This is a genomic window from Mongoliimonas terrestris, from assembly GCF_001927285.1.
GTDB lineage: Bacteria > Pseudomonadota > Alphaproteobacteria > Rhizobiales > Pleomorphomonadaceae > Chthonobacter > Chthonobacter terrestris.
The window spans coordinates 114,234-171,667 of record NZ_MSIG01000008.1; the positions used below are offsets into that span (position 1 = coordinate 114,234).

The following is a 57,434-nucleotide window of genomic DNA, read 5'->3' on the forward strand; positions in this document are numbered from 1 at the left end:
TCGCCACCCGGGCCGACCTCGACCGGCATCCGCTGATGCGCCACCTCGGCCGGGAGCCGACCGGCAACGACCTCGACGCGGCCTTCCTGGCCGCCGCCTTCGCCGGCAAGGCGACCAGCCTCAAGGCGGCGCTCCTCGACCAGACCATCGTGGCCGGGCTCGGCAATATCTATGTGTGCGAGGCGCTCTGGCGCGCCGGCCTGTCGCCGCTCCGCGCCGCCGGATCCGTCGTCACCAAGGCGGGGGCGCCGACCGCGCGGCTCGGCCGGCTGGCGGAGGCGATCCGCGCAGTGATCGCCGACGCCATCGCGGCGGGGGGCTCGTCGCTGCGGGACTATGTGCAGGCGGACGGCTCGCTCGGCTATTTCCAGCACCGGTTCGCCGTCTACGATCGGGAGGGGGACCCGTGCCCCCGTCCGACCTGCGCCGGTGTCGTCCGCCGGACCGTCCAGTCCGGACGCTCCACCTTCCACTGCCCGGCGTGCCAGCGCTGACGCGTCGCCCGGGTGCAAGCCAAGGAGGCCGCCTTGTCCGCCGAGACCCTCTCGTTCGAAACCGTCCGCGTCGAGATCCGCGACCGGGTGGGGCTGATCACCCTCGACCGGCCGAAGGCGCTCAACGCCCTCTCGGCGCGGCTCCTCGCCGACCTCACCGACGCGGTCGCCGCCCTCGACGCCGACGACGGGATCGGCGCCCTGGTGCTGACCGGCTCGGAGAAGGCCTTCGCGGCCGGCGCCGACATCAAGGAGATGGCGAGCCTCGACTTCACCACCGCCTTCAGGGGCGACCTGATGGCCGCCTGGGAGCGCTTCACCGCCGCCCGCAAGCCGATCCTGGCGGCCGTCTCGGGCTATGCGCTCGGCGGCGGCTGCGAGCTTGCCATGATGTGCGACCTCATCTACGCGGCCGAGACGGCGAAGTTCGGCCAGCCGGAGATCACCCTCGGCATCATCCCGGGCATCGGCGGCACCCAGCGGCTGATCCGGGCGGTCGGCAAGGCCAAGGCCATGGACCTGATCCTGACCGGGCGCATGATGGACGCCGCCGAGGCCGAGCGCTCCGGCCTTGTCGCCCGGGTGCTGCCGGCGGAGAGCCTGCTGGAGGAGACCCTTGCGGCGGCCGCGCGCATCGCCGGCTTCTCGCCGACGGCGGTGATGATGGCCAAGGAGGCGGTGAACCGGGCGCCGGAGACGACGCTGGCGGAAGGCCTTCGCTACGAGCGCCGCCTGTTCCACGCGCTCTTTTCCACCGAGGACCAGAAGGAGGGCATGGCGGCCTTCATCGAGAAGCGGCCGCCGGTCTTCACCGGCCGCTGAGCCTCTGCGGATCCGGGGCGTCCTTGCGGCGCGCCGACACCTTTGTTGACGACCCGCGCGGGAGCGACTATAACCCCGCGCCGAAGACGGTGGTGGACCAGGGGTTCGCCGCCGGCCCCACTCATCCGCGATCTCCCGATCCGACGTGTCCGCGTCACCGCTTGGGACGGTCGCTCTCGTTTCTTCGAGCAACGTCGTCGAGCGACCGTCTCGAACAAGGAAGGATCAGGCTGGTTATGGCCAATACACCCTCGGCCAAGAAGGCGACGCGCAAGATCGCGGCCCGCACCGAAGTCAACAAGGCGCGCCGCAGCCGCATGCGCACGTTCCTCCGCAAGGTCGAAGAGGCCATCGCCAGCGGCGACGCCACCGCGGCGCGGACCGCGCTCCAGGCGGCGCAGCCGGAGCTGATGCGGGCTGCCTCCAAGGGCATCGTGCACAAGAACACGGCGTCCCGGAAGGTGTCCCGTCTGGCGAGCCGCGTGAAGGCCTTGACTGCCTGACACGGACACGTCTTCCGGTTGAACAGACCGGTTGAAACATGACGACCAAGCCCGGCCTAGAGCCGGGCTTTTTCATGTCCGTATTCTTTTCCGGCTTACAAGCAGGTTCGTCAGCGGCCTGTCACGTGGCAGGAATTTGGTAACCAATTCAGCTGCTTATAGATACGTCGAGCGAGGCGCCCATTGGCGAGCCGGCTAGAAACCCGAGTTGGCGTGATCCGCGTGCACCTATTTATGCGAGCTACAATATTCGTACCAATCGGCCTGGATTTCGGGAACCGCTGGAATCCCAAAGCCTTCCACGGGGGCTCCCGAGGGCACGTGAGCGGGTTTCACGGATCCCCGAAAGGGCCGCTGTCGAGGGGGGGGGATTCACGACTTGCCCGCCGCAAACCGCCTGTGTATGGTCGACTTAACGCCGGAAGACAGAGAGATTTCGGCGCTTTGTGGTAAAGGTTTCTGATACTTACGGATCCTAGATCATCATAACGAAAGATGCGGGTTCGTAATCATGCAGCCCAACCTTTTCCTCTCCAGATGGATACGTTGCAGCCCTTAGCGCCGGCGGCGGATCACTGGGAAATCTACATACAAATACAAGAATTGGAAGTCGAGCTTGGCACACTCGGCAACGGGGACGGCATGGCACGTGATCGGTTACAACGAGGGGGCGCTCCTGCGCCGCGACCCGCCGGCTCTCATCGGCAAGGCCCGGCGGCGGGGTGGACGAGCGATCGGCGCGCCGACGCTGATGCGGCGGGTGGCTCGGAACGGCGGCTGCAGGATGCGGCACCCGTGACAGGCCTCGGCGGCCCGGCCGGTCGGGCCTAGCGCGCGGCAGCCCGGGCGGGCAAGCGCATCAGATTTCGAGAATGCATGGACAGCGAGCGGCCCTGCCGTACCCGGGAACGGGCGGCAGCGGTACGGCTTGTCCGGCAGCGGACTATTCTCCCGGTTTCGGCGGCGGTGCGAAGCGGGGTGTCACGGATGAGGAGGCAGGAATGCTCGATGCGGACTTCGGCCAGGAAGGCGACAAGCCCCGCCATCGCGACGCGTGGTCCCAGGTGAGGGGCCGCCTCAAGGCCGAACTCGGCGACGAAGTGTTCTCCAGCTGGTTCGCCGGCATGAACCTGGAAGGCCTCGACGGCGGCACCGTCGTGCTCTCGGTGCCGAGCCGCTTCCTGAAGTCCTGGATCGCCACCCACTACCGCGACCTCCTGACCTCCATCTGGCAGAGCCAGAGCCCGTCGGTGCGCAAGGTGGAGGTGACGGTGCGCACCGCCATCCGCGGCCGTCCCGACCAGCCGGTGAGCCTGGTGCCGAACGGCGGACCCGCCGCCTCGGCCGGCCAGGGCCACGGGGTGGTTCCGCCCGTCACCGCGCAGACCATCCGTTTCGAGGCGGACAGCCCGCGCAAGGACGCGCCCCGTCCGTCCGCGGCGCCGGCGCTGCCGAACGTGTTCGAGGAATGCTCCTCGCCGCTCGACGGGCGGTACACGTTCGATACCTTCGTGGAAGGCACCGCCAACCGCTTCGCCCTCGCGGCCGCCCGCCAGGTGGCGGATGGTCCAGGCCATGGCGGGGTGAAGTTCAACCCGCTCTATCTCCATGCGGCCGTCGGCCTTGGAAAGACGCATCTGCTGCAGGCGATCACCCACCAGATCCGGGCGGCGCGGCCGGACCTGAAGGTGCTCTACCTGACGGCCGAGCACTTCATGTACCGCTTCGTCCATGCGCTTCAGACCCAGTCGGCGATCGCCTTCAAGGAGGCGCTGCGGACCATCGATCTGCTCATCATCGACGACATGCAGTTCCTGCACGGCAAGCAGGTCCAGCAGGAATTCTGCCACACGGTCAACTCGTTGATCGACGGCGCCCGGCAGGTGATCGTGGCGGCGGACCGGCCACCGGTGGAGCTGGAGACCCTCGACGAGCGGGTTCGCTCCAGGCTCGCCGGCGGGCTGCTGGTGGAGATCGCGGCGCCCGACATCGGCCTTCGCCGACAGATCGTGGAGCGCCGCATCGAGGCCTCCCGGCAGCAGCACCCGGCCTTCCAAGTGCCTGAGGATGTTGTGGATTTCATCACCCGCAACGTCACCACCAACGGCCGCGACCTGGAGGGCGCCGTCACCCGCCTCGTCGGCCACAACCAGCTGACCGGCCTTGCCGTGACGCTCGCCATGGCCGAGACCACCTTGCGCGACCTGATCCGGGCGACCGACAGCCGCCGGGTCAAGATCGAGGACATCCAGCGCGTCGTCGCCAAGCATTATAACGTGTCGAAACAAGACCTTCTGTCGAGCCGCCGGACCCGGTCGATCGTCTGGCCGCGACAGATCGCCATGTATCTCTCCAAGATCCTCACCCCGCGCTCGCTGCCGGAGATCGGTCGCCGGTTCGGCGGCCGGGACCACACCACCGTCCTCCATGCGGTGCGCAAGGTGGAGGAGCTGGTCGGGACCGACGAGGTCCTGGCGCAAGAGATCGAGGTCCTGAAGCGCATGCTGGAGGCCTGAGGCGCGCACGCCGGGCAGCCCCGGACCGCGCCGTCGACAGGGCGCGTCCGGTGACGGGCGGATTGACGGGTCCCGGACCGGTCATCCCCGTTGTGCACAGCCCCGATCGTCGCAGCGCAAGGGCCGCGGCCCTGCCGGCCCGGCAGGGCTTGCTTTCCGAGGCCGTGGTGGCCACATTGCGTGTCCCCGCGGGGATCGCTCCGGCGGTCGCCCGCGGACCGCCTTTCTCCTTGGCGAGAAACCCTCTTCAAGACGAGAAGTCCGGTCGCCGTTCCGCGTTCGCCTGTGGCCCGGTCGGTCGGTCTTCCACGCCACACGGGACCACCATGCGCGTTACGCTCGAGCGGTCGCACCTCCTGAAATCCCTCACGCACGTGCACCGGGTCGTCGAGCGCCGCAACACGATCCCGATCCTCTCCAACGTGCTGATCCGCACCCGCGACGGCGGCCTGCAGCTGAAGGCGACGGACCTCGACCTGGAGGCGCTGGAGGCGGTGCCCGCCATGGTGGAGCGCCCGGGCGCCACCACGGTGCCGGCGCACATGTTCTACGACATCGTGCGCAAGCTGCCGGACGGTGCCCAGGTGAGCCTGGAGACCTCCGGCGACGGCGGCACCCTCGCCATCCAGTCGGGCCGGTCCCGGTTCAGCCTTCAGATGCTGCCGGAGAGCGACTTTCCGGACATCACGGTCGGCGAGCTCAGCCACCGGTTCGACATCAAGGCCCGCGACCTCCGCCGGCTGATCGACAAGACCCAGTTCGCCATCTCCAACGAGGAGATCCGCTACTATCTGAACGGCATCTTCCTGCACACGGTGGACACGCCGAACGGCCGCCGCTTCCGCGCCGTCGCCACCGATGGCCACCGGCTCGCCCGCGCCGACGTGCCGGCGCCCGCCGGGTCGGAGGGGATGCCCGGCATCATCGTGCCGAGGAAGACCGTGGGCGAGATCCAGCGCCTCTTGGACGAGCCGGACGCCGACGTGGTGGTGGAGCTCTCCGAGGCCAAGATCCGCATCGCCACCGGCGACGTGGTGCTGACCTCCAAGCTGATCGACGGCACCTTCCCGGACTACGGGCGCGTCATCCCCCAGGGCAACGACAAGGAGCTGAAGGTGGACCGGGCCGAGTTCGCCGAGGCGGTGGACCGGGTCTCCACCATCTCGTCGGAGCGCGGGCGGGCGGTGAAGCTCACCCTGGCGGACGGCAAGATGACGCTGACCGTGGTGAACCCGGACAGCGGCTCGGCCACCGAGGAACTGGTCGTCGACTATGAGGACGACCCGCTCGACATCGGCTTCAACGCCCGCTACCTGCTCGACATCACCGGCCAGCTGACCACCGAGACGGCGGTGTTCCGCCTCGCCGACCCGGGCTCGCCGACGCTGGTCCAGGACGCCGACGACGGGGAGACCCTCTACGTCCTGATGCCGATGCGGGTCTGATGAGGGCCGCGGGCCCACCGGTCATGACCATCGGCGTACCCACCCGCGTCCACGTCACCACGCTGCGGCTGACCGACTACCGCAACCACACGGCGTTCGCGCTCGACCCCGGGCGCAGGTCGGTGGTGCTCGTCGGCGACAACGGGGTCGGCAAGACCAACTGCCTGGAGGCGCTCTCCTTCCTGTCGCCGGGGCGGGGCCTTCGCCGCGCCACCCTGGCGGAGGTCGTCCGACAGGGCGCCGCCGGCGGCTGGTCGGTGGCCGCCACGGTGGACGGCGCCCTCGGCGACGTGCGGCTCGGCACCGGCAGCCTTCCCGGCGAGCCCGGCCGGCTCGCCCGGATCGACGGCGCGCCGGTCCGCTCCGCCGACGCCTTCACGGACCATGTGCGCCTCCTTTGGCTGACGCCGTCCATGGACGGGCTCTTCACCGGCCCGGCCGCCGACCGGCGGCGCTTCCTCGACCGGATGGTGCTTGCCCTCGACCCCGCCCACGGGCGGCGGGTGGCGGCGTTCGAACAGGCGCTGACCGGCCGCAATCGGCTCTTGGAGGACCACCGGTCCGATCCGGCCTGGCTCGACGGGGTGGAGGCGCAGATCGCCGAACTCGGCGTCGCGGTGGCGGCGGCGCGGCGCGAGGCGGTCGGCTGCCTCGTCCGGCTGCTCGACGCCGGCCATCCGGCGGACGCGGTCTTCCCGGTTGCCCGGGTGCTCCTGGAAGGGGACGTGGAGACCGCCCTCGACCGGGCCTCCGCCGCCGACGTGGAGGACTGGTACCGCACCGATCTCGCCGCCGGCCGCTCGCGCGACCGGGCGGCGGGGCGCACGCTGGTCGGGCCGCACCGGGCCGACCTCGTGGTCCATCACGCCGGAAAGGCCATGCCGGCGGCGGCCTCCTCCACCGGCGAGCAGAAGGCGCTCCTGATCGGCCTGGTGCTCGCCCAGGCCCGGCTCGTCGCCGAACTCGCCCGCCAGACTCCCGTGCTCCTCCTCGACGAGGTGGCGGCCCATCTGGACCCCGGCCGGCGGGCCGGGCTCTTCGCCATCCTGGAGGCGGCGGGCTCCCAGGCCTTCATGACCGGCACCGACCGGGCGCCCTTCGAGGCGATCGCCGACAGGGCGCTGGTGGCCCCGCTCGCCGGGTGATTCGCGCCTAACGGCCCGGCGCGGTGGATAACCGGCGCAAGCGGCGGCGGGACGCCTCCAAAGAGCCTGATTTCTCTCGCATTCTGCTAAGATTCCTGCCGTGTTGAACGAGCCTCCCGACCTCGCTAAGACGGGACCTGACTGCGATCCTGAAGAAGAGCGTGAAATCCCGATGTCCGAACCCGCCCGCGTCACCGCCGAGGAGTACGGCGCCGAGTCGATCAAGGTCCTCAAGGGCCTCGACGCGGTGCGCAAGCGCCCCGGCATGTACATCGGCGACACGGACGACGGATCCGGCCTGCACCACATGGTCTACGAGGTGGTGGACAACGCCATCGACGAGGCGCTGGCCGGCTGGGCCAACGAGGTGCGGGTCACCCTGAACGCGGACGGCTCGTGCACCGTGTCCGACAACGGCCGCGGCATCCCGACCGACATCCACAAGGGCGAGGGCGTCTCGGCGGCCGAGGTCATCATGACCCAGCTGCACGCGGGCGGTAAGTTCGACCAGAACTCCTACAAGGTGTCCGGCGGCCTGCATGGCGTCGGCGTCTCGGTGGTGAATGCCCTCTCGATCTATCTGAAGCTCAGGATCTGGCGCGCCGGCAAGGAGCACCAGATCACCTTCACCCATGGCGTCGCCGACGCGCCGCTGGTGGTGGTGGGCGACAGCGGCGGGCGGAGCGGCACGGAGGTGACCTTCCTGCCGAGCCAGGAGACCTTCAAGGGCGTGCTCGACTTCGACTACGCCACCCTGGAGCGGCGCCTGCGCGAACTCGCCTTCCTCAACTCCGGCGTCCGCATCATCCTCACCGACGCGCGGGGCGTGGAGCCGAAGTCCGACGAGCTCTTCTACGAGGGCGGCCTTGAGGCCTTCGTGAAGTATCTGGACCGCTCCAAGAAGCCGCTGATCAGCCGGCCGATCACGGTCATGACGGAGAAGGACGGCATCACCGTCGAGGTCGCGCTCTGGTGGAACGACAGCTACCACGAGAACGTGCTCTGCTTCACCAACAACATCCCGCAGCGGGACGGCGGCACGCATCTGGCCGGCTTCCGGGCGGCGCTGACGCGGCAGGTGACCGCCTACGGCGAGACCAGCGGCATCACCAAGAAGGAGAAGGTCTCCATCACCGGCGACGATTGCCGGGAGGGGCTGACCTGCGTTCTTTCCGTGAAGGTGCCGGACCCGAAGTTTTCGAGCCAGACCAAGGACAAGCTGGTGTCGTCCGAGGTCCGTCCGGTGGTGGAGAGCGCTCTCAACGAGGCGTTCGGCACCTGGTTCGAGGAGCACGCCCCGGAAGCCCGCATCGTGGTCGCCAAGGTGGTCGAGGCGGCCGCGGCGCGCGAGGCCGCCCGCAAGGCACGCGAGCTGACCCGCCGCAAGGGCGCGCTCGACATCGCCTCGCTGCCCGGCAAGCTCGCCGACTGCCAGGAGCGCGATCCGGCCAAGTCCGAGCTCTTCCTGGTGGAGGGCGATTCGGCCGGCGGCTCGGCCAAGCAGGGCCGCAACCGCGAGTTCCAGGCGGTGCTGCCGCTGCGCGGCAAGATCCTCAACGTGGAGCGCGCCCGCTTCGACAAGATGCTGTCGTCGAACGAGATCGGCACGCTGATCACCGCGCTCGGCACCGGCATCGGGCCGGACGAGTTCGACGCCGGCAAGCTGCGCTATCACAAGATCATCATCATGACGGACGCCGACGTGGACGGCGCCCACATCCGCACCCTGCTGCTCACCTTCTTCTTCCGCCAGATGCCGGACCTGATCGAGCGCGGCCACGTGTTCATCGCCCAGCCGCCGCTCTACAAGGTGACCAAGGGCAAGTCGGAGCAGTATCTGAAGGACGAGCGGGCGCTGGAAGACTACCTGATCGCCCAAGGCCTCGACGAGGCGGTGCTCCGGCTGGCGACGGGCGAGGAGCGCGCCGGCCAGGACCTGCGCGCCATCGTGGACCGGGCGCGCCAGATCCGCGCCGTGCTCGACGGGCTGCACCACCGCTACGACCGGTCCGTGGTGGAGCAGGCGGCGATCGCCGGCGCCCTCAACGCCGAGATCCTGACCAATCCGGAGAAGGCCCACGAGGCCGCCGCCTATGTGGCGCGCCGGCTGGACATTCTCGCCGACGAGTTCGAGAAGGGCTGGACCGGCGAGGCCAACGACGACGGCACCCTCGTGTTCCGCCGCACGGTCCGCGGCGTGACCGAGACCACCATGATCGACCCGGCGCTCCTCTCCTCGGCGGACGCGCGCAAGCTGGATGGGCACACGACCCACCTCCAGGAGGTCTACGGCAAGGCGGCGCATCTGCGCCGCAAGGACGGCGAACTGCCGGTCCGCGGCCCCCGCGCCCTCCTCGACGCCGTGTTCGCCGTCGGCCGCAAGGGTATCTCCCTGCAGCGCTACAAGGGCCTCGGCGAGATGAACGCCGAGCAGCTCTGGGAGACGACGCTCGACGTGAACGCGCGCTCGCTGCTGCAGGTGAAGGTGACCGAAGCGGTGGAAGCCGACGACATCTTCGACCGCCTGATGGGCGACGAGGTGGAGCCGCGGCGGGAGTTCATCCAGACGAACGCGCTCAGCGTGAGCAATCTGGACGTGTGATTGCAGCGAACGTCAGGCGGAGGCGGCCGGCGGTCTCAACGAAGTCTTGCCGGAACGGTTCGACCTTGCGGTGGAACTGTTCCGCATCCTTCACGGTTAGGCGCTACTCTTCCCGATCATCAACGGGAGAGTTCCATGCGCGGCACGTTCGTCGTCCCGGCCGTCACCACGCTGTTCGCGGCGGCCACGCTGGTCGCCTCGGTGCCGCGTCCGGCGCTCGCGCAATCCGATGCGTCGCGGGAGACGCTGCAAGCGGAGGCCGACCGCCTGGAGGACTCGTCCCGGAGCGCGGAAGCCTTCAGCAACAACACGTCGTTCGAGGGGCTTGCGCTGGCGCCGGACAATCCGATCGGGGCCGACCCGGATGGCGCGACCGCCATGTCGGTGGACGCGCGGATCAAGGACGAGACCGCCAACGTGTTGCAGATCGACCCCGCCGATATCAACGTGTCGCCGCCGTCCTTGGACCCCTCCGTCATGAACGCCAGCACCGACAAGGCGCTGCAGGCGATCACCGCATCGCGCGCGGCGGTGGGGGCCGTCCAGCAGATCATCGGACCGGACGGGCAGAGACTGTCGCCGTCGGACATGCGGTCCTTGATGGCCGACGACGGCGCCATTGCCGCCGCCGAGGCGGCGGGAGATCTGCCCAAGTAGACGGTCCGGCGCCGGGCCCGACGGTCCGCGCAGGAGGCGGCGCCGACGGGCGCTTGTCGACGCCGGTCCGCCGAGTGCCTTTGCGCCGGGCATGGAAAGTTCTGAGTAACGCGCGTGTCGCACACTGGGGCCTTCGGTCTGGGAGCGGGGCGACATGGCGGCGGTGAGTTTCGTGATCCCGAGCGGGGATCCCTATCTGGACGGGGTGCTCTCCGACGTGCGGTGGGCGAGCCCTGCGCTCACCTACAGCTTTCCGGCCTCGGGCAGTTTCTACGGGGGCTATGGCGGGAGCGAGCCGAGCACCAACTTCGGCGCCTTCTCGGCGCTCCAGAAGGACGCCATGCGGGCGGCGCTCGCCGCCTATGCGGCCGTCAGCCAGCTGACCTTCACCGAATGGACCGAGACGGCCTCCCTCCACGCGACGCTCCGCTTCGCCGAATCCGACGCGCCGGACTATGCCTGGGCCTATTATCCGTCCACCGCCGAGGAGGGCGGCGACGCCTGGTTCAACCGCTCTTCCACGGCGCTCGACAGCCCGGCGCGGGGCAACCACGGCTGGTCGACCTATCTGCACGAACTCGGCCACGCGCTCGGGCTCGCCCATCCGCACGAAGACACCGTGATGCCGGCGGACCGGGACTCGCTGGAATACACGGTGATGAGCTACCGCTCCTACGTGGGTGCCAGCCCGACCGGCTCGCTGGCCGGGACGTGGAGCGAGCCGCAGACGCCGATGATGTACGACATCGCGGCCATCCAGCGGCTCTACGGCGCCAACTTCGCCACGAACGCCGGCGACAGCGTGTACCGCTGGAGCCCGACGACTGGGGAGATGAGCATCAACGGCGCCGGGCAGGGCGCGCCCGGCGGCAACAAGATCCTGATGACGGTCTGGGACGGCGGCGGCACGGACACCTACGACCTGTCGGCCTACGGCGGCGGCGTCAACGTCGACCTCCGGCCGGGCGCCTGGTCCACCACGGCGGCGGCGCAGCTCGCCGACCTGCACTGGAACGGCAGTCAGAAGGCGGCCGGCACCATGGCCAACGCCTTCCTCTTCAACGGCGACACCCGCTCGCTGATCGAGAACGCCCGCGGCGGTGCGGGCGACGACACCCTGATCGGCAACATCGCCGGCAACGTGCTGGAGGGCGGCCGGGGCAACGACACGCTCGAAGGCATCGCCGGCAACGACACGCTGCTGCCAGGCGGCGGGATCGACATCCTCGACGGCGGCGAGGGGGCCGACACGGCGGTGTTCCAGATCACGCTTGGCGAGGCGACCGTCACCTACGGCGGCGGCTACACGCTGCTCGCCGCGGGCAGCGACCAGACCCGGATGCGCGGCATCGAGGGCTTCCGCTTCGCCGACGGGGAGATCGCGCCGGATGCGGCCGTGATGGTGGACGATCTCGCCTATGCGGCGCGCTACCGGGACGTCTGGAACGCCCGGCTGGACCCGGACGCCCACTATGCCGAATACGGCTGGCGCGAGGGCCGCGACCCGTCCGGCCACTTCTCCACGTCCGGCTATCTGGCCGCCTACGCGGACGTGCGGGCCGCCGGCCTCAACCCGCTCGACCACTACAACACCTACGGCTGGCGGGAAGGCCGGGACGCGGCGGCGGACTTCGACACGGAGCGCTATCTTCTCGCCAACCCGGACGTGCGGGCGGCCGGGCTCAATCCGCTGGAGCACTACCTGACCTATGGCCGCCAGGAGCAGCGCGCCACCTTCGGGGCGGTCGGCCGCGACCTGAACCAGGGGTTCGACGCCACCTATTATCTCCTCGCCAACCCGACCGCCGCCACGAGCGGCCTCGATGCCTTCAGCCATTTCCAGACCGTCGGCTGGCGCGAGGGGCTCAACCCCAACCTCTTCTTCGACGTGGCCGGCTATCTTGACGCCTACGCGGACGTGCGGGCGGCCGGGATGAACCCGCTGGAGCACTATGTGACCTACGGCTGGCGGGAGGGCCGCGACCCCTCGGCGGGCTTCGACACCGAGGCCTATCTGGCGGCGAACGGCGACGTGGCGGCGGCCCAGCTGAACCCGCTGGAGCACTATCTCGCCTACGGCCTCTACGAGGGGCGCACCTTCGCGGTGGACGGGGTGATCGGCTGACCGTCGGCCGGCGCTGGGCCGGACCGGGCGTCCTTTCGCCGGCGTTGACACTCTCTTAACCAAACCGGCGGCACGGTCGGATGCCGCCATCGGCGGCGTTCGCCGACGCGACGGGCTCCCCGCCCGGGGGCTCCGCCGTGGCGAGCGCCCCGAGGCTCCGCGTTCATGTGCATTTAGAATACAAAAGGCCATCGCCCGATGACCACAGTGACCAGGATCGGCCCGGAGGTTTCGGTGAGCGCGGCGACGTCCGCGCCCTATCCGTTCGCAAGCGTCGGCCTGGCCGCGTCGGGAAGCGGCTTCCTGCTCGTCTATGGCGAGCAGGAGACCAGCGGATCGGACAGCGTCTGGCGGGTGAAGAGCCAGCTGTTCGACGCGTCCGGCGCCAAGCTCGGGTCGCCGGCGACGATCAGCGGCACGCCGCGTTATGGCGACGAGACCTATCCGGCGGTGGCGGCCCTTGGCGACGGCACCTATGTGGTCGCCTGGCACGGCGACAGCGGCACGGTGCGCAGCGCGCCGGTGGTCGGCGCCGACACCAGCGACTACACGGTCGTCGGCCAGCTGATCGGCACCGGCGGGGCGCCCGCGGGCCAGCCTTTCATCCTCAACACCACCACCGCCAACGCCCAGCTCGGCGCCCGGGTGACCGCCCTTTCGGACGGCAATTTCGTGGCGGTGTGGGACGATCTCGGCGGCGGCGGCAGCTTCGGCACCGACGTGCGCGGGCAGGTCTTCACGCGGGCGGGCGCGAAGGTCGGCGGCGAGTTCCTGCTCGACGGGGGCCGGACGGGCGAGCAGTTCGCCGCCGACGTGGCGGGCCTTCCGGGCGGCGGCTTCGTGGCGGTGTGGGACGACGAGAACCGGACGGCCGTGCAGCGCTTCGCGGCGAACGGCAGCCGGATCGGCGCGGAGGTGGCGGTCTCCACCAACCCCCTCAACCTGACCAGCGACAACCGGGTCGCCACGCTCGCCAACGGCGGCTTCGTGGTGAGCTGGACCGAGGACAGCTGGGGCGCCGGCAGCCTTGGCGTCGCCTCCATGCTGAAGGCGCAGCTGTTCTCCCCGGCCGGCGCCAAATCCGGCGGGGTGATCGACATCGGGCCGAGCGCCACCATGGGCGACCTGGAGATCGCGGGCCTTTCCGGCGGTGGCTTCGTGGCCACCTACTACCGCTACGTTCCGGGCGCGAGCGCGTCGGAAGCCTTCCGGGTGGAAGCGAGGGTGTTCGACGCCGCCGGTCGGCGGATCGGCGACGACGTCGTGCTGGCGCGTCAGGGGGAGGCGCCGGACGTGGACGTGGTCGCCCTTGCGGGCAACCGGTTCGCGGTCTCGTGGGACCGGGAGACGGGCGCGCCCGGCGCCAGCGTGCGCACCCAGGTCCTCGGCCTTTCCGACGGCAGCACCGAACCGCCCGCGCCGCCGCCGCCCGATCCGCCGGTCGTTCCCCCGTCTCCGCCGGAGCCCCCGGTGGTTCCGCCGTCGCCCCCCGATCCGCCGGTGGTGCCGCCGACGCCGCCGGAGCCCGAGCCGCCGGTCAGCACCGACACGTCGTTCGACCGCGCCTTCTATCTCGCCCGGAACCCGGACGTGGCCGCCGCGGGCCTCGACCCGGAGACCCACTACCGGACCTACGGATGGATCGAAGGGCGCGATCCGAACGCCTTCTTCTCGTCGGCCGGCTACATCGCCGCCAATCCGGACGTCCGCGCCGCGCGGCTCAATCCGTTCGACCACTATCTCGACCACGGCTGGCGCGAGGGCCGCGACGCCTCCGCGGCGTTCGACACGACCCTTTATCTCGCCGCCAACCCGGACGTGCGGGGGGCGGGCCTCAACCCGCTCGTCCACTATCTGACCTACGGAGAGGCGGAGGGGCGCGCGGCGTTCGCCGCCGTGGGGCCGCGCATCGACGCCGGCTTCGACGCGGCCTACTACGTGCTCGCCAACCCGTCGGCGACGGCCTTCAAGATGTCCGCCAAGGCCCACTACCAGACGGCGGGCTGGACGGCGGGCCTCGATCCGAACGCCTATCTGGACGTCTCCGCCTACCTGGAGCGCTATCAGGACGTGAAGGCGGCCGGGCTCGATCCGCTCGACCACTACATGCGCTACGGCGCCGCCGAGGGCCGCGACCCGAGCGGCGCGTTCGACACGCGGGCCTATCTGGCGGCCTACACGGACGTCGCCGCCGCCGGCCTCAACCCCTTGCAGCATTTTCTCGAGTACGGCGTGCACGAGGGCCGATCGGCCTTCGGCGACGGCGTTCTCGGCTGACGGAGACACGCCCCGACATGGCCGCCCTGAAGCCGTTCCGGTCCGCCCTCGTCGGGGTCGCGTTCGCCACCGCGCTCATCAACGTGCTCGCCCTCACCGGCTCGCTCTTCATGATGGAGGTCTACGACCGGGTGCTGCCGAGCCGGAGCCTGCCGACGCTGGTGGGGCTCCTGGCCATCGCGGGCGTGCTGTTCGCCTTCCAGGGCCTGCTCGACCTTCTGCGCGGCCGCATGCTGGCGCGGATCGGCGCCGGGGTCGACGAGATCCACGCCAGCCGGCTGATCCGCTCGGTGCTCCGCCTGCCGCTCGCCCCCGGCGGCGACCAGGTCGGCGAGCAGCCGCTCCGCGACCTCGACCAGGTGCGCAGCTTCCTATCCGGCGCCGGACCGGCGGCCCTGTTCGACCTGCCGTGGATCCCCTTCTATCTCGCCATCTGCTTTGCCTTCCACCCGATGATCGGCGGCACGGCGCTTGCCGGCGCGCTGGTGCTCGTTGCCGTCACGGCACTGACCGAATGGCGCGTCCGCGGCCCCGGGCGGCAGGCGGCGGCCGAGGCGGATCACCGCGACCGCATCGTCCGGGACGGCTGCCGCGCCGCCGAGGCGGTGGCGGCGCTCGGCATGGCGGACGCGGTCGCCGACCGCTGGGCGACGGCGAACGGGCGCACCCGCGCGGCCCAACAGCGGACCGCCGACGTGGTGTCCGGCTTCGGCGCGCTCGCACGCGCCGTGCGGGTCGCCCTTCAGGCGCTGGTGCTCGCCGTCGGCGCCGCCCTTGCGATTCGCGGCGAGGTGACCGGCGGCGCCATCATCGCGAGCTCCATCCTGACCGCCCGGGCGCTGGCGCCGGTCGACACGGCGATCGCCCACTGGCGGGGCTTTGCGGCGGCGCGCGCCGGCTGGCGCCGACTTGGCCTGGCGCTGCGGGCCAAGGGGCCGGACCGGGCGCCCATGGCCCTGCCGCCGCCGTGCCGGTCGATCACCGCCGAGGCCGTCACCGCCGGCCCGCCCGGTGCCGACCGGCTGACCGTCATGGACGCCACCTTCCGGCTGGAGGCCGGGCAGGTGGCGGCCGTGCTCGGACCGAGCGGATCGGGCAAGTCCAGCCTTCTCCGCGCCCTCGTCGGGGTCTGGCCGGCTGCCGCCGGCACCGTCCGGCTGGACGGCGCCGCGCTCGACCAGTGGGCGCCCGCCGCCCGCGGCCGGCACGTGGGCTACCTGCCGCAGGACGTGGCCCTGATGGCCGGCACGGTGGCGGAGAACATCGCCCGCTTCGACCCGGACGCGGATCCGGACGCCGTCGTGAAGGCGGCCGCGGCGGCGGGCGCGCACGACCTGATCGTGCGCCTTCCCGACGGCTACGACACCCGCCTCGGCGACGGCGGCAGCGGGCTTTCGGCCGGGCAGCGCCAGCGCATCGGACTGGCGCGGGCGCTCTACCGGGATCCCTTCCTGGTGGTGCTCGACGAGCCCAACGCCAACCTCGACCCGGCGGGCGAGCAGGCGCTCGCCGCCGCCATCGCAGGCGTCAAGGCGCGGGCCGGCATCGTGCTGGTGGCCGCCCACCGGCCGGAGGTGCTGGCCACGGTGGACCTGGTGCTGGTGATGGGCGCCGGCCGCATCCAGGCCTTCGGGCCGCGCGACCAGGTGCTCGGGCTCGCCCGGCCGCTCGCCGGCGTGCCGGCGGAGGCCAGGGGAACCGCCGCCAAGCCGGCGGAAGCCGCGGCGGGCGGCGCGGCGGACCGGAGCGCACCGGCCGGCGGGATCGGGCCGGCCACCACGGAAACGGGGCTCTTCTACCTCAGGATGGCACGGGATGGCTGAGCGGATCATCGAGAGGGCGACGGGGTCTTCCGGAGACCCGGTCGGGGAGCCGGGCGGGGAGGCGCGCGCCTCGCTTCGCCGGCATCTGATGGCGACGGCGCTGACCGGCCTTCTGCTCCTCGGCGGCGTCGGCACCCTGTCGGCCACCACCGAACTTGCCGGCGCCGTGATGGCGCCCGGCGTGCTGGTTGTGGAGACGAGCCGCACGCCGGTGCAGCACCCGACCGGCGGCGTGGTGGAGGCCATCCTGGTGCGCGAGGGCGACCGGGTGACGGCCGGCACCGTGCTGATGCGCCTCGATGCCACCGCCACCCGATCCAACCTCGCCATGGTGGAGGCCGCGCTCCTGGAGGCGGAGACGCGGGCCGCGCGTCTTCGCGCGGAGCGGGACGGGCTCGACCGGCTGGTGCCGTCGCCGGCCCTTCGCGACCGGGCGGACGCGGCGGCGCTGCTCGCCGCCGAGCAGGCGGTGCTCGACTTGGCCGCGCGGGCCCGCGCAGGCCGGCGCGCCCAGCTGGACGAGCGGGTGGCGCAGCTTCACCAGCAGGCGGCCGGGCTTGTGGAGCAGGCGGCCGCCAAGGACCGGGAGATGCACTGGACGCGCGAGGAGCTCGTCGGCGTGCGGGCGCTCACCGACCGCAAGCTGCTGCAGGTCTCCCGCCTGACCGCCCTGGAGCGGACGCTGGCGGCCCTCGAGGGTGCCCGCGCCCAGCTCGTCTCCGCCGAGGCGGAGGTGCGGGGCCGGATCAGCGAGACCCGCCTGCAGATGCTGCAGCTCGACGAGGATGTGCGCAGCGAGGCCGCGGTGGCGCTGCGCGAGGCGGAAGCGCGGATCGCGGAGCTGACCGAGCGCCGGGTCGGGGCCCTCGACGTGCTGAACCGGGTGGAGATCCGCGCGCCTCGCGACGGGCTGGTGCACGAGCTCGCCATCCGGGCGACCGGCGGCGTGGTGGTGGCGGGGCAGATGATCATGAGCCTCGTGCCGGAGGGCGAGGCGCTCGCCGTGGAGGCCCGGATCCGACCGGAGGACATCGACCAGGTCCGCGCCGGGCAGGGCGCGGTGCTGCGCCTCTCGGCCTTCGACCAGCGCACCACGCCGGAGATCGACGGCACCGTGGTGCGGGTGGCCGCCGACCTGACCGGCGATCCGCGCACGGGCGAACAGCACTATGCCGTGCGCATCGAGCCGGACGCCGCGACGCTCGGCCGGACCGGCGTGCGCCTCGTCGCCGGCATGCCGGTGGAGGTGTTCGTGCGCACCGGCGAGCGCACGCTCCTCAGCTATCTGACCAAGCCGTTCGCCGACCACCTTGCCCGCGCCTTCCGGGATGGCTGATACTCCGTCGGCCAAAAGTGTCGGGGCGGATGCCGGCCGGCGCCCGCCCCGGTCGCGCCTTCGATCAGTTGCGCGCCGGCATGCCGAGCTCGACCCGGAAATCGGCGGCGTTGTGCGGATGGCTGGCGTCGACGAAGATGGTGCGGTCGTTCTTGGCCATCAGCACCTCGAAGAAGGGCGCGAAGCGCTGGTCGGTGATGCCGAAGGCGTGCTGGATGCGGCCGATCAGCGCCTGCTCCTCGGGCTCCGCCTCGCCGTCCGACATGGCGCTGTCGATCAGGTTGAGGAGGATGCACATGCGCTGGGCGTCGCTCAGCATGGGCGTCGCGTCGGCGAGAAAGTGATCGATCGGCTTGGTGCGGGCTATGCGGAGCGCCTGGTCGAGCAGCGCCCGGTTGTTGGCGCCGACGCCGATGCCGCCGGACTTGTCCTTGGCGCCGCCGAGGACGCTCAACAGGTGGCCGACCTCCTCGTTGTCCATCTCGCCGTCCGCCGCCATCACGTAGATGAGGCAGGTGGCGAAGGCGAGATGCGGCGTCATCGTCTGACCCTGGTCGGACTTGAAGCGGTCGAAGAGTCCCATGGTTTTCCTCCGGAGGTGTCCGTCGGCGGCCGGGCCGGCCGCTCGGTCCCATATGGGCGGTGGCAAATCCCGCATTGAGGCTGCGACCCCAATGCGCCACATTGGCGGCATCAATGGATGAGATCCCGCCATGGCGCCGCTGCCGTTCGACCTCGACCTGTTGCGCACCTTCCTCGCCATCGTGGACGGCGGCAGCTTCACCCGCGCGGCCGGGCGCGTCGGCCTCACCCAGTCGAGCGTCAGCCTGCAGATCCGTCGGCTGGAGCGCGGGCTCGGCAAGCCGGTGTTCGTGCGCGAAGGGCGGGCGGTGCACCTGACGGCGGAGGGCGAGATGCTGGCGGACGCGGCGCGGCGCATGCTGGCGCTCGCCGACGCCATCCACGCGCGGATCGGCGAGGAGGAGGTGGCCGGCACGGTGCGGCTCGGCACGCCGGAGGACTTCGCCACCGTGCACCTGGCGGACGTGCTGGCGCGGTTCGCCCGCAGCCATCCGCGGGTCGCCCTGGAGGTGCACTGCGACTTCACGGTGAACCTCCTCGACGGCTTCGCCAAGGGCGCTTTCGACCTCATCCTCTTCAAGCGGGAGCCGCAGGGGCGGATGGACGGGCTTCACGTGTGGCAGGAGGTGCTGGAGTGGGTGGCGGCGCCGGACCTCGCGATCCGGGTGGACGACCCGCTGCCGCTGGTGCTGGCGCCGCCGCCGGACGTCTACCGCCGCCGCGCCATCGCGGCGCTCGACGCCGCCGGCCGGCCGTGGCGGATCGCCTTCACGAGCCCCAGCCTCGCCGGCCTGCAGGCGGCGGTCCACGCCGGGCTCGGCGTCACCGTGCTGCCGAGCGAGATGGTGCCGACCGGGCTTTCGCCGGCCGGCGCCGCCCTCGGCCTGCCGGCGCTGCCGCCGACCGAGATCGTGCTCCGCCACGCCTCCGGCGACCCGAGCCGGGCGGCGGCGCGGCTTGCCGACCACATCGTGCAGTCGCTGGAGGCGGCCCGCGCGGCGGCGCCGGCCCAGGCGCCCCGGCGCTGAGGGCGGCGGGGTCGTCCATTGGCGGGCTCAATGCGTGTGGGATGCGGTGAGTAAGACTGCCCGGCCGGCGGCTCAGGCCTCGCCGGTCGCCGTCAGGATGCCGTCGAGGGCGGCCGCGCAGGCCGGGGCGACGTCCGCCACCGCGTCGCGCGGGTCGGTGAGGCCGGTCGCCACCGAGACCGCGGTAGAGACGCCCCACCAGGGATCCGCGAAGGCGCGGTCGACGAGGTCCGGCACGGCGCCGTCGAGGCAAGCGGTGACCTCGCCGATGGCTGCCGCCGGCACCCGCGCGGCGGCGAGCGCCGACGCCACCTCGGCCTTGGCCGGGTCGACCACCAGCATCATGAAGAGCGCGAACAGGAAGTCCTGGATCATCGTCTCGTCCCTTGGCGGCACGGCGGCCGCGGCGGACCTCAGATCGGTGGGATGAAGGCCCGGTTCAAGCCCGCGCCGGGCGGGACGGGACGCCGCGACGGCCGCGGGGTGTCGCGGCTGAGAAAGGGGGGACGGGTGGGGCACGCTCTGTGAGGGGCCTCACAGTCGCCGGGCCGCCGCCGTCGCACTCTGCGGGTACGAGAGGGCACGGCCCGAACACGTCAAGCGCCGCCGCCCCGCACCAGACCCGATGGAGACGAGCCATGAAGATCGAAGAGACCGGCCCCGAGGCGCAGCTCAAGTCCGCTCTCTCCGGCGTCCGCCGGACCCTTTGGGGCGTCAGCGCGATCAGCTGCTTCGGCAACATCCTGATGCTCACCGGCCCGGTGTTCATGATGCTGGTCTACAACAAGGTGCTGGCGTCGAAGAGCATGCCGACCCTCGTGGCGCTCAGCCTCCTGGTGCTGGTGCTCTACACCTTCTACGGCTTCCTGGAGGGCCTGCGCGGCAAGCTGATGGCCCGCGTCGGCATCGCCTTCGACCACCGCCTGGCGCCCGGCCTCTTCAACGCCACGCTCCGCCTGCCGCTGACCTTCGGCCACCAGTCTCGCGAGCACGACCCGCTGCAGGACCTGGCGGTGATCCGCAACTACCTGATGGGCCAGGGCCCGGCCACCCTCCTCGACCTGCCGTGGATCCCGCTCTACTACTCGATCCTCTTCGTCATGCACCCGCTGCTCGGCGCGGCGGCGGCGGCGGGCGCGGCCTTCCTGGTGCTCCTCAGCCTCGTCAACCAGCGCGCCACCCGCGACACCAGCCGCGCCGCCAACCGCGTCCATGCGGCCACCGCGGTGCTCCTCACCGACGCCCGCCGCAACGCCGAAGCCGCCGCCGCCATGAGCATGGGCGACGACCTGTGCAAGCGCTGGGGCACCGGCTACGTGTCGGCCATCGTCCACGCCCGTGACCTCGCCGACCAGGCAAGCGTGTTCGGCGCCATCGCCAAGACCGCCCGCCTGACCCTGCAGTCCGCCATGCTGGCGCTCGGCGCCTTCCTGGTGATCGAGGGCGAACTGTCGGCCGGCGCCATGCTGGCGAGCTCCATCATCCTGGCCCGCGCCCTCGCCCCCATCGACCAGATCATCGGCCAGTGGCGCATGACCTCCGGCGCCTGGGGTGCCCTGAAGCGCCTCCGCGCCCTGGTGGCCCGCCTGCCCAAGACCACCGCCCAGCAGCACGGCATGCCGAAGCCGAAGAGCCAGCTCTCGGTCCGCGACGTGGTCATCGTGCCGCCGGGCGCCGCCCAGGCCACCGTCTCCGGCGTCTCGTTCGAGATCGAGGCGGGCGACGCCCTCGGCATCATCGGGCCGAGCGGCTCGGGCAAGTCCACCCTGATCCGGGCCCTCGTCGGCGCCTGGCCGGTGGCCCGCGGCGAAGTGCGCTTCGACGGCGCCCTGATCGCCCAGTACTCGCCGGAAGCGCTCGCCGATAGCATCGGCCACCTGCCGCAGTCGATCGAACTCTTCGACGGCACCATCGGGGAGAACATCGCCCGCTTCCGCAAGGACGCCAGCACCGACGACATCGTGGCCGCGGCCCGCCTCGCCGGGGTGCACGAGATGGTCCTCGCCTTCCCGAAGGGCTACGACACCCCGGTCGGCGAAGGCGGCGCCATCCTCTCCGGCGGCCAGCGCCAGCGCATCGGCCTGGCCCGGGCGGTGTTCGGCAACCCCTTCCTGGTGGTCCTCGACGAGCCCAACTCCAACCTCGACCCGGTCGGCGAGCAGTCCCTCAACGAGGCCATCCAGCGCCTGCGCCAGGCCGGCAAGATCGTCATCATCGTGGCCCACCGGCCGAGCGCCATCTTCGCCGCCAACAAGATCCTGTCGCTGCGCAACGGCCGCGCCGAGATGTTCGGCCCGAAGGCCCAGGTGCTGACCGCGCTCTTCCCCCGCGCCGGCCAGCCCCACAAGCCGGCTCCGGTCGCCGCCAACCAGGTGGCCAACACCGAGGCGGTGGCCCATCCGGCCTCGGCCGCCGCTCAGGCCAGCCCGGCCGCTCCCCTGCCGGCGGTGGAGATCCTGACCCCGGCGACCGCCGCCGCCCTCGACCGGACGCTCCGCGGCATCGTCGCCAACCTGGACACCACGCGGGCCCGGCGGGCCGAAGGCCAGCCGCTGCGCAAGGCCTGAGCAAACTTCCGGCGAGGCGGCCGCTTCGTGACTTCCGTCACAGTCGCCGCCCCCCGGCGAGCGCATCCTCTCCTCCATCGAAGCCGGTCCGGCGGGAACCTTCGCCGGACCGGCGCAACGCTCTGAAGACCGCCTGCCCGATGGAGGCCGGCGGCTTTGACCCGAGGGGGACGCCATGACCGAATTCGACACCGATCTCGTCGACAACGCCTCGTCGATCCGCCACCTGATGCGCTGGTTCCTGGTCGGCACCGTCATCGTGCTCGGCGGCGTGGGCAGCTGGTCGGCGCTCGCCGAGGTGGACAGCGCCGTCCTGACCAGCGGCACCTTCGCGCCGGCCTCGAACGCCCAGGCGGTGCAGCACCTGGAAGGCGGCGTCGTCGGCGCCATCCTGGTCAAGGAAGGCGACCTGGTTCAGGAGGGGCAGGTGCTGGTCCGGCTCGACGCCGCCAAGGTGATCGCCGAGACCAGCATCGCCGAGCGCCGCCTGGTGGGCCTTGCCGCCGAGAAGGCCCGCCTCGTCGCCGAACGCGACGACCGCGCCACCATCGACATCCCCGAGATGCCGGTGACGACGCCGGAGGCCCGCACGGCGCTCGCCGTCGCGGTGGCGGCCGAGCAGGCCATTCTCACCGAGCGCCGCTTCAGCCGCGAGAGCCAGCTCTCCCAGCTGATCGAGCGGCGCCGCCAGATCGAGATGCAGATCGACGGCCTCAACCAGCGCTTCCGCGCCATCAAGGAGGAGTTCGAGCAGGCGAGCGCCGAGCTCGAAGACCGCCGCTTCCTCGACAAGAAGGGCCTGATCCGCCGGCCGGTGCTGCGCCAGAGCGAGCGCGACGTGAGCCGCCTGCGCGGCGACATCGGCGACACGGAGGCCCGCATCGCCGGCGCCCAGTCGCAGCTGGTGGAGACGGAGCTGAAGATCACCGAACACGGCCGCAGCGTCCACGGCGAGGTGCTGACCCGCCTCAACGCCGTGGAGGCCCTGCTCGCCGAGGCGGCCGAGCAGGCGCTTGCCGCCCGCGACCGGCTGACCCGCCTGGAGATCCGGGCGCCGCGCACCGGCCGGGTACACCAGCTCGCCATCCACACGGTCGGCGGCGTGGTGAGCTCCGGCCAGACGGTGATGAGCATCATCCCGAGCTCCGACCCGCTGGTGGTGAGCGCCCGCATCCCGGCCAACGAGATCGACCAGGTGCACCTCGGCCAGGCCGCCACGGTGATGATCAACTCCTTCAAGCTGCCGGTGGTGATGGAACTGGACGGGACCGTCTCCAACCTCTCGCCCGACCGGGTGGTGGACAACCGGACCGGCCAGAGCTTCTTCGAGGTGACCATCGCCATCGCGCCCGGCGAACGGGACAAGCTTGAGGGCAAGGAGCTGACGCCGGGCCTGCCGGCGGAGGTGATGATCCTCGGCGAGCGCCGCCGGGTGATCACCTACCTGACGCAGCCGCTGACCGAGAAGATCGAGCTCGCCTTCCGCGAGAAGTGAGCGGCGCCGGCGGGGCGGGCGAGGTCCCGCGCCGCCGGTGGTGGATGCGAGCGCGGCGATGGATGCGGGTCTGGCCGGCGGGCGGGGGTTTCCCTCGCGCCGCCGGTCTGCTTTTGCACGGGACCATCTCGAGGGGAACCTTAGGTATCTCAACGTCATCCCGACGGACGTCGGGATCCAGCCGACGGCGGGGGAGGTCCGAACCGGGGCGGGTTCGGCCGTGGACGGTTGGGCCCCGGCGTTCGCCGGGGTGACGACCTGCATGAACGGGGGCTTGCCAGGATGGGAACGGGCGGCTCCCGGCGGCAAGCAGGGGCGGGGGGCATCACGCCGTCGAGTATGGGCTTCCGCCGAGCGGCGGGATCCCTGTGTGACGGCGCACACAGATCGGCGGGGCTGTCGGCGCGATGATCGTTTCAACAGGAGACGGTCCGATGCGCAGCCTTCCCATTCTCACCCTCACCCTCGCCCTTTGCGCCCTCTCGATGATCGACAACGGCAAGCCGCCGAAGATCCCACTGTTCCAGCACAAGGAGGTGGTTTCGATCTCCTGCGAGTACCGGCCGGACGGGGAGGTCTGACCGGGACCGGCGCGCCGGCCCTTTCGTCGCGTCAACCCGCATCCGTCTTCGTCTCCTGCCTGAACGCGACGAGGCCCGCCATCCCGGCGGGCCTCGTGCGTTTTCCGGCGATCGCGATAGCCGGCCGGGTCGGCGGCGCCGGCGTCAGGTGCCGGCGGAGATCACCCCGCAGGCGATGCGGTCGCCGGAGGCGCCGGCCGGGTCGGTGCGGTAGTCGTCGGGCCCTGCGTGGACCACCAGGGCGGCGCCGTCGTCGTCGAGCGCGGCGGTCTCGCCGTTGTTGAGGGTGAGGCCGGGGGCCAGCACCTCCACGGCGGCGGTGCCGTCCTCAAGGGCCGTGATGTTCGGGATGTCGCCCGCGTGGTGGCCGCCCTCCACGTGGAAGCCGTGCGCCTTGTCGGTCGGGTTGAAGTGACCGCCGGCCGACGTGAACGGCGGCTCGCAGACGCCGACCGCGTGCACGTGGAAGCCATGCGGGCCGGGCGGCAGGTCGCTGAGCGTGCCGGTGACGAGGACGCCGTGGGGGGTCTCGGTGAGGGTCAGCGTGCCGTGCGAGGCGCCGTCGGCGCCCGTGATGGCGGCCGAGGCGGTGTCGCCGGGCGCGGCGCCGGCGGCCACCGGCCAGAGGGCTGCACCGAGCGCGGCGGCGAGCAGGGTCTGTCTCATGGGCTCACTCCTTTTCAAGGTTGGGTCGGGCCGGCTGTCGTCCGGTCCCGACCGGGGGGAAACGCGTCAAGGCCGAAAGGGCTGCGGTAAAAACAAGGAAAGACCCTGTTCGGCACCCGAGGCGGATCGGCAAGATCGCCGAAAACACATAGAAGGACTCGATTGTGTTCCGCCCGGCAGGCACACTGTCCGGATGGCGAACGGTGGCGGAAGGGCGGGAGCGGTGACCAAGATTTCCCCATTGGTGGCGGCACTTTCGACGAACGACTTCTTCTCCGGCCTCGGCCCGGAGATCATCCAGATCATCGCGGACCTTTGCGTGACCCAGTCGCTCGCCGACGGCGAGACGCTGTTCCTGAAGGGCGACCCGGGCGACGCGCTCTACTGCGTGCGGCGCGGCCGGGTGCTGATCATGGCGAGCACGGCGAGCGGCAAGCAGCTGATCCTCAACGTGCTCGGCTCCGGCGACGTGTTCGGCGAGATCGCGCTCCTCGACGGCCGGTCGCGCACCGCGGACGCCATGGCGTCGGGCCCGACCGAGCTCCTGATGATCACCCGCGCCGACTTCAAGGATCTCTTGCGCCGCCAGCCGGAGATCGCCGTGCGGCTGATCGAATTGCTCTGCGCCCGGCTGCGCTGGACGAGCGACCGTATGGAGGAGGCCTCGCTGCTGGCGCTGCCGCCGCGGCTCGCCCGGCGGCTCCTGAAGCTGGCGGAGGATTTCGGCGACGAGATCGAGATCTCCCAGGAGGAGCTCAGCATCCTGGTCGGCTCCGCCCGCGAGACGGTGAACCGGCAGCTGCAGGTGTGGCGCCGCAGCGGGGCGGTGGAACTCGGCCGCAGCCGGATCCGCATCGTCGATCGCGCCCAGATCGTGCGGGAGGCGGGCCAGGGCGAGCGGGACGACTGAGCGAGCCCGCCGGCGCATCCGGAATCGGCCGTGCTGGCGGATCAGTGGAGGGCGCGCCGGATAATGGCGCTCTCGGCCTCGGCGCGGGCGCGAAGCTGCCCCGCCGACAGGCCCTCGTCGGCGAACTGGCGGCTCAGCATGCGGTAGTCGGCCTCGGCGCGGGCGACATCGCGGCGGCAGTCCTCCGGCCGCTCCCCGGCGCCGCAGAGCGTGGACGCGGGCGATCCGTCCCGGAGCGCCTCGGCGACCGCGCAGCGCTCGGCCGAAGCGGCGAGTTCGGCGAAGCGGAAGGCCACGGCCGCGGTACGGAAAAGGGTGGCGGCGTCCGGGTCGATTTCGCCGGTCTCAAGGTCGCGCATGCGGACGAGGTAGCCCTCGGCCTGTTGCAGCACTTCGTAGACATAAAGCTGTCCGGCGGTTTCGGCGACGAGCATGGCAGCCTCCTCGGGCGTTTGTCCTCAATGCCCTGGAGCTTGCCCGCCCGGCGCCCGCCGGTCCGTGCGGCGGGTCACAGAACCCGCCGCGCCGGCCGGTTCACTCTCCGGTCGCCAGCAGCGCATCGTACTGATCCGGCGTCAGATAGCCGGTCACCGCGGCGCCGCGGCCCTTCTGGAACCCCATGATGGCCTCGCGGGTCAGCGGACCCATGATGCTGTCGATCGGACCGGTGTAGAGGCTCATGTCGCGCAACTTCTCCTGGATCAGCTGGCGCTGCCGCCGACCGAGGTCGCGCTCGTCCATCGGCTCCGCCGAAACGGTGCCGGTGGTGTCGTCCGGAGTCGCGACGGCGACCTCCGCTTCCGCCTCCGCCTTGGTGCGCTCGGCCTCGGCGAGGGCGCGCTGCGCGTCGGCCTGGGCCTTGCGGGCGTCGGCCTGCGCCTTCTCCGCGTCGGCCTGGGCCTTGGCGGCCTCGGCCTGCGCCTTCAGCACATCCGCCTGGGCCTTCTCGGCGGCAAGCCGCGCCTCGTCGGCCCGCTGCCGCTCCAGGGCGATGGCCTCCTCGGCCTCTTCCAGGGCAAGCCGGTCGGCCGAAGCGTCCTCGCTCGCGCCGCGGGCGACCGTTTCGGGCACGACCGGCGCGACGGCGACCGGCTGCGGCGGCGGGTCGGCCGGGCGGCGGAGCGGCATGTCGGCCGCAGTCCCGACCACGAGGGCCCGGCCGCCGTCCTCCAGCGCGCCGAGGAGGTCCTTCAGGGTCGGGTCCGATCCGGCAAGCACCGCAAGGGCGGCGTCGGCGGCCTGGGCGCTCGCCGTGTCGATCTGCGACACCGGCACCGAGCTTGCCGTCGACAGGGCCACCACCGTGCCGGCCGGCGCCTCGCCGGTGATGGTCGGGCGCGGGTCGAGGCCGGCGACCGGCGCGCGGAAGCGCGGCTGCGACACGAAGAAGAACACCCCGCCCGCCTTCGCCCGCCCGGTGATCTGCGTGATGCTGCCGAGCGAGAGCGCGCGCGACAAAAGGTCCGTGGGCCGGCCGATGTCGGTGTTGGCCGGCAGGAAGAAGGTCTGGCCCGACCAGGTGATGCCGTGCCCGGCGAGGACCACGATGGCAAGGTCCGCCTCGCCGACCGCATCGGAGAATTCGCGCAGCCGCGCCCGCGCCGTCGCGTTGGTCGGATTGGCGGCCATCACCACGTCGAAATCCAGCCGTTCCAGCGCCTCCGCGATGGCGGCGGCGCGCTTGACGCCGATGCCGGAGGGCTGGGCCGCGGCGTATTCCTCCGCGGCCATCACCAGGGCGACCCGCCCCGCCGCGGCGGCCGGACCGGAAAGGGCGGCAAGCAACGCGAGTGCAAGCAGAACCGCCCCCGAACGGCGGACCCGTCCAGTAATCATCATCAAAATGGATGAGAAAAATAGGTGAAGTTCACGCGCGGACTGCAGAGCCCGTAACGGGGCGAAATTCATGGCGGCCCTCCCATCAATGGGTTAGAATGTTTTAATGCAGTCCGCGGTTCACGCCAACCATATCGCTCGTTGGAGGATTTCATGGGCTTGCGGCTGAAGTTCAACGTTGTTCTTATCGTCTGCTACCTGCTTGGTCTAGGCGTATCGGTCGTCCCGTTCTACTACATATCCAGACAGGAAGTGATAGAACAGCTGCAGTCACAGATCGCTGTGCTGCGGGCACAGGCGTTGTCCATTCGCAAATATACTTCTGAGGAGGTGCAGCCGTTGCTGGCGGACTTCTCGTCCGTGCAGTTCCTGCCACAGACGGTGCCGTCGTTCTCGGCGCAGACGGCGTTCCGGAATTTCCGGGAATACTATCCGGAGTTCTTCTACAAGGAAGCCGCGCTCAACCCCACCAATCCGGCGGACCTTGCCGAGGAGTGGGAGCGCGAACTGATCGAGACCCTGCGCGCCGACCCCAGCCTGACCCGCGACGTGCGGATCCGTGAGACCGAGCGGGGCGATCACTACACGGTGGCCTACCCGCTGACGATCCGCTCGGAATCCTGCCTGGAGTGCCACTCGACGCCGGACCGCGCCCCCGCCTCCATGGTGGCGCTCTACGGCCCGAAGAACGGCTTCGGCTGGCAGTTGAATGAGACCATCGGGGCGCAGATCTTCTCCGTCCCCATGAGCATCGCCGAGGAGCGGATCTGGCGGAACCTCGCCCTTTTCGTCGGCACGGCGAGCGCCATCTTCTTCGTGCTCCTCCTCCTCCTCAACATCCTCCTCAACCGGCTCGTGATCAGCCCGGTGCTCAGGATGGCCAAGGCGGCGGAGGCGGTGAGCATGGGGGACACGTCGGTGCCGGAGTTCGAGCACACCGGCAAGGACGAGATCGCCTCGCTGTCCCGGTCGTTCAACCGCATGCGCCGGAGCCTGGACAGCGCCATGAAGATGCTGGAGGCGTGACGGGCGGACCGCCGCCCGGCCAGCCGAGGATACCAAGCCCGTCAAGTCCCGACCTGTCGGGCCGCGACGGGCGCAGGCAAGCCCGACCGGCCGCCGGCCGGTCGGGCCATCCCATGAGTCGGGTGTGAGAAGAGGACCGGATGGTTTCAGGCGGCGAGAAGAGGGGCGCGGGCGGCGCCCCTCCGGCACACGGGGAGGGAGCGCCGACACGGGTCGGCAAGTACCGCGTCGATCACGTGATCGGTCGCGGCGCCGTCGGCGTGGTCTACAAGGGCTATGACGAGCACATCGACCGGCCGCTCGCCATCAAGACGCTCAGGCCGGAATTCCTCGCCGGCATCGGCGAGAACGACGACCTGCTGCGCCGCTTCGCCGTGGAGGCCCGTTCGGCCGGGCGCTGCCTGCACCCGAACATCGTCACCGTGTTCGACTTCGTCGAGCAGGACGGCGCCCCCTACATCGTCATGGAGTATGTGAACGCCGGCACGCTCGACAACGTGCTGAAGCGCGGCGCCCTGCCGCCCGTGCGGCAGGTGGGCGAGATCATGGCCCAGCTCCTGTTCGCCCTCGGTTACGCCCACTCCAAGGGGGTCATCCACCGGGACGTGAAGCCGGCCAACATCCTCTGTCCGTCGGCCTCGTCGATCAAGGTGTCGGACTTCGGCGTCGCCCACCTGGAGACCCTGGAGCTGACCCGGCCCGGCTACGGCGGCCCGGTGGGCACGCCCAACTACATGGCCCCGGAGCGATTCCTCGGCCGTCCGGCGGACGCGCGCTCGGATCTCTTCTCCGCCGGCATCATCCTCTTCCAGCTCCTCACCGGGGCCAAGCCGTTCGTGGCGAGCGACCTTGCCGAACTGCTGCGCCTCCTGATGGATACCTCGCCGCCGTCGGTGCGCTCGTTCCGGCCGGAGCTCTGGCCGGAGCTCGACGCGGTGGTGCAGCGCTCGCTCGCCCGCAACCCGGACGACCGCTTCCAGTCTGCCGACCTTTTCATCGACGCTCTCAACCAGGCGATCGAGCAGCGCCCGCCCGACAACGGCGCGCCGCTGGACCTCACCGCCCTGTCGCACCAGCCGGCTCGGGAAAGCGCCGGCACCACCCGCCAGGCGCTCAACCAGACCATGGCGGACGTGCTGGCACCCGACACGATCGACGCGCTCAGCAAGACGCTCGCCCGCTTCCTCGGGCCGATCGCCCGGCTGGTGGTCAAGAAGGCCTCCACCCAGGCGAGCGACATGGACACCTTCATCGATCTCCTCCACCGGGAGATCAAGCAGGACACCGACGCGGCGGCGTTCCGCGCGGCGGCCGGTCGGGTGCTGCAGGTGGCGCCGGTGTTCGCCACCACCGGCCCGGTGATGAAGGTGGTGTCCGACGCGGAGATCAAGGCGGTGACCGGCATGCTGCTGCCGCTGGTCGGCCCGGTCGCCTCCGTGCTCGTCACCCGCCAGGCCGAGAAGGCCGTCGGACGGGAAGACTTCTACCGCCGCCTTGCCGAGTTCATCCCCAGCGAGCAAGATAGGGCCTCGTTCCTCGCCCTTCGTACGAAACTCGGCGGCCGCGAAGGCGCCTGACCGGCCCGCCCGGCGGACATCACCCATGAGCAACGCGCCGTCCCCCCCTTTCGAGAGCGGTCCGCGGCGGCGTCGCCTGCGAGCCGTGATGGCGGCCGACGTGGCGAACTTCGGCGGGCTCGTCTCGGTGGACGAGACCAGCACCCTGGAGGCGCTGTGGACCACCCGCCGGATCGCCCGCGAACAGCTGGCGGTGCACGGCGGCTGGCTGTTCGGCCTGCCCGGCGACGGCATCTTCGCGCTGTTCGAGAGCGCGGTGGACGCGGTGCGCTGCGCCCTCGACACCCAGGTGCGCCTCGCCGCCGCCCCGGGCCTCGACGCGCTCCGTCTCCGGGTCGGCGTGCATCTCGGCGAGGTGCTGTTCCAGGACGACCTGCCGTTCGGCGAGGCCCTGGTGATCGCGGCCCGCCTGGAAAGCCTCGCCGAGCCCGGCGGCATCCTGATCTCCTCCGCCGTCATGGAGGCGGTGGCGCCGCGCATCAGCGCCGATTTCGCCGAGCGGGGCGTGATCAGCCTGAAGCACAGCCCGCGCCGGGTCGCGACCTTCAGCGTGGCGGTGCCGCGCGCCGACGACCGCGCCGACCGCGGCGGCAACGGGCGATCCGGCGGCGAGGCCGCGGGCGACGCCCTCGACCACACCATGGCGCCCGCCCGCCGCGGCCGCGGGCCGGAGACGGCCGGCGATCCGCCGGTCCGGTCGGACGCCGAGCGGATGGCGACACCGCCGGAGGGGGCCGCGCCACCCCCGACGGCTGGCGGGCGAACCGACGCCGCCACCGGCCCGCCGCAGGGCGCCTCAGCGGGCGCGACCTTCGCGCCGCCGTCCGGCGAGCGCCTGTCGGCCCCGACCCCGTTCCGGGACGACATATCGTCGACGGACGCACCGGGCGATGTGTTCGACGCCGCGCCGCGCCGCGCGCCGTCACCGCTGCCGGCCCTGCCGCCCATGGTGGCCCCGATCCCGACGCCGCCGAGGGCGACCGCGGCCATGCCAACGGCGGCGGCGTCGCCCGTGACCTTGCCGCCCGTGACCTTGCCGCCCGTGACCCTGGCGCCCGTGACCCTGCCTCAGGTGGCGGTGCCGCCGGTGATCGTGTCGCCCCTGGCCGCGCCGCCCGATGACCTGCCGCCCGCGAACGCGCTGCACGTGAACGCGCCGACCGCGTCCGAGCCGGCCACCATCGCCGCCTCGCCGCCGGCGCCGGTGCTGTCCCTGCCGATCGCCACGCCGCTGGTGGTGCCCGATCTGCCGCCGCGGCCGCTCGGCGACACGACGGTGACCGACACCACCATGACGTCCGCCGTGCCGATCGATCTCGCCCGCGCGGCCCGCCTTCTGCCGGACGACTGCGTGGAGGACCTCATCCAGGCGCTCACGCTCCATATCGGCCCGGTCGCCCGCATGCTGGTGCGCCGGCACGCTGGCCGGATCGCCGATCCGGATCTCCTCGTCGACACCCTGGCGGCCGAGATCCCGGCCGCCGCCGAGCGGCCGCAGTTTCTGCTGAAGGCCCGCCGGATCGTACGCCGGACGCGCGCCTGAGGCCGGCGCGGCGCCGGCCCGCCGGCCCGGTGTGACGGCCGTCACGGATCCCCACCCCTTCCGCCTGCTAGCACCGGACGGACCGCCCCTGCCGCGGGGTCCGGCGCGTGGTGCGCCGGGCGCGGCGGGGCGGCGGAAGGATCGACAGCCATGCTCAGCAAGTTCTTCGGCAGCGGTCGCGGCGTCGACCGGCCGGACCAACCAGACCAGCCGGACAGGCCCGACCACGAGCCCGGCTTCGGCCGGCACGGCAACGGCAACGACAGCCCCGCCGACGGCGGCCCCAAGGCCGAACCGGTGGCCGGCAAGGGTGCCGAGACCCCCGGCCAGCCCGCCGGGGACCAGGGCTTCGGCGGCCAGCCGGGCGGGAGCCAAGGAGTGGGCCAGCCGGCGCCCGGGATCACCGATGGCCCGGCGTTCGCCGGACCGGCGGCGGGATCGTCGGCCGGTGCAGGCTATCCCACGGACTTCGGCGGCGGATCGGGCGGCTACGGCGCGCCGCCGGCGAACGACCTCGGCTGGGACGAGGCGGCCTTCGACGAGGCCGGCGGGTTCGAGGCGGTGCTCGGCGACGTGCTCCTGGAATGGCTCTCCGGCACCGGCGACGATCGTCCGGCCATCACGGTCAACATCGACACGATCGACATCGACCTCTTCAACATCGTCCAGAACACCCTGGTGCAGAACACCCAGGTGCTGTTCGACGCCTCCGGCGGCGGGAGCGTTTCGGTCGGCGGCGACGTGACGGCCTTCGGCGTCCAGGAGGCGCTGGTGGCCGACGCGGGCGGCTTCCTGCCGTTCTGATCCGGTTCCCCGGGAGGCCATCGGAAAAGGCCCGGCGCCGTCCGCAAGGACTGCGCCGGGCCTTTCTGTTGCCGGCGCCCCTCTCCGCTGCCCGCGCGCTTGGCCGCGCGCAAAAAAAAACCCTCCCCGGGACGGGGAGGGCGAGGGGCTGTCCGAGGGGGAGGACAGGAGGGAGAGGGGGAACAGGAGGGGAGGGAGGAAAAAAGGGGTCTGACGAACGAGAGGGGAGGGAGAAAGAAAAAGGTCAGGGAGAGGGGAAAAGGGATTGGGGCGGAAGGGGTGGAGGGAGAAGGCGAAGAGGGGAGGGGAGAGCGGCGCCGGGGCGCCGCTCCGTCCCGGCCTCGATCAGGCGACCCCGAAGAGGTCGAAGTCACCGATCGACTGGGTGGCCTGGGCGAGGACGTCGCCTTCGATGCTGTTGAAGGCACCGTTGCCGACCACCGTGGTCGCCGTGTTGACGCCGATGTTGATGTTGATGTCGCCGACGAGCGGGCCACCGAAGAAGTCGCCGAAGCCGAACTCGGCATCGCCCACCTGCTGGTCGGCGACGGCGGCGACATCGCCACCGATGGTGTTGCCGAGGCCGTTCGCGGCGTTCACGTCGGCGGTGTTGAGGCCCTGGTTGAGGTCGGCGCCGAAGGAGGCGAGCCACGGATCGATCATGATGGTTTTCCTTTGCGTGAGGTTGAGGTCAGTGGGTTGGTCTGGTCTGTCCCGCCGGCTTTGGACTTTCCGTCCGGCGATGAGTGGATCCTGCCTGACGCCCGGCCCGCCGGCTGTGAGCGCCGTCACACAGCCGAAAACGACACGAAAAAACCCGCCGCGGCCTTTCGGGCGCGGCGGGTTCCGGCGTCATGGTTAGATCCCGGCGGCGCGGGCCGGGCGTGGCGGCGCCTACTTGGCGCGGGCGCTGCCGGCGGCGCGCTTCGGCTGGTCCTCGCCGGTGCCCATGGCGTTGATCGAGCCGGCGATCTGGGAGAGAAGCTCGTCGGTCTTCTTCTCCTCCTGGAGCGTCTCGTCGAGGAGCGAAGCCGCCTCGTCGTGGCCGAGCTGGCTCGCCCAGGTCTTCAGGGTGCCGTAGCGGGCAATCTCGTAGTGCTCGATCGCCTGGGCGGAGCCGATCAGCACCGCGTCGGCGGCCGGCGAGCCCTCGAAGTCCTCCAGGTCCTCCTGCATCTCGGCCGTGAGGCCCTGCATGGCTTCGCAGGTCTTGGAGCGGGAAGGCTTGCCGATGATCTCGAACACCTTCTCGAGTCGTTCGACCTGGCCCTGACTTTCCTCGGCGTGCGTCTGGAACGCAGCCTTCAAGTCCTCGGACTGAGCCGACTTGGCAGACTTCTTCAGCGCGCGGACCGAGTTCTTTTCCGCATAGTAGACGTCCTTCAGGGTTTCGTAGAAGGCATCTTCCAGGGTCTTTGTCTTGGTGGCCATTCGTCTCTCTCCTTGCCAATGCCCGATTCAACCGACACTCGGCAGGATCGTTCCATCGCCGCCCCATCGGCGCGGGCCCGCGGACATGGTCGGCGGGGCGCGGGGCTTGGGAGGCGCCTCATATGAATTCAAGAAAGAAATTATAAAATCGAGTCGAGTCCATGAATCATGACTCAACAATGTGAAATAATGCAATGTATAAAGCGGTTAAATTCACCTTAATAAAGGTATTCAATTGAGATCGACTCGGAAGTATCCTTCTCTGGCACGGGAAGGAGATGGTCATGTGCGTACCTGTGCGGCTTCTGCGGCGCCTGTCGGGCGTCGTTGGACTTTGGCTTTCGGCCGGACTGCTGGCGGGCTGCGTGACGACCGCGCCCGCGCCGGGCGTCGGGGCGGGGGCGTGGGGAAGCCGCCTGGCGTTCCAGGCCGCCGGGCTCGCCGTGCTCGGCGAGGTCGAGAAGGCCTATGCCAACGGCCATGAGCGCAAGCTCATCCTGGCGACCCGCTCGCGCGTGCCGGGCTCCAACTATGTTTCGGCCGCCTTCCTGGTGCCGGGCGGCGGCACCGGCTACGGACCCCGGCTCGACGACGTGCGGCCGGCGAGCAGCGCCCTCGACCAGGAACTGGCGCGCGCCATTCCGGGCGTCGCGCTCGGCCGCACCACGGCCTACGGGGAGAACGCCTACGGCCCCTACGGCTATGCCACCGGCCGCTCCGCCCGCGGCGAGCCTTGCGTCTACGGCTGGCAGCGGATCGCCGGCGGCAGCCGCCTCGGCCAGCGTGCCGGCGGCGTCGTGCAAGTGCGCCTGCGCGTCTGCGACACGCGCCTGACAGCCGCGCGCGTCGACGGGCTGATGCAGGCCTACGCGGTCGGCGCCGCGGCGCGCGCGGCGGGCGGCGGATCCGGCCGGCCGGGTGCGGGCCGCTTCGTCGACCCGGATCCGGTCTTCGCCGACGCACCGCGTGGCCGCCGGGCGCCTGCGCGCGCGGCCGCGGTGCCGACCAACGGCATGCTGGCGCTGCCCGAACTCGGCGGCATCATGGTGCCGACTGCCGGTTCAGTGGTGTCGACCGGGCGGGGCGGACCGCCGGCTGCCGGCGAGGTCATGCCGGGAGCCGGTGCGGTCCTGGTGCCCGCGCCCCTCGCCGCCGGTGCCGGCGCGTCCGGCGCCGCGGAGATCAACGCCCGCCGGTCCGCAGCTGTCGTCCCGCCGTGCGCGCAGCCGGGGCTCGGCGTGCTCTGCGCCCGTCCGGCGGTGCTGGTGCCGCCGCCGGTGCCGCTGGCGACGGGCGCCGGGGCGGGCGTGGCGCCGCCGCCGGGCGCCGGCCTGCGCATCCCGCCGCCGCCCGCGGTTCCCGCCGGTCCACCGGTCCCCGGTCCATGATCCCGCTCTCCCGGAGCGCCGTCCCCACCCGGACGGCCGAACCCCTGAAGGCCGCCCTGCCATGACGACGACGGTCTTTGCCTTCCTCGGACTGCTGGCGCTGGCGATCATCGCCAGCCTCGTGTCGCTGCCGGTCAGCCTGCAGGCCAACCTGGTGGCGGGCTTTGCCACCGTCGCCCTGATGGCCGTGCTGCACGCGGTGCGCTCGGAGGGCGTCTGGCGCATCGTCACGCTCACCCTCGGCGTGACTGTGGTGCTCCGCTACGTGGTGTGGCGCACCGCCACCACCTTGCCGTCGGCGGAGAGCCTCGCCGACTTCATCCCCGGCCTGATCCTCTACCTGGCCGAGATGGCCGGCATCCTCATGCTGGGCGTCACCCTCTTCGTCATCGCCAAGCCGCTGCCGCCCCGCCCGGCGCCGCCGCTGCCGGACGACCTGCCGACGGTGGACGTGCTGGTACCGAGCTACAACGAGGACGCCGACCTGCTCGCCACCACGCTGGCGGCCGCCAAGGCGATGGACTATCCGGCCGACCGGTTCACGGTGTGGCTGCTCGACGACGGCGGCACCCGGCAGAAGCGGGAATCCGACCGGTTCGAGGAGGCGGCTGCGGCGCGCCGGCGGCACGCGGACCTGCAGGCGCTCTGCGCCGACCTCGGCGTCCGCTACCTGACGCGCGACCGGAACCTCGACGCCAAGGCCGGCAACATCAACCACGCGCTCGGCCACTGCAACGGCGACCTCGTGGTGGTGTTCGACGCCGACCATGCGCCCACCCGCGACTTCCTGCAGCAGACCGTCGGCCACTTCGCCGAAGACGACCGTCTGTTCCTGGTGCAGAGCCCCCACTTCTTCGTCAATCCGGATCCGGTGGAGCGCAACCTCGGCACGTTCCAGCGCATGCCGGCCGAGAACGAGATGTTCTACGGGCTGATCCAGCGCGGCCTCGACAAGTGGAACGGCAGCTTCTTCTGCGGCTCCGCCGCCGTGCTGCGCCGGTCGGCCCTCGACCAGGTCGGCGGCATCCAGACGGACTCCATCACCGAGGACAGCGAGACCGCGCTCCGCCTGCACGCCCTCGGCTGGACCAGCCTCTACGTGGACCGGCCCATGGTGGCGGGCCTGCAGCCGGCCACCTTCGCCAGCTTCGTCGGCCAGCGCACCCGCTGGGCCCAGGGGATGATCCAGATCCTGATCTTCCACACCCCGTTCCTGAAGGCCGGCCTCAGCACGCCCCAGCGCATCGCCTATGCGTCGAGCATCCTGTTCTGGATGTTCCCGCTCTGGCGCATGGTCTTCCTGATGGCGCCGCTCTGCTACATCTTCCTGGATTTGCAGATCTTCAACGCCTCCGGGTCGGAATTCGTCAGCTACACGGTCCCCTACATCCTCGCCAACATGATGCTGCAGAACTACATTTACGGCGCCTACCGGCGGCCGTGGATTTCGGAACTCTACGAATACGTGCTGTCGGTCTACCTGCTGCCGGCCGTGATCAGCGTCCTCGTCAGCCCGCGCAAGCCCGCGTTCAAGGTGACGGCGAAGAACGAAGAGGTGACGGAACCGCACCTGTCGCCGATGGCCAAGCCCTTCTTCCTGATCTTCGCCCTGATGGCCCTCGGGCTCGTCATGACGGCGGTCCGCTACGCCACCGACCCGTTCCGCGCCGACATGACGCTGATGGTCGGCGGCTGGAACCTCTTCAACCTGCTCCTTGCCGGCTGCGCCCTCGGGGCGGTGTCCGAGCGGCCGGACGACCGCTGGCAGACCCTGCCGGTCCGGCGCCGCTGCGACCTCGTCCAGGGCGACCGGGTCTGGCCGGCAGTCGTCGACGCCGTCACCGGGACGGGTCTGCAGGCGCGGGTGGAGGGCGACCACCGCGAGCTCGCGCCGGGCAGCCTCGCCACCTTGCGCCTGCCGACCCGGGACAACGACCCGGTGCTGGAGGCGGTGGTGACCGTGAAGGCCGGCGAGCGCGTGCTGCACGGCCCGGTCTCGCTCGGCTTCGTCGGCGGGCCGGCGGAACGCGGACGGATGACCGCCGACCTCGTCTACGGGGACAGCACGCGCTGGGTGGAGACGCTGCGGGCCCGCCGCTCCGGCATGGGGCTGATCGCCGGCACCCTGACCTTCCTCTTGCTCTCAGCCAAGCAGACCGCGCGCGGCCTCTACTACCTCGTCCGTCACGCCCGGCCGAAGGCGCTAAAGAACGCGCCGGCTGGCCAGGAGGCGACCCGATGATCCGCTTTGTCGTGCTTCTCGCCATGGTGCTGTCGGCGCTTCCGGCCGCCGCGGAGGACGCGCCGCCGTTCGCGATGGGGCCGGCGGCTGTCCACCCCGATCCGGCTGCCGGGGCGGGCGCCCCCGCTCCAGGCTCGCCCGGATCCGGAACGGCCGATGCCGCCGGCCCGATCTTCCGGATCGGCCCGGTCGTCGGCGGGGCAGAGGCCATCCCCGGACCAGCCCAACCGCTTGCCGCCGCCCCGATCGAGCGTCCTGCCGCCGCCGCCGTGCCCGCCGGCCGGCGCAAGCTCATCGTGCCGGTGCGCAGCCTGCGCCTCGAGGGCGAGGAGGATTATGCCGCCTGGACGGTCCATCTGTCGGCGAGCGAGGCGCTGGCGCCGGTGGCGCTGGAGCTCGGCTTCATCAACTCGGTCTTCGTCATGCCGGAGGCCTCCCAGCTTCGCGTGGTGGTGAACGACACGGTAGTGGTGCTCCGCCCGTTGGCCTCCTCCGCCGACGAGGACCGGCTCTCGGTGCCGCTGCCGGCCGGGCTTCTGAAGGCCGGCGCCAACCGGATCCGGATGGAGGTGACCCAGCGCCACCGCACCGACTGCACGGTGCAATCCACCTTCGACCTCTGGACGGACATCGACCCGCGCGCCACCGCCCTCGTCTTCCCGACGCTCTCGGCCGGCGGGGCCATGGCGCTCGACGACCTTGGCGCCGTCGGGGTGGACGCCAACGGGCGCGCCACCATCCTGATCGCCACGCCGGCCGGCGACCGGACGGAGGCGGCCGCCAGCGTGCTGGCCGTCGCCCAGGCGATCGCCCTTCGGCTGCAGCAGCCGAACCAGGTGGTCCGGGTGGTGGAGCGGCTGCCCGCCGAGATCGGCCCGGGCGTGGTGCCGGTGCTGGTCGGGCGGAGCGCCGACCTGCGGGGGCTCGCCGACCTCCCCGCGCCGGCCCCGGACCGGCCCTATGCGGGCTTCGTCGCCGGACGCTCCGGACAGGCGGTGCTCCTCGTCACCGCGCCGGACTGGACCGGCGTCGCCGCCGCCGCCCGGCGGCTGGAGCCCGCCGCCGACGCGCCGGGCCGCCGGACGGAGGCGGCGGACCTCGGGCTCCTGCGCACGGCGCTCGGCCCGGTCGCCACCGAGGCGGCGCGGTTCAGCTTCGCCGACCTCGGCATCGCCACCCAGGAGATCGCCGGCCGGCGCTTCTCCACGCGCTTCGCCATCCAGGTGCCGGCGGACTTCTACGCGGCCGCCTCCGGCACCGGCCGGATCCACCTCGACGCCGCCTACGCGCCGGAGGTGGTGCCGGGCGGCCGGTTCGACGTGTTCGTCAACGGTCAGGCGGCCGCTTCCCTGCCGATCGGCGGATCGCGGGACGTGGTGCTGCGCGATTTCGTCATCGACGTGCCGCTCCGGGCCTTCCGGCCCGGCGTCAACGAGATCGAGATCCAGATCATCACCGAGACCGTGGAGGACCGGCTCTGTCCGCCGGGCGCCGCCGCCAACGCGGCCAGCCGTTTCGTCCTGTTCGACACCAGCGCGTTCGAGATGCCGTCGTTCGCCCGGGTGGCGCGCTGGCCGGACCTGTCGGCCCTCGCCACCACCGGCTACCCCTACGCCTCGCGGCAGGACCCCCTCCCGGTGGTGCTGGCCGCCACCGACGACACCACCCTGTCGGCGGCCGCCACCCTGGTGGCCCGGCTTGCCCGCGCCAGCGACCAGGTGCTGCCGCTCGTCCTCGACCGCCGGCAGGCGCCGGGTTCCGCCCTCTTCGTCGGCACCGCCGCCCAGTTCGGATCGGGCGTGATGACGGCCTTCGGGCTTGCCGAGACGCTGCGCACCGGCTGGCAGCCGGTGCGGGCGATCGCCGGGCTGGACCGGGCCGCCCGGGCGCCGGTGTCCTTTCCGGGCGGCGACGCGGTGGCGGTGGCGGAGCGGTGGCAGGAGATCACCCGCCAGTCCGGCGCGGGCGGCTATGTGGGCTGGGTTGCCGACGCGCTGGAGGCCCGGCTCGGCATCTCGTTCGCCGATCTGAGGATCCAGCCGCCGGCGGATCTCTCCTACGTGCCGCCCGCCGGCTCGGCCGCCATCCTGGCCCAGGCGATCAGCCCGTCGGGCGCGGGCGCCTGGACCATGCTGACCGGCCCCTCGCCGGCCTCGCTGCTCGCCGGGGCCGAGGCGCTCGCCGGGTCGAGCCTCTGGACCGGGATCGACGGGCGCATCGTGGTCTGGCGGATCGGCGCCGACCGGGTCGTCACCGTGCCGGCCACCGACGCGCGGCTGGTGCCGACGGCGCCGCTGTCACTCGCCAACCTCCGCCTGATTCTTGCCAACTGGGTGTCGGAGAACCTCCTGGTGTTCGCCGCCGGCCTGATCGCCGCGAGCCTCCTCTGCGGCCTCGCCGCCTCCGTCGTCCTCGACCGCTCGGGGCGGCCGTCATGAAGGCGCTCGCCGCCCTCGGCCTGTCGGCCGCCTTCCTGCTGGCCGCGGCGGCCCCGGCGGGCCACCGGCTCGCCGCCCACGTGGACGACGGCGGACGCGGCTCGGTGACGGCCGCCGAGTGGGCGCTCTACCGGGCGCGCTTCGTGACGGCGGACGGGCGGGTGGTCGACGACGGCAACGGCGGCGTCTCCCATTCGGAGGGCCAGGGCTACGGCATGTTGCTGGCGCTCGCCGCCGGCGATGAGGCGACCTTCCGGGCGCTCTGGAATTTCGCGGCGACGCGCCTGCGCCGCCCGGACGGGCTGTTCGCCTGGCGCTACGACCCGGCGGCCGACCCGCCGGTGGGCGATCCGAACACGGCGAGCGACGGCGACCTCTTGATCGCCTACGCGCTGCTGCGCGCCGCCTCGGCCTTCGCCGAGCCGGGCTATGCCAGGGAGGCGTTGGCGATCGCCGGGCGGCTCGCGGAGACGGTGCTCCTTCGCCACGACGGCGGTGTCGTGCTCCTGCCGGGGGTGAGCGGATTCGGCGCGGCCGACCGGCCCGACGGGCCGGTGGTCAACCCCTCCTACCTGGTCCTGGAGGCGATCGCGGCCTTCGGCCTCCTCCTGCCGGACAGCGACTGGCGCGCGCTGGGAGCGTCCGCGCCCCGCTTCCTGTCGCGCGCCGTCGCCGGCCCGGACCGGCTGCCGCCCGAATGGCTCTCCGTCGCCGGGCCGGTGCCGGTGCCGGCGGAGCGCTTTCCGGCCGTGTTCGGCTACAACGCCCTCCGGCTGCCGCTTTATCTGATGCGCGCCGGCCTTCACGACCACCCGACGGCGGCGGCCGTGGCGGCGGCGTGGCTGCGCCGGAGCGGCGGCCGGCCGGCGGTGCTGTCGCTCGCCGACGGCACGGTCACGGAGCCGCTGCCGGATCCGGGCTACCGGATCATCCTCGCCGCGCTCGCCTGCGCCCGCGCGGGCACGCCCGTGCCGGCCGATCTCGCCCGGTTCGAGCCGACGCTCTACTACCCGTCCACCCTCCATCTGCTGACGCTCAGCCACCTGAGGTTGAGCCACAAGGAGTGCCTATGAGCAAGACCGTGTCCCTCGCCGTCGCGGCGCTCGCCGTGTTCGTGGTCTATGCCGGCCCGGACCTCGGCACTCCGACCTTCCTGCCGGCCGTGGCGGCCGATCCGTCGCCGGTGGTGATCCGCGACGTGCTCGCGCAGGCCGCCACGCCGCCGGCGCTCGCCGAGCCGCTGCGTCCGCCGGCGGAAGCGCCCGCGGCGGAAGCGCCCGCGGCCGAGGTCTTTCCGCTCCTCGCCGACGGTGCCCTGCCGACCGGCACGGTGCCGGCGGCCGACCCGGCCCTTGCGCCCGCCACACGGGCGGGCGGCGATGTGGACGAGACCGCGCTCCACTATTTCGCCCGGGAGGGCGACATCCGCCGGCTGGAGGCGGAGGCGGCGCGGCTGGAGGCGCTCTACCCGGGCTGGGTGCGGCCGGCGGACCTCGGCCGGGCCGGCGGACGGCCCGACCCGGAGATCGACCGCCTGTGGCGGCTGCAGGCGCGCGGCCAGTTCGCCGAGGTGCGCCAGGCGATCGCCGACCGCCAGGCGCGCGAGCCCGACTGGCCGGTGCCGGAGGACCTCGCGACGGCGATCCGCGTCGGCGAGAAGCGCCAGCAGCTGGTGGCGGCGGCCGAAGCGGAGCGCTGGCCGGCGGTGCTGGCGGTGGCGACCGAGACGCCGGACCTCCTCGTCTGCGCCGAGATGAACGTGCTCTGGCACGTTGCGACGGCCTTCGCGGCCACCGACCAGCCGGGGCGCGCCGGCGACGTCTACACGCACATCCTGACCCATTGCGACAACCCGGCCGAACGGCTCGCCACCCTGCAGAAGGCGGCCGAGCGGCTGCCGCGCGCGGCACTGACCGCCCTTTTCGCCCTGGAGCGCCCCGACAGTACGGGCGCGCCGGAGTTCGCCGCCCTCAGGGCCGAGATCGCCCGGAGCGCCATCGTGGCGGCCATCAACGACCCGGACATGGCGCTGGCGGACGCGGACCGGGCCGTGCTGGAGGCGGCCGGCCGTGCTGCGGCCGACGCCCGCGACGCGCTGCTCCTCGGCTGGTATCACCTGAAGCGGACCACTGCCGCCGACGCGGAGACCTGGTTCCGGCTCGCCGGCGAACGCCAGCCGTCCGCCGAGGCGGCCGAGGGGCTGGGGCTCGCCCTCATCGCGGCGGAACGCCCGGCCGAGGCGGAGGCGGTGCTTTATCCCCATCACGCGGCCTCGGAGGATCTGGCGAAGGTCTACGCGGCGGCCGTCGCCCGGCTGCTCGCGACGGAGCCGCGGGCGACCATCGAGCCGCCGGTGATCGAGCGCATCGTCCAGGTGGTGATGGCGACCCGCAACGCGGACCTCGCCCAGCAGGTCGGCTGGTACGCCTATGCGCTCGGGCAGGTGGAGACGGCCGGCCAGTGGCAGGCGACCGCCCTCGTCTGGGCGCCCGACCTGGAGGACGCGGCCTTCGGCCTCCTGATCGCCCGCCAGGCGCGGGACGACAAGGCGGGCGTGGCGGAGATCGCCCGCCTGTGGGCGGCCCGCTCGCCGCGCATCGCCGAGGCGGTGGCGCTTGCCGCCGCGCCGGGGCGCCGCGCGCCGCAGGCCGTCGCCGCGGTGGCGACGACCGGGTGGCGGGACGCCACGCCGGCGGCCTATTGGCCGTCGGCGGCCGGGACCGCCGCGTCGGCGGCCGGGACCGCCGCGGAAGCGGCCTTCGCCCACATGCCGACCGGCTCGCTGGGGGTGTTGCCAGCGGCCTATGGCTCGGCGAACGGGGCGATCCCCGGTGGCGGGGCGGCCGCACGGGTCGACGACGGCGGGTGGGACGCGACGGCGGGCGGCGGCCAGGGGCTGGCGCGCGGCTGGTCGCTGATGCGGCTGAACCGCCCCTACGAGGCGCTCGCCCATTTCGAGCGGGCGCTCGGCACCGGCGGCGCCCGGGCCCGGCAGGACGCGGCCTACGGCCTGTCGCTCGCCTATCTGCGCCTCGGCATGACCCGGGAGGCCGCCGCCGCGGCGGCGGTGCCGCAGTCGGCTCCCCGGAGCGCGGAGCTGGAGGCCGCCATCCTGGCCGACGACAGCTTGGCGGCCTTCTCGGCCGGCGCCTTTCGCGAGACGGTTGCCCTCCTCGACGCGCGTGGCGCGGTGGCGGCGGAGACGACCGACCTGATGACCTTGCGCGGCTGGGCGCACTATCACATGCGCGAGTTCGCCGCCGCCAGGGACCTGTTCCAGGCCGCCGCCGCGGCGGGTCACCGGCCAGCCCTCGAAGGTCTGGCCGCGCTGGAGAGCCGCCGACCCTTGATGCGGGGATCGTGAGTCGAAGGAGCCATGCAGAAACGGATTAACGAGATCTGAAACCGAGAGCGTCCATGATCTGCGTGCATTGCTGCGATGCAACAAAGACATCTGCTCATGGGCGCCCGACGCACCTATCTTCCGGTCAACGAAAACGCCGGAAACCGCGTCGCGGGACCCCCGGCCGCCAGACCGCCCCACCGCGGTCGCGCACCCTCGGACCGCGTCGCGGTCCCATCAACGGAGGCCGTCATGTTCGGACCCATCGCCAAGGCTCGCAAGGCCTGGACCCGCTTCGTCTCCTTCGACCCGGAGAACGCCTACCTCAACGAGGCCATGGACCGGATCGACCTGGAACGCCGCCAGCGCGAGATCGACGCCGGCAAGTTCCGCCGGGCGCCGTCCTACTACTGATGTTCGGCTCATGACGGCTCGGCTGGTTCGACCGTCATGAGCTTGACCCGTCGCCGCGCATTCGGCCCGCAATGAGGCCGGCCGCGCGGGATGTGGGCTCGTTGGGGGCGGTCCTCCGTATTGGCCCTCTCCCGTCCGCCCGCCCGCCGCGCTTGACGGTGAAAAACTGGCCCGTCATACTCAAGTTCAATCTTCCCCGAAGCCTTGACCTTCGGACAGAGGCTTGAACGATGACCGGACCTTTCACCTCGACCCGGCTGCCGCTCGGCACGGGAGGCCAGACATGATCGTCTGCCACTGCAATGTGATCACGCTGGCGGACATCCACAGCGTCATCGACGATCTTCTCGATGCCGACCCCTGGCGGATCGTGACGCCCGGCCTTGTCTATATGACGCTCGGCAAACGGGGCCGCTGCTGCGGCTGCTTCCCGAACGCCGTGCAGGTGATCGAGGAGCGCGTGCAGCTGCGGCGCGGCGCGAGCGATCTGCCGGCGCGGGTGCCGCAGGCGCCGGACTCGCGTCCTGAGCAGCCGGCGGTGGTCGTTCCTCTGCGTAGAACTGCCTAAATCCCTGGAAACCAAAGCGCGCGTGTTGCGCCGCAGAGGCTGGCTGATTAGGCTCTCCGCCATTGACGAGCGATCTCGACAGGAGAGCTAGATGAAGGGTAGTCCCAAGGTTCTCGAGCGGCTGAACGAAGCCCTCTTTCTCGAACTCGGTGCCGTGAATCAGTACTGGCTGCACTATCGGCTGCTGGACGATTGGGGCTTTACCAAGCTCGCCAAGAAGGAGCGGGAGGAATCCATCGAGGAGATGCATCACGCCGATCGCATCATCGCGCGGATCATCTTCCTGGAAGGCCATCCCAACCTGCAGACGCTGGCGCCGCTGCGGATCGGCCAGACCCTCCGCGAGGTTCTGGACGCGGATCTCGCCGGCGAATATGACGCCCGCACGTCCTACCGGATCTCGCGCGACGTCTGCCGCGACGAAAACGACTATGTGTCCATGCAGATCTTCGAGGACCTGCTGAAGGACGAGGAAGGCCACATCGACTTCCTGGAGACCCAGATCAACCTTCTGGAAAAGCTCGGCGAGGAGCGCTACGGCCTGCTGAACGCCGTCGGCGCCAACGAAGCCGAGTAGAACCCGGCGCGCACTCCATGAAAAAGCCCGCGGACCGGCGTCGAGGACGCCGTGACCGCGGGCTTTTTCGTTGCGCCACGCCGACGGGGGCTGGAAGCGGCGCGACCGTCCGGACGGCGAACACGGCGGTTCGAACCGCGCGTTCGGGCGTTCGCTCGCGCCTTCAGCGGCGGACGAGGCGGCACTCGGTGACACGCACGCGCACCACCTTGTCGACCCGGCCGTAGCGGTCGTAGGAGCGCTTCACCCGCCAGGTCGGCTCGCAGATCTCCCGCACCCGGTGGTGTCGGTCCGCGCGGCGCTCCCGGCGGTCGTGACGGCGCTCGTAGCGGTCCCGGTCGTCCCAGCGGCGGTCCCCGTCCCAGCGGCGGTGGTCGTCCCAGCGGCGGCGATCGTCGTCGCGGTGGTCGCGCCAGTCCCGGTGATCCACCGTGATGACGAGGGACGCCTCGGCGGCGCTCGCGGACGGCACCACGACGGCGGCGGTGCCGGCGAGCGCCAGGACGCCGGCGGTGAGGCGGATGAGAGCGGTGCGGAGCATGGATGTCCTCCTCGGGTGTCCAAGGGCCGGCTGGATCGCCGACCGCGTGGGAAAGGTATGCGCCTCTCGCAATGAACCCGGACTGAGGCAGCCGTTCAGACGGCGTTCATCCTTCCGCGACAGGGTGGACCGACCTTCGAGGAGACCGCCCGATGCCGGATTTGCCGCCGCTCCTGGTGATGGCGCCCGATCTCGCCGACGCCGTCGCCCGCTGGACCGAGACCCTCGGCGGCGTGCGCCGCATGGCCGACCGCACCCTGGAGGCTTATGGCCGCGACGTGGAGCAATTCGTCCGTTTCCTCACGGTCCACCTCGGCGGGCCGCCGACGATCGCCAACGTGGCCGGGCTGAAGCCCGCCGACTACCGGGCCTTCCTGGCCCACCGGCGCCGCGACGGTGCTTCGGCGGCGACGCTTGCCCGCGGGCTCTCGGGCGTGCGCTCCCTCGTCCGCCACCTGGAGCGGCAGGGGCACCTCTCCTCCACGGCGGTGAACGCGGTCCATACCCCGAAGGTGGGCCGGCGCCTGCCGAAGCCGCTGCCCGTCGCCGACGCCCTCTCGGTGGTCGATCCGGACCGGCAACTGGCCGAGGAGCCCTGGATCGCGGCGCGCGACGCGGCCGTGCTGGCCCTCCTCTACGGGTCGGGGCTGCGCATCTCCGAGGCGCTGGCGATCACCCGCGCGGACCTTCCGCCGCCGGAGGGCGGGTCCCTCCGCGTGCTCGGCAAGGGGTCCAAGGTGCGGATCGTGCCGGTGCTGCCGCAGGTTCGGGCGGCGATCGACGCCTATCTGGCGCTTCTCCCCTACCGGATCCCCGCCAACACGCCGATCTTCCGCGGCGCCAAGGGCGGACCCTTGCAGCCGCGCCTGATTCAGGCCGCCATGCAGCGGCTGCGCGGCGCCCTCGGCCTGCCGGACACGGCGACGCCGCACGCCCTCCGGCATTCCTTCGCCACCCATCTCCTCGGCGCCGGCGGCGACCTTCGCACCATCCAGGAACTGCTCGGCCACGCCAGCCTCGGCACCACGCAGATGTACACCGCCGTCGACCAGGTGCGCCTGATCGCCGCCTGGGAAAAGGCGCACCCGCGCGCGGGGTGAGGGTTTGCCGCAGGGGGCACGGCTGCCTTGTAACAGCGCGATGACAAAGGCCTTTCCGATTCGGCCACGGATGGCCTAGGCTCAAGCGGACGGGGAGAGCGCCTTCGCCTAAGGCCCGCGCCGTCGACCATCCTCCGCCGCACCGGCGGCCGGCGTGCCCGCGCCGGATCCTCGCCGCCCCGGACCTGCCCGTGACCTGCCCGTGACCGTCTCCTCCGCGCCGCCCGCCACCGGACGGCCTATCGTGCCGCTGGTCGGCTACGCGCTCGCTCTGTCGAGCGCGGTCCTCTTTGCCACCAAGGGCATCTTCATCAAGCTCGGCTATGCGGAGGGCCTCGATCCGATCACCCTCCTGGCGCTCCGCATGCTCTTCTCCGTGCCGATCTTCGCGGCGGTGGGTCTCTGGACGTCGATCCGGGCGGGCTGGGGCGGCTATCGCGGGCGCGACATCGCCGCGGCCGCCGGGGTCGGCATGCTCGGCTACTGGTTCGCCAGCTACGCGGACTTCATGGGCCTGATGACCCTGTCGCCGCAGTTCTCGCGGCTCATTCTCTTCACCTATCCGCTGTTCGTCGTCCTCTTCGGCGCGCTCTTCTTCGCCCAGCCCGTCCGCCCGCTCGCCCTCGGCGCCTTCGCCATCAGCTACGGCGGCCTCGCCATCGTGTTCGTGAAGGACTATGCGGCCATGGGCTCGGCGATCACCGTCGGCACCCTCTGGGTGCTCGCCTCGGCGGTGGCCTTCGCGCTCTACCAGCTCCTCGCCAAGCCGCTGATCCGAAGGCTCGGCGCGCCGCTCTTCACCTCCATCGCCATGACGGCCGCGAGCGCCGGCCTCCTGACGCAGTTCGCCGCCACGCGGCCGCTGGAGCGGCTGCTCGTCACCGGGCCGAGCCTCGCCATCGCCCTCGGTCTTGCGATCGGCGCCACCGTTCTGCCGGCGTTTCTCCTCAGCGCGTCGCTCTCGCGCATCTCCGCCCAGGCGAACGCCATGATCAGCACCTTGAGCCCGGTGGTGACGCTCGGGCTCGCGGTCGCCTTCCTCGGCGAGACGGCGGGCCCGTTGGACCTTGTCGGCACCGCCCTCGTGATCGGCGGGATCTGGCTCTTCACCCGCCTCGACCGGGCGCGGTGACGGCACCCGGTTCGGCGCGGGATTCGAGACGGGCTGAAGGCGTCTTCACGAAAATCTGTCTTCGGGATCGCCCGGCCTCGCCCTAGCCTGTCTCCTCGGCGGGGGAACGCCGACTTCTTGCGAGGAGACCTGACGATGACCAAGCTGATGCTGACGGGTGGTGCCGCCCTGGCCATGGCCCTCTCCACCGGGCTTGCCGCGGCCGAGTGCAACTATTCCAAGATGCGGACCGCCTCCACGATCCCGGCCGAGCCCGTGCAGGTGGCGAACCTCTCCCAGCCCGTGCTGCTGCCGGAAGGCCAGACGACCGTGACGACCCAGCCGGCGACCCCGGCCCCGGCCGAGACCGTCCGCCAGTAAGCGGGACGGGTATCGCGCCGAAAGATGAAAGGCCCGGCATCGAGCCGGGCCTTGCTGTTTGGGGCCGCTCTATGGTCAGAGCCGCTTTGGGCGCGGATCAGATGTGGATCGGGCGCTTGTCGACGGCGAGCGCGGCTTCCTTGACGGCCTCCGACATGGTCGGGTGGGCATGGCAGGTGCGGGCGAGATCCTCGGAGGAACCGCCGAACTCCATCAGCACCGCCGCTTCGTGGATGAGGTCGCCGGCGCCGGCGCCGACGATGTGGACGCCGAGCACCCGGTCGGTGGCGGCATCCGCCAGCACCTTCACGAAGCCGTCCGTGTGCAAGGTCGCCTTGGCGCGACCGTTGGCCGTGAAGGGGAACTTGCCCGACCGGTAGGCGATGCCGGCGGCCTTCAGCTCCTCCTCGGTCTGCCCCACGGCGGCCACCTCCGGCATGGTATAGACCACGCCCGGGATGACGCCGTAGTTCACGTGCCCGTGCTGGCCGGCGAGGATTTCGGCGAGCGCCACGCCCTCGTCCTCGGCCTTGTGGGCGAGCATGGGGCCGACGATCACGTCGCCGATGGCGTAGATGCCGGGCACGGTGGTGGCGTAGTGGGCGTCGGTGACGACGCGGCCCCGGTTGTCGCGGGCAACCCCCACCTCGTCGAGGCCGAGGCCGTCCGTGTAGGGCTTGCGCCCGACGGCCACCAGCACCACGTCGGCCGCGATCGTCTCGCCGCCGCCGCCGGCGGCGGGCTCGAACGTCACCGTCACCGGGCCGTTCCCGGCCGGGGCGACGCTCGTCACCTTCTGGCCGAGCTTGAAGGCGAAGCCCTGCTTCTCCAGCATGCGCTGGAACTGCTTGGCGACCTCCCCGTCCATGCCGGGCAGGATGCGGTCGAGATATTCCAGCACCGTCACCTTGGCGCCGAGCCGGGCCCAGACCGAGCCGAGCTCCAGGCCGATGACGCCGGCACCGATCACCACCAGGGTGTCGGGCACCTTGTCGAGCGCGATGGCGCCGGTGGAGGAGACCACCGTCTTCTCGTCAATCTCGATGCCGGGCAGCGTGGCGACGTCGGAGCCGGTGGCGATCACGATGGCCTTGCCCTCCAGCACCTTGGCGCCGGAGCCGTCGTTCATCGTCACCTCCACCTTGCCCGGCGCGACGATCTTGCCCGCGCCGAGAAAGGGATCGACCTTGTTCTTCTTCAGGAGAAAGTCGATGCCCTGGACGTTCGACTTCACCGTCGTGTCCTTGTGCGCCATCATGGCCGGCAGATCGAGCCGCGGCGTGCCGACGTCGATGCCGAGCTTCTTGAAGCCGTGCGCGGCCTCCTCGAACAGCTCGGAGGCGTGCAGCAGCGCCTTCGACGGGATGCAGCCGACGTTGAGGCAGGTGCCGCCGTGGGTGCCGCGCTTCTCGACGACCGCCACCTTCAAGCCGAGCTGGGCCGCGCGAATGGCGCAGACATAGCCGCCGGGGCCGGTTCCGATGACGATCAGGTCGTAGGACATCAAATCCCCTTTTGTCATTCCGCGGCAGACCGCCGCTGCCTGTAGGTGTCTGCCATCCGGCGGACTCGCTGTTCTTCAAGGGCGGACCGAACGCCGTCCGCGCAGAGGTCTATCTCCCGGCCGGCCTCGGACAGTCGCCAGCCGAAGCTCCGTCCCGATGGGCCGACCGTGACGGTCGCGAACAAGGCGGGATCGAAGAGCGGCGCGAACAGGTCGCCAGTCTCGATGTGCTCGGAGAAGTCCATCTCCTCCTCGAATCCATCGTCGTACCGGACCCGGACGACCGGATGGCGAACCATGTCGACCGTGGCGATTCGGTAGGCCTTCATGTCCATGGTCCTTCGATCGATCGGCCCGCCTGGAATTCCACCCAGCAGAAAGCGACCCAGTCCTGCCGAGGCACAAAACAGACGCGGAAGGCGTTGGCCTTCGACTTCGGGATTGATCCTCGTAAGGTATCACCTGTGGCAATCGAGATCAGGGCCTCGCGATCACCCGCCCGCACATGCACGTGGGGAGGCGGGTGATCATTCGCGTAGATGTGGACCGTCATTCCCTGGAATGCGCCGATCGTCGGCACCCGCCATCTCGTCTCAGAGGTCCAGCACCAGGCGCTGCGGGTCCTCCAGGCTCTCCTTGACGCGGACGAGGAAGGTCACGGCCTCCTTGCCGTCGACGATCCGGTGGTCGTAGCTGAGGGCGAGGTACATCATCGGCCGCACCTCGATCTTGCCGCCGACCACCATGGGCCGCTCCTGGATCTTGTGCATGCCGAGGATGCCGGACTGCGGCGCGTTGAGGATGGGCGTCGACATCAGCGAGCCGTAGACGCCGCCGTTGGTGATGGTGAAGGTGCCGCCCTGCATCTCGTCGATCTTCAGCTGGCCGTCGCGGGCCCGCTTGCCGTAGCCGGTGATGGTCTTCTCGATGCCGGCGAGCGACAGCTGGTCCGCGTCGCGCACCACCGGCACCACCAGGCCCTTGTCGGTGCCGACGGCGATGCCGACGTGGTAGTAGTTCTTGTAGATGATGTCCTGGCCGTCGATCTCGGCGTTGACCGCCGGCAGTTCCTTCAGGGCCTGGATGCAGGCCTTCACGAAAAAGCCCATGAAGCCGAGCTTCACGCCGTGCTTCTTCTCGAAGAGATCCTTGTAGCTGTTGCGGAGCGCCATCACGTTCGTCATGTCGACCTCGTTGAAGGTCGTCAGCATGGCGGCGGTGTTCTGGGCGTCCTTGAGGCGGCGCGCTATGGTCTGGCGCAGCTTGGTCATCTTGACCCGCTCCTCGCGGGCGGCGTCGTCGGCGCCGGACGCCGGGCGGGGCGCCTGCACGGGCGCGGGCGCCGGGGCCTTGGCGGTGGCGCCGCCGGCCATGGCGGCGAGCACGTCCTCCTTCAGCACCTGGCCGCGGCGGCCGGAGCCGGCGTCGAGCGCGATGCCGCTCTCGGCCATCATCTTGGCGGCGGAGGGCGCGGGCGGCATGGCGGAGGCCGGCGCGCCGGCGGGGGCGGGCGCGCTCGCGGCCGGCGCCGGGGCGGCGGCCGGGGCCGGCTTGGCGGCGGGCGCCGGTGCCGCGGCAACGGAGCCCTCGCCGATGGAGCCGAGCAGCGCGCCGACGCCGACGGTCTCGCCGTCGGCGACCAGGATCTCGGCGAGGACGCCCGCGGCCGGCGCCGGAACCTCGATGGTGACCTTGTCGGTCTCCAGTTCCACGACCGGCTCGTCGGCCTTGACCGCCTCGCCAGCCTTCTTGAACCAGCGGCCGATCGTGGCCTCTGTCACGGACTCGCCGAGAGTCGGAACGCGGATCTCCGTCGCCATGGGGTGCTCGTCTCTGTCGTTCGATAGGAATGTCGGGGGAAGGTCGGGGGAACCGCCCGGCTGGGCGGTTCCAGTCAGTCACGTCAGCCGAGCGCCTCCTCCAGGAAGGCGGCCAATTGCGCGAGGTGCTTGGACATGAGGCCGGTCGCCGTGGCGGCGGCCGGGGCCCGGCCGGCGTAGCGCGGCCGGGTGACCTTGGCGCCGATCTGCTTCAGCACCCACTCGATATAGGGCTCGATGAAGGTCCACGAGCCCATGTTCTTGGGCTCTTCCTGGCACCAGACGATCTCCGCCCCCTTGAACCGCGACAGTTCGTTGACGAGCGCCTTGGCCGGGAAGGGATAGAGCTGTTCGACGCGCAGCAGGTAGACGTCGTCGATGCCGCGCTTCTCGCGCTCCTCGAAGAGGTCGTAGTAGACCTTGCCCGACGACAGCACCACGCGGCGGATCTTCTCGTCGGGAACGAGCTTCACCGTGGTGGAGGAGGGAGCCGACTGGGCGTCGTCCCAAAGGAGCCGGTGGAAGGAGGTGTCGGCGCCCATCTCGTCGAGCCGCGACACCGCCCGCTTGTGGCGGAGCAGCGACTTCGGCGTCATCAGGATCAGCGGCTTGCGGAAGTCGCGGGTCAGCTGCCGGCGCAGGATGTGGAAGTAGTTGGCCGGGGTGGTGCAGTTGGCGACCTGCATGTTGTCCTCGGCGCACATCTGCAGGAAGCGCTCCAGACGGGCGGAGGAATGCTCCGGTCCCTGGCCCTCGTAGCCGTGCGGCAGGAGGCAGACGAGGCCCGACATGCGCAGCCACTTGCGCTCGCCGGCGGAGAGGAACTGGTCGAACAGCACCTGGGCGCCGTTGGCGAAGTCGCCGAACTGGGCCTCCCACAGGGTGAGGGCGTTCGGCCGGGCCAGCGAATAGCCGTACTCGAAGCCGAGCACCGCCTCTTCGGAGAGCATCGAGTTGATGACCTCGTAGCGGGCCTGACCCTCGGCGAGCTGGGTGAGCGGGATGAAGCGCTCCTCGGTCTCCTGGTGGTAGAGCACCGAATGGCGCTGGCTGAAGGTGCCGCGCTCCACGTCCTGGCCGGAGAGGCGCACCTTGTGGCCGCCGACGAGGAGCGAGCCGAAGGCGAGCGATTCCGCGGTCGCCCAGTCGATGCCTTCGCCGGTCTCGATCGCCTTCGATCGGGCGTCGAGGAAGCGCTGGATGGTGCGATGAACCTTGAAGCCCTCCGGCACGGTGGTGAGCTTGCGGCCGATGTCGCGCAGCGTCTCGATGTTGACGCCGGACTGGCCGCGCCGCTGCTCGTCGAAGCTATCCGCCACCTTGAGGCCGGCCCAGACGCCGTCGAGCCAGTCGGCCTTGTTGGGCTTGTAGGACTGGCCGGACTCGAACTCCGCGTCGAGCCGCGACCGCCACTCCGCCTTCATGGCCTCCACCTCATCGGTGGTCACCACGCCCTCGGCGATCAGCTTCTCCGAGTAGATCTGCAGCGTGGAGGGCTGGCCGCGGATCTTGCGGTACATGATGGGCTGGGTGAAGCCCGGCTCGTCGCCCTCGTTGTGGCCGAAGCGGCGGTAGCAGATCATGTCCACGACCACCGGCTTGTGGAACTTCTGCCGGAACTCGATGGCGATCTTGGCCGCGTAGACCACCGCCTCCGGGTCGTCGCCGTTCACGTGCAGGATCGGCGCCTCGATCATCTTGGCGACGTCGGACGGATAGGGCGACGAGCGCGAGAAGTGCGGGTTGGTGGTGAAGCCGATCTGGTTGTTGATGATGAAGTGGATCGACCCCGCCGTGCGGTGGCCGCGCAGGCCGGAAAGGCCGAAGCACTCCGCCACCACGCCCTGGCCGGCGAAGGCCGCGTCGCCGTGAAGGAGCAGCGGCAGCACCTTGGCGCGCTCGCGGAGCGGGATGATGTCGCCCTCCCACACGGTGGCGAGCTGGTCCTGCTTGGCGCGCACCTTGCCGAGCACCACCGGGTCGACGATCTCCAGGTGGGACGGGTTGGGGGTGAGCGACAGGTGCACCTTGTTGCCGTCGAACTCCCGGTCCGACGACGCGCCGAGGTGGTACTTCACGTCGCCGGAGCCCTCCACGTCGTCAGGCGCGAAGGAGCCGCCCTTGAACTCGTGGAAGAGCGCCCGGTGCGGCTTGCCCATCACCTGGGTGAGCACGTTGAGGCGGCCGCGGTGGGCCATGCCGACGACGATCTCGCGGACGCCGAGGTTGCCGCCGCGCTTGATGATCTGCTCGAGCGCCGGGATCAGCGACTCGCCGCCGTCGAGGCCGAAGCGCTTGGTGCCGGTGTACTTGACGTCGATGAACTTCTCGAAGCCCTCGGCCTCGACCAGCTTGTTGAGGATGGCGCGCTTGCCTTCCCGGGTGAAGCTGATGGCCTTGTCCGGGCCCTCGATGCGCTCCTGGATCCAGGCCTTCTCGGCCGGGTCAGAGATGTGCATGAACTCCACGCCCATGGTGGAGCAATAGGTGCGCTGCAGGATGTCGACCATCTGGCGCGGCGTGGCGAACTCCAGGCCGAGCACGTTGTCGATGAAGATGCGCCGGTCCATGTCGGCTTCGGTGAAGCCGAAGGATGCCGGGTGCAGCTCGTCCGGGTTGACCTTCTTGGCAAGGCCGAGCGGATCCAGGTTGGCGTGCAGATGGCCGCGCATGCGGTAGGCGCGGATCATCATCAGGGCGCGCGTGGAATCGCGCGTCGCCTGCTGCACCTGCGCTTCCGAGAGGCCGGCGCTCTTTTCCGCCGACTTCTCCTTGATCTTGTCGCCGACCTTCTTCTGGACCTCGCCCCAGTTGCCGTCGAGGGCGGCGACCCACTCGCCGTTCGGCGCGATCGGCCAGTCGGGCCGCTTCCAGGGCGCGCCCTTGGCGTTCTTCTCCACGTCGGCCCGGCTCTCGCCGAGACCCTGGAAGAAGTCCCGCCATTCGGCGTCGACCGCGTTCGGGTCCGCCTCGTAGCGGGCGTAGAGATCCTCGATGTAGGCGGCGTTGCCGCCGTAGAGGAAGGACGTCAGCGCGAAGGCGTCGTTCTGGTCTTGCCGTGCCATGGCTGCTTCGGGGTCCGGGACCCCGTCCTCGCTGTCTGGAGATGCGCCGCGGATTGCGGCGCCCTGTCGGATGGGCGGCCCGTCCCCGTCGATGGGGGAGGGACGGGCCGCCTCTAGATAGGATCGGGATCCTGGACCGGAAGGGCTCAAGATCCCGTTGACGTCAGCCCTTCAGGACTTCCACGAGGGTGGTGCCGAGGCGCGCCGGCGACGGCGACACGCGGATGCCCGCGGCTTCCATGGCGGCGATCTTGTCTTCCGCGCCGCCCTTGCCGCCGGAGATGATGGCGCCGGCATGGCCCATGCGGCGGCCCGGAGGCGCCGTGCGGCCGGCGATGAAGCCGACCATGGGCTTCTTGCGCCCGCGCTTGGCCTCGTCGGCGATGAACTGCGCGGCCTCCTCCTCGGCCGAGCCGCCGATCTCGCCGATCATGATGATCGAGTGGGTGTCGGGGTCGGCGAGAAACATCTCCAGGACGTCGATGAACTCGGTGCCCTTCACCGGGTCGCCGCCGATGCCGACCGCCGAGGTCTGACCGAGGCCGGCCCGGGTGGTCTGGAACACCGCCTCGTAGGTGAGCGTGCCGGAGCGCGACACGATCCCGACGTTGCCCTTGGAGAAGATGTTGGCCGGCATGATGCCGATCTTGGATTCACCCGCGGTGACGATGCCCGGGCAGTTCGGCCCGACGAGGCGGGTCTTGGAGCCGGCGAGCGCGCGCTTCACCCGCACCATGTCGAGCACCGGAATGCCCTCGGTGATGCAGACGACGAGCGGGATCTCCGCCTCGATGGCCTCGCAGATGGAATCGGCCGCGAACGGGGGCGGCACGTAGACGACGGACGCGTTGGCGCCGGTCGCCTCCTTGGCCTCCAGCACGGTGTCGAACACCGGCAACTCCTCGCCGGTGGCCGCGGTCCACTTGGAGCCGCCCTTGCCGGGGGTGACGCCGCCGACCATCTTCGTGCCGTAGGCGAGGCCCTGCTCGGTGTGGAAGGTGCCGGTCTTGCCGGTGATGCCCTGGGTGAGGACCTTGGTGTTCTTGTCGATGAGGACGGACATCAGCGGGCTCCGCGAACGGCGTTGACGATCTTCTGGGCCGCGTCGTCGAGGTCGTCGGCGGCGAGCACGTTCAGGCCGGATTCGGCGATGATCTCTTTGCCGAGCTCCACGTTGGTGCCTTCCAGGCGCACCACCAGCGGCACCTGCAGGCCGACCGCCTTGACGGCGGCGATGACGCCGCGGGCGATCACGTCGCACTTCATGATGCCGCCGAAGATGTTGACCAGGATGCCCTTCACGTTGGGGTCGGCGGTGATGATCTTGAAGGCCGCGGTGACCTTCTCCTCCGTGGCGCCGCCGCCGACGTCGAGGAAGTTGGCCGGCTCCTCGCCGTAGAGCTTGATGATGTCGAGCGTCGCCATCGCAAGGCCGGCGCCGTTGACCATGCAGCCGATGGTGCCGTCGAGGGCGATGTAGGCGAGGTCGTACTTGGACGCCTCGATCTCCTTGTCGTCCTCTTCCGTCACGTCGCGGAGTTCCACGATGTCCGGGTGGCGGTAGAGCGAGTTGCTGTCGAACGTCACCTTGCCGTCGAGGGCGACCACGTCGCCGGCCGGCGTGACGATCAGCGGGTTGACCTCCAGCATGGCCATGTCGGTGCCGACGAAGGCGTTGTAGAGCTTCTCCGCCACCGGGCCGATCTGCTTGGCGGCGGTGCCGGAGAGGTTCAGCGCCTTGGCGAGGGTGCGGCCGTGGTGGGGCATGAAGCCGGTGGCCGGGTCGATGGAGAAGGTGACGATCTTCTCCGGGGTATCGTGGGCCACCTGCTCGATGTCCATGCCGCCTTCCGTCGACGCCACGAAGGCGACGCGGCTGGTCGCGCGGTCGACCAGGATGGAGAGATAGAGCTCCTTCTCGATGTCGGAGCCGCTCTCGATATACATCCGGTTGACCTGCTTGCCGGCCGGGCCGGTCTGGATGGTCACCAGGGTCTTGCCGAACATCTGCCGCACGAAGGCGGCCGCCTCGTCGGCGGACTTCGCCAGACGCACGCCGCCCTTCTCGCCCGCGTCGGCCTCCTTGAACTTGCCCTTGCCGCGCCCGCCGGCGTGGATCTGGCTCTTGACGACCCAGAGCGGGCCGGGAAGCGACTTGGCGGCCGTCTCGGCCTCGTCGACACTGAGCACGGCGACGCCCGGGTTCACCGGAACGCCGTACGTCTTGAAGATGGCCTTGGCCTGATATTCGTGAATGTTCATCCGGACGCCCTCGAACGGGTGGGGACGGAAGGGGGAGACCCCCGACCGGCCCCCGGACCGGTCGGGAGCGTATGCCGTCAGCCTTGAAGGGCCGGCGCGATGGTCTTGCAGGCGTCCACGAGGCCCTTGACGGCGCCGACGGACTTCTCGAACGCGGCCTGTTCGTCGGCGTTGAGCTCGATCTCCAGCACGCGCTCGACGCCGGCGGCGCCGATCACCACCGGAACGCCCACGTAGGTGTCCTTCAGGCCGTACTCGCCGTTGAGGTGGGCGGCGACCGGCAGGACGCGCTTCTTGTCCTTCAGGTAGCTCTCCGCCATGGCGATGGCCGAGGCGGCGGGCGCGTAGAAGGCCGAGCCGGTCTTCAGGAGGGCGACGATCTCGGCGCCGCCGTCGCGGGTGCGCTGGACGATCTGGTCGAGCCGTTCCTGGGTGGTCCAGCCCATCTTGACGAGGTCCGGCAGCGGAATGCCGGCGACGGTGGAATAGCGGGTGAGCGGCACCATGGTGTCGCCGTGGCCGCCGAGCACGAAGGCGGTCACGTCCTCCACGGAGACGTTGAACTCCTCGGCGAGGAAGTAGCGGAAGCGCGAGGAATCGAGCACGCCCGCCATGCCGACCACCTTGTTGGCGGGCAGGCCGGAGAACTTCTGCAGCGCCCACACCATGGCGTCGAGCGGGTTGGTGATGCAGATGACGAAGGCGTTCGGCGCGTACTTGGCGATGCCGGCGCCGACCTGCTCCATCACGCCGAGGTTGATGCCGAGGAGGTCGTCGCGGCTCATGCCGGGCTTGCGCGGCACGCCGGCGGTGACGATGACGACGTCGGCGCCCTCGATGGCCTCGTAGGTCTGGGTGCCGGTGAGGCGGCTGTCGAACCCGTCGACGG

At 71.1% G+C, this 57,434-nt stretch carries 48 protein-coding genes (2 of these 48 cut by a window edge); 32 read left to right on the plus strand and 16 right to left on the minus strand.

Annotation, left to right across the window (positions count from 1 at the left end):
* The 12 genes from mutM to BUQ68_RS13370 form a co-directional block, all read left to right on the plus strand.
* Positions 1–494, plus strand: partial view of a bifunctional DNA-formamidopyrimidine glycosylase/DNA-(apurinic or apyrimidinic site) lyase gene (gene mutM, locus BUQ68_RS13315; protein WP_075216472.1) — the 3' portion only. The gene continues 388 nt to the left of window position 1, outside the view; 494 of the gene's 882 nt are visible here — the last part of the coding sequence; its start codon lies beyond the left edge, outside the window; its stop codon occupies positions 492–494.
* Positions 495–527: 33 nt separating this feature from the next.
* Positions 528–1,316, plus strand: coding sequence for an enoyl-CoA hydratase (locus tag BUQ68_RS13320; protein ID WP_075216473.1), 789 nt, complete (start codon positions 528–530; stop codon positions 1,314–1,316).
* Between the two features lie 236 nt (positions 1,317–1,552).
* Positions 1,553–1,819 (plus strand): 30S ribosomal protein S20, encoded by a 267-nt coding sequence (rpsT, locus tag BUQ68_RS13325; protein ID WP_075216474.1) that lies wholly within the window; start codon positions 1,553–1,555, stop codon positions 1,817–1,819.
* Between the two features lie 1,001 nt (positions 1,820–2,820).
* Positions 2,821–4,335: a chromosomal replication initiator protein DnaA gene (dnaA, locus tag BUQ68_RS13330; protein WP_075216475.1), complete on the plus strand. Its 1,515-nt coding sequence runs from the start codon at positions 2,821–2,823 to the stop codon at positions 4,333–4,335.
* Between the two features lie 326 nt (positions 4,336–4,661).
* Complete coding sequence (gene dnaN, locus BUQ68_RS13335) at positions 4,662–5,780, plus strand: DNA polymerase III subunit beta (RefSeq protein WP_075216476.1); 1,119 nt, start codon at positions 4,662–4,664, stop codon at positions 5,778–5,780.
* 23 nt (positions 5,781–5,803) lie between these two features.
* Positions 5,804–6,925 (plus strand): DNA replication/repair protein RecF, encoded by a 1,122-nt coding sequence (gene recF / locus BUQ68_RS13340; protein ID WP_075216477.1) that lies wholly within the window; start codon positions 5,804–5,806, stop codon positions 6,923–6,925.
* Positions 6,926–7,097: 172 nt separating this feature from the next.
* Positions 7,098–9,527 (plus strand): DNA topoisomerase (ATP-hydrolyzing) subunit B, encoded by a 2,430-nt coding sequence (gene gyrB, locus BUQ68_RS13345; RefSeq protein ID WP_075216478.1) that lies wholly within the window; start codon positions 7,098–7,100, stop codon positions 9,525–9,527.
* A 135-nt stretch (positions 9,528–9,662) separates the two neighbouring features.
* Positions 9,663–10,184, plus strand: coding sequence for a hypothetical protein (locus BUQ68_RS13350; protein ID WP_075216479.1), 522 nt, complete (start codon positions 9,663–9,665; stop codon positions 10,182–10,184).
* Positions 10,185–10,338: 154 nt separating this feature from the next.
* Positions 10,339–12,309, plus strand: coding sequence for a M10 family metallopeptidase (locus BUQ68_RS13355; RefSeq protein WP_075216480.1), 1,971 nt, complete (start codon positions 10,339–10,341; stop codon positions 12,307–12,309).
* Positions 12,310–12,507: 198 nt separating this feature from the next.
* Complete coding sequence (locus BUQ68_RS22885) at positions 12,508–14,586, plus strand: hypothetical protein (protein WP_083656555.1); 2,079 nt, start codon at positions 12,508–12,510, stop codon at positions 14,584–14,586.
* A gap of 17 nt (positions 14,587–14,603) precedes the next feature.
* Positions 14,604–16,409 carry a type I secretion system permease/ATPase gene (locus BUQ68_RS13365; protein WP_075216481.1) on the plus strand — a complete coding sequence of 602 codons (1,806 nt, stop codon included), beginning with the start codon at positions 14,604–14,606 and terminating at the stop codon, positions 16,407–16,409.
* Entirely contained in the window at positions 16,402–17,745 is a 1,344-nt protein-coding gene (locus tag BUQ68_RS13370) for an HlyD family type I secretion periplasmic adaptor subunit (RefSeq protein ID WP_083656556.1), read from the plus strand. The genes BUQ68_RS13365 and BUQ68_RS13370 overlap by 8 nt, the downstream gene beginning before the upstream one ends.
* A gap of 64 nt (positions 17,746–17,809) precedes the next feature.
* Here BUQ68_RS13370 and BUQ68_RS13375 read toward each other — a convergent pair whose 3' ends face one another.
* A complete protein-coding gene (locus BUQ68_RS13375) occupies positions 17,810–18,328 on the minus strand; it encodes a tellurite resistance TerB family protein (RefSeq protein WP_075216482.1) in 519 nt (172 codons plus the stop codon).
* A 130-nt stretch (positions 18,329–18,458) separates the two neighbouring features.
* Here BUQ68_RS13375 and BUQ68_RS13380 point away from each other — a divergent pair, with 130 nt between their 5' ends.
* Positions 18,459–19,355 carry a LysR substrate-binding domain-containing protein gene (locus tag BUQ68_RS13380; RefSeq protein WP_075216483.1) on the plus strand — a complete coding sequence of 299 codons (897 nt, stop codon included), beginning with the start codon at positions 18,459–18,461 and terminating at the stop codon, positions 19,353–19,355.
* A gap of 72 nt (positions 19,356–19,427) precedes the next feature.
* On the opposite strand, the gene BUQ68_RS13385 is transcribed toward BUQ68_RS13380, so the two are convergent.
* Complete coding sequence (locus tag BUQ68_RS13385; RefSeq protein ID WP_075216484.1) at positions 19,428–19,730, minus strand: hypothetical protein; 303 nt, start codon at positions 19,728–19,730, stop codon at positions 19,428–19,430.
* A gap of 263 nt (positions 19,731–19,993) precedes the next feature.
* Here BUQ68_RS13385 and BUQ68_RS13390 point away from each other — a divergent pair, with 263 nt between their 5' ends.
* The 3 genes from BUQ68_RS13390 to BUQ68_RS23770 all read left to right on the plus strand — a co-directional run bounded on the left by BUQ68_RS13390 (position 19,994) and on the right by BUQ68_RS23770 (position 23,998).
* Entirely contained in the window at positions 19,994–21,922 is a 1,929-nt protein-coding gene (locus BUQ68_RS13390; RefSeq protein ID WP_075216485.1) for a type I secretion system permease/ATPase, read from the plus strand.
* 175 nt (positions 21,923–22,097) lie between these two features.
* Positions 22,098–23,417 carry an HlyD family type I secretion periplasmic adaptor subunit gene (locus BUQ68_RS13395; RefSeq protein ID WP_075216486.1) on the plus strand — a complete coding sequence of 440 codons (1,320 nt, stop codon included), beginning with the start codon at positions 22,098–22,100 and terminating at the stop codon, positions 23,415–23,417.
* Between the two features lie 434 nt (positions 23,418–23,851).
* On the plus strand, positions 23,852–23,998 hold the full coding sequence (locus BUQ68_RS23770; protein WP_175577813.1) for a hypothetical protein: 147 nt from the start codon (positions 23,852–23,854) through the stop codon (positions 23,996–23,998).
* A gap of 144 nt (positions 23,999–24,142) precedes the next feature.
* Here the strand turns inward: BUQ68_RS23770 and BUQ68_RS13400 are convergent, their stop codons facing one another.
* A complete protein-coding gene (locus tag BUQ68_RS13400; RefSeq protein WP_075216487.1) occupies positions 24,143–24,664 on the minus strand; it encodes a superoxide dismutase family protein in 522 nt (173 codons plus the stop codon).
* 223 nt (positions 24,665–24,887) lie between these two features.
* Between BUQ68_RS13400 and BUQ68_RS13405 the strand changes: the two genes are divergently transcribed.
* Positions 24,888–25,574: a Crp/Fnr family transcriptional regulator gene (locus tag BUQ68_RS13405; protein ID WP_075216488.1), complete on the plus strand. Its 687-nt coding sequence runs from the start codon at positions 24,888–24,890 to the stop codon at positions 25,572–25,574.
* A gap of 41 nt (positions 25,575–25,615) precedes the next feature.
* On the opposite strand, the gene BUQ68_RS13410 is transcribed toward BUQ68_RS13405, so the two are convergent.
* Together BUQ68_RS13410 and BUQ68_RS24440 are read right to left on the minus strand one after the other, a co-directional pair.
* Positions 25,616–26,008, minus strand: coding sequence for a hypothetical protein (locus BUQ68_RS13410; RefSeq protein ID WP_075216489.1), 393 nt, complete (start codon positions 26,006–26,008; stop codon positions 25,616–25,618).
* A 100-nt stretch (positions 26,009–26,108) separates the two neighbouring features.
* Positions 26,109–27,359, minus strand: coding sequence for a peptidoglycan-binding protein (locus BUQ68_RS24440; protein ID WP_075216490.1), 1,251 nt, complete (start codon positions 27,357–27,359; stop codon positions 26,109–26,111).
* Positions 27,360–27,563: 204 nt separating this feature from the next.
* On the opposite strand from BUQ68_RS24440, the gene BUQ68_RS13420 reads away from it, so the two are divergent.
* From BUQ68_RS13420 to BUQ68_RS13435, 4 genes are all read left to right on the plus strand, one after another.
* Positions 27,564–28,436: a c-type heme family protein gene (locus BUQ68_RS13420; RefSeq protein ID WP_075216491.1), complete on the plus strand. Its 873-nt coding sequence runs from the start codon at positions 27,564–27,566 to the stop codon at positions 28,434–28,436.
* A gap of 140 nt (positions 28,437–28,576) precedes the next feature.
* Complete coding sequence (locus BUQ68_RS13425) at positions 28,577–30,013, plus strand: serine/threonine-protein kinase (protein ID WP_083656559.1); 1,437 nt, start codon at positions 28,577–28,579, stop codon at positions 30,011–30,013.
* Between the two features lie 88 nt (positions 30,014–30,101).
* Positions 30,102–31,556 (plus strand): DUF8082 domain-containing protein, encoded by a 1,455-nt coding sequence (locus BUQ68_RS13430; protein WP_075216493.1) that lies wholly within the window; start codon positions 30,102–30,104, stop codon positions 31,554–31,556.
* Positions 31,557–31,706: 150 nt separating this feature from the next.
* Complete coding sequence (locus BUQ68_RS13435) at positions 31,707–32,360, plus strand: hypothetical protein (RefSeq protein ID WP_075216494.1); 654 nt, start codon at positions 31,707–31,709, stop codon at positions 32,358–32,360.
* A gap of 345 nt (positions 32,361–32,705) precedes the next feature.
* On the opposite strand, the gene BUQ68_RS13440 is transcribed toward BUQ68_RS13435, so the two are convergent.
* Both BUQ68_RS13440 and BUQ68_RS13445 read right to left on the minus strand, forming a co-directional pair.
* A complete protein-coding gene (locus tag BUQ68_RS13440) occupies positions 32,706–33,023 on the minus strand; it encodes a hypothetical protein (RefSeq protein WP_075216495.1) in 318 nt (105 codons plus the stop codon).
* Between the two features lie 231 nt (positions 33,024–33,254).
* Complete coding sequence (locus BUQ68_RS13445; RefSeq protein WP_075216496.1) at positions 33,255–33,791, minus strand: YciE/YciF ferroxidase family protein; 537 nt, start codon at positions 33,789–33,791, stop codon at positions 33,255–33,257.
* A 284-nt stretch (positions 33,792–34,075) separates the two neighbouring features.
* Between BUQ68_RS13445 and bcsN the strand changes: the two genes are divergently transcribed.
* The 8 genes from bcsN (at position 34,076) to bfr (ending at position 44,761) form a co-directional block, all read left to right on the plus strand.
* Positions 34,076–35,179, plus strand: a complete 1,104-nt coding sequence (gene bcsN, locus BUQ68_RS13450) for a cellulose biosynthesis protein BcsN (protein WP_175577814.1) — start codon at positions 34,076–34,078, stop codon at positions 35,177–35,179.
* Positions 35,180–35,240: 61 nt separating this feature from the next.
* Positions 35,241–37,421, plus strand: coding sequence for a UDP-forming cellulose synthase catalytic subunit (gene bcsA / locus BUQ68_RS13455; protein ID WP_075216498.1), 2,181 nt, complete (start codon positions 35,241–35,243; stop codon positions 37,419–37,421).
* A complete protein-coding gene (locus BUQ68_RS13460; protein WP_075216499.1) occupies positions 37,418–39,859 on the plus strand; it encodes a cellulose biosynthesis cyclic di-GMP-binding regulatory protein BcsB in 2,442 nt (813 codons plus the stop codon). Before bcsA ends, BUQ68_RS13460 begins: the two co-directional genes overlap by 4 nt.
* On the plus strand, positions 39,856–40,932 hold the full coding sequence (locus BUQ68_RS13465) for a family 8 glycosyl hydrolase (RefSeq protein WP_075216500.1): 1,077 nt from the start codon (positions 39,856–39,858) through the stop codon (positions 40,930–40,932). Before BUQ68_RS13460 ends, BUQ68_RS13465 begins: the two co-directional genes overlap by 4 nt.
* Positions 40,929–43,223, plus strand: a complete 2,295-nt coding sequence (locus BUQ68_RS13470) for a hypothetical protein (protein ID WP_075216501.1) — start codon at positions 40,929–40,931, stop codon at positions 43,221–43,223. Before BUQ68_RS13465 ends, BUQ68_RS13470 begins: the two co-directional genes overlap by 4 nt.
* Before the next feature lie 231 nt (positions 43,224–43,454).
* A complete protein-coding gene (locus BUQ68_RS23085; protein ID WP_095407336.1) occupies positions 43,455–43,616 on the plus strand; it encodes a DUF3563 family protein in 162 nt (53 codons plus the stop codon).
* Positions 43,617–43,899: 283 nt separating this feature from the next.
* Positions 43,900–44,184: a (2Fe-2S)-binding protein gene (locus BUQ68_RS13475; RefSeq protein WP_075216502.1), complete on the plus strand. Its 285-nt coding sequence runs from the start codon at positions 43,900–43,902 to the stop codon at positions 44,182–44,184.
* 91 nt (positions 44,185–44,275) lie between these two features.
* On the plus strand, positions 44,276–44,761 hold the full coding sequence (bfr, locus tag BUQ68_RS13480) for a bacterioferritin (protein ID WP_075216503.1): 486 nt from the start codon (positions 44,276–44,278) through the stop codon (positions 44,759–44,761).
* A 163-nt stretch (positions 44,762–44,924) separates the two neighbouring features.
* On the opposite strand, the gene BUQ68_RS23775 is transcribed toward bfr, so the two are convergent.
* Positions 44,925–45,302 (minus strand): hypothetical protein, encoded by a 378-nt coding sequence (locus BUQ68_RS23775; RefSeq protein ID WP_175577815.1) that lies wholly within the window; start codon positions 45,300–45,302, stop codon positions 44,925–44,927.
* Between the two features lie 152 nt (positions 45,303–45,454).
* Here BUQ68_RS23775 and BUQ68_RS13490 point away from each other — a divergent pair, with 152 nt between their 5' ends.
* The 3 genes from BUQ68_RS13490 (at position 45,455) to BUQ68_RS13500 (ending at position 47,894) form a co-directional block, all read left to right on the plus strand.
* Positions 45,455–46,402, plus strand: a complete 948-nt coding sequence (locus tag BUQ68_RS13490) for a tyrosine recombinase XerC (RefSeq protein ID WP_075216504.1) — start codon at positions 45,455–45,457, stop codon at positions 46,400–46,402.
* 202 nt (positions 46,403–46,604) lie between these two features.
* A complete protein-coding gene (locus tag BUQ68_RS13495; RefSeq protein ID WP_083656564.1) occupies positions 46,605–47,534 on the plus strand; it encodes a DMT family transporter in 930 nt (309 codons plus the stop codon).
* A 135-nt stretch (positions 47,535–47,669) separates the two neighbouring features.
* Positions 47,670–47,894 carry a hypothetical protein gene (locus tag BUQ68_RS13500; protein ID WP_075216505.1) on the plus strand — a complete coding sequence of 75 codons (225 nt, stop codon included), beginning with the start codon at positions 47,670–47,672 and terminating at the stop codon, positions 47,892–47,894.
* 97 nt (positions 47,895–47,991) lie between these two features.
* Here the strand turns inward: BUQ68_RS13500 and lpdA are convergent, their stop codons facing one another.
* From lpdA to mdh, 8 genes are all read right to left on the minus strand, one after another.
* Positions 47,992–49,398, minus strand: a complete 1,407-nt coding sequence (gene lpdA / locus BUQ68_RS13505) for a dihydrolipoyl dehydrogenase (protein WP_075216506.1) — start codon at positions 49,396–49,398, stop codon at positions 47,992–47,994.
* A gap of 14 nt (positions 49,399–49,412) precedes the next feature.
* Positions 49,413–49,733 (minus strand): DUF2442 domain-containing protein, encoded by a 321-nt coding sequence (locus BUQ68_RS13510; RefSeq protein ID WP_245293247.1) that lies wholly within the window; start codon positions 49,731–49,733, stop codon positions 49,413–49,415.
* A complete protein-coding gene (locus tag BUQ68_RS24555) occupies positions 49,724–49,951 on the minus strand; it encodes a DUF4160 domain-containing protein (protein ID WP_075216507.1) in 228 nt (75 codons plus the stop codon). Before BUQ68_RS24555 ends, BUQ68_RS13510 begins: the two co-directional genes overlap by 10 nt.
* 40 nt (positions 49,952–49,991) lie before the next feature.
* On the minus strand, positions 49,992–51,218 hold the full coding sequence (gene odhB, locus BUQ68_RS13520; RefSeq protein ID WP_075216508.1) for a 2-oxoglutarate dehydrogenase complex dihydrolipoyllysine-residue succinyltransferase: 1,227 nt from the start codon (positions 51,216–51,218) through the stop codon (positions 49,992–49,994).
* A gap of 83 nt (positions 51,219–51,301) precedes the next feature.
* Positions 51,302–54,283 (minus strand): 2-oxoglutarate dehydrogenase E1 component, encoded by a 2,982-nt coding sequence (locus BUQ68_RS13525; RefSeq protein WP_075216509.1) that lies wholly within the window; start codon positions 54,281–54,283, stop codon positions 51,302–51,304.
* 163 nt (positions 54,284–54,446) lie between these two features.
* Positions 54,447–55,346 (minus strand): succinate--CoA ligase subunit alpha, encoded by a 900-nt coding sequence (gene sucD / locus BUQ68_RS13530; protein ID WP_075216510.1) that lies wholly within the window; start codon positions 55,344–55,346, stop codon positions 54,447–54,449.
* Positions 55,346–56,545, minus strand: coding sequence for an ADP-forming succinate--CoA ligase subunit beta (gene sucC, locus BUQ68_RS13535; protein ID WP_075216511.1), 1,200 nt, complete (start codon positions 56,543–56,545; stop codon positions 55,346–55,348). Before sucC ends, sucD begins: the two co-directional genes overlap by 1 nt.
* Before the next feature lie 77 nt (positions 56,546–56,622).
* Positions 56,623–57,434: the 3' portion of a malate dehydrogenase gene (gene mdh, locus BUQ68_RS13540; RefSeq protein ID WP_075216512.1), read on the minus strand. It continues 154 nt past the right edge of the window; the window shows 812 of its 966 coding nt (coding positions 155–966); its start codon lies off the right edge, out of view; it ends in the stop codon at positions 56,623–56,625.

Coding starts and splice junctions, on each gene's coding strand:
- rpsT (WP_075216474.1), top strand. CDS start 1,553: ATGGCCAATACACCCTCGGCCAAGAAGGCGACGCGCAAGATCGCGGCC.
- dnaA (WP_075216475.1), top strand. CDS start 2,821: ATGCTCGATGCGGACTTCGGCCAGGAAGGCGACAAGCCCCGCCATCGC.
- dnaN (WP_075216476.1), top strand. CDS start 4,662: ATGCGCGTTACGCTCGAGCGGTCGCACCTCCTGAAATCCCTCACGCAC.
- recF (WP_075216477.1), top strand. CDS start 5,804: ATGACCATCGGCGTACCCACCCGCGTCCACGTCACCACGCTGCGGCTG.
- gyrB (WP_075216478.1), top strand. CDS start 7,098: ATGTCCGAACCCGCCCGCGTCACCGCCGAGGAGTACGGCGCCGAGTCG.
- BUQ68_RS13350 (WP_075216479.1), top strand. CDS start 9,663: ATGCGCGGCACGTTCGTCGTCCCGGCCGTCACCACGCTGTTCGCGGCG.
- BUQ68_RS13355 (WP_075216480.1), top strand. CDS start 10,339: ATGGCGGCGGTGAGTTTCGTGATCCCGAGCGGGGATCCCTATCTGGAC.
- BUQ68_RS22885 (WP_083656555.1), top strand. CDS start 12,508: ATGACCACAGTGACCAGGATCGGCCCGGAGGTTTCGGTGAGCGCGGCG.
- BUQ68_RS13365 (WP_075216481.1), top strand. CDS start 14,604: ATGGCCGCCCTGAAGCCGTTCCGGTCCGCCCTCGTCGGGGTCGCGTTC.
- BUQ68_RS13370 (WP_083656556.1), top strand. CDS start 16,402: ATGGCTGAGCGGATCATCGAGAGGGCGACGGGGTCTTCCGGAGACCCG.
- BUQ68_RS13375 (WP_075216482.1), bottom strand. CDS start 18,328: ATGGGACTCTTCGACCGCTTCAAGTCCGACCAGGGTCAGACGATGACG.
- BUQ68_RS13380 (WP_075216483.1), top strand. CDS start 18,459: ATGGCGCCGCTGCCGTTCGACCTCGACCTGTTGCGCACCTTCCTCGCC.
- BUQ68_RS13385 (WP_075216484.1), bottom strand. CDS start 19,730: ATGATCCAGGACTTCCTGTTCGCGCTCTTCATGATGCTGGTGGTCGAC.
- BUQ68_RS13390 (WP_075216485.1), top strand. CDS start 19,994: ATGAAGATCGAAGAGACCGGCCCCGAGGCGCAGCTCAAGTCCGCTCTC.
- BUQ68_RS13395 (WP_075216486.1), top strand. CDS start 22,098: ATGACCGAATTCGACACCGATCTCGTCGACAACGCCTCGTCGATCCGC.
- BUQ68_RS23770 (WP_175577813.1), top strand. CDS start 23,852: ATGCGCAGCCTTCCCATTCTCACCCTCACCCTCGCCCTTTGCGCCCTC.
- BUQ68_RS13400 (WP_075216487.1), bottom strand. CDS start 24,664: ATGAGACAGACCCTGCTCGCCGCCGCGCTCGGTGCAGCCCTCTGGCCG.
- BUQ68_RS13410 (WP_075216489.1), bottom strand. CDS start 26,008: ATGCTCGTCGCCGAAACCGCCGGACAGCTTTATGTCTACGAAGTGCTG.
- BUQ68_RS13420 (WP_075216491.1), top strand. CDS start 27,564: ATGGGCTTGCGGCTGAAGTTCAACGTTGTTCTTATCGTCTGCTACCTG.
- BUQ68_RS13425 (WP_083656559.1), top strand. CDS start 28,577: ATGGTTTCAGGCGGCGAGAAGAGGGGCGCGGGCGGCGCCCCTCCGGCA.
- BUQ68_RS13430 (WP_075216493.1), top strand. CDS start 30,102: ATGGCGGCCGACGTGGCGAACTTCGGCGGGCTCGTCTCGGTGGACGAG.
- BUQ68_RS13435 (WP_075216494.1), top strand. CDS start 31,707: ATGCTCAGCAAGTTCTTCGGCAGCGGTCGCGGCGTCGACCGGCCGGAC.
- BUQ68_RS13440 (WP_075216495.1), bottom strand. CDS start 33,023: ATGATCGATCCGTGGCTCGCCTCCTTCGGCGCCGACCTCAACCAGGGC.
- BUQ68_RS13445 (WP_075216496.1), bottom strand. CDS start 33,791: ATGGCCACCAAGACAAAGACCCTGGAAGATGCCTTCTACGAAACCCTG.
- bcsN (WP_175577814.1), top strand. CDS start 34,076: ATGTGCGTACCTGTGCGGCTTCTGCGGCGCCTGTCGGGCGTCGTTGGA.
- bcsA (WP_075216498.1), top strand. CDS start 35,241: ATGACGACGACGGTCTTTGCCTTCCTCGGACTGCTGGCGCTGGCGATC.
- BUQ68_RS13460 (WP_075216499.1), top strand. CDS start 37,418: ATGATCCGCTTTGTCGTGCTTCTCGCCATGGTGCTGTCGGCGCTTCCG.
- BUQ68_RS13465 (WP_075216500.1), top strand. CDS start 39,856: ATGAAGGCGCTCGCCGCCCTCGGCCTGTCGGCCGCCTTCCTGCTGGCC.
- BUQ68_RS13470 (WP_075216501.1), top strand. CDS start 40,929: ATGAGCAAGACCGTGTCCCTCGCCGTCGCGGCGCTCGCCGTGTTCGTG.
- BUQ68_RS23085 (WP_095407336.1), top strand. CDS start 43,455: ATGTTCGGACCCATCGCCAAGGCTCGCAAGGCCTGGACCCGCTTCGTC.
- BUQ68_RS13475 (WP_075216502.1), top strand. CDS start 43,900: ATGATCGTCTGCCACTGCAATGTGATCACGCTGGCGGACATCCACAGC.
- bfr (WP_075216503.1), top strand. CDS start 44,276: ATGAAGGGTAGTCCCAAGGTTCTCGAGCGGCTGAACGAAGCCCTCTTT.
- BUQ68_RS23775 (WP_175577815.1), bottom strand. CDS start 45,302: ATGCTCCGCACCGCTCTCATCCGCCTCACCGCCGGCGTCCTGGCGCTC.
- BUQ68_RS13490 (WP_075216504.1), top strand. CDS start 45,455: ATGCCGGATTTGCCGCCGCTCCTGGTGATGGCGCCCGATCTCGCCGAC.
- BUQ68_RS13500 (WP_075216505.1), top strand. CDS start 47,670: ATGACCAAGCTGATGCTGACGGGTGGTGCCGCCCTGGCCATGGCCCTC.
- lpdA (WP_075216506.1), bottom strand. CDS start 49,398: ATGTCCTACGACCTGATCGTCATCGGAACCGGCCCCGGCGGCTATGTC.
- BUQ68_RS13510 (WP_245293247.1), bottom strand. CDS start 49,733: ATGGACATGAAGGCCTACCGAATCGCCACGGTCGACATGGTTCGCCAT.
- BUQ68_RS24555 (WP_075216507.1), bottom strand. CDS start 49,951: ATGACGGTCCACATCTACGCGAATGATCACCCGCCTCCCCACGTGCAT.
- odhB (WP_075216508.1), bottom strand. CDS start 51,218: ATGGCGACGGAGATCCGCGTTCCGACTCTCGGCGAGTCCGTGACAGAG.
- BUQ68_RS13525 (WP_075216509.1), bottom strand. CDS start 54,283: ATGGCACGGCAAGACCAGAACGACGCCTTCGCGCTGACGTCCTTCCTC.
- sucD (WP_075216510.1), bottom strand. CDS start 55,346: ATGTCCGTCCTCATCGACAAGAACACCAAGGTCCTCACCCAGGGCATC.
- sucC (WP_075216511.1), bottom strand. CDS start 56,545: ATGAACATTCACGAATATCAGGCCAAGGCCATCTTCAAGACGTACGGC.